Source organism: Cryptosporangium aurantiacum (assembly GCF_900143005.1).
GTDB classification, from domain to species: Bacteria; Actinomycetota; Actinomycetes; order Mycobacteriales; family Cryptosporangiaceae; genus Cryptosporangium; species Cryptosporangium aurantiacum.
In genome coordinates this window covers 1-56080 of sequence record NZ_FRCS01000031.1, presented here as the reverse complement: position 1 = coordinate 56080, position 56080 = coordinate 1, and the positions used below count along the sequence as shown (strand labels likewise).

Below are 56080 nucleotides of genomic sequence, written 5' to 3'. Positions count from 1 at the left end.
CCACTGCAACGACTACGACTACAACGACTGCTACAAGCCGCGCCGCCGTCGCCGCCACCACAAGAAGCGTGACTACTGCTGGGACTACGGCTACTGAGCCGAACCCGATAACGCAGCAACCGGCCGGGAAGCCCCAACGGGCTCCCCGGCCGTTTCATGCCCTGCGGCATCAGTGCCCCGGCAGGTAGCAAATCCTCGAATACCGCATCGCGTCACCGCCGACTGAGCGGTATGCACGGAGGTATGGTTCGCGCGCGCTCAGTGAGCGACGCTCGTAGTGGCGCGATCCTGTCGCTACCCGGTAGGCAGGATCGCGCCCTCTTCCCAAGGTCGCCGGCCCCGTCGTTCCAATCGGAGCGACGGAGCCGGTGGGTTGCGATTCGGTTGCCGACCTAGGCGAGTTGCCTGCGCCCGGACCGCACGGAGCGATCCCGTAGCACCGCAGGGCGACCCCTCGCCTCCGGGCGCTCTGCTGCCAATCATCAGGGCATGAGCTCTCATTTCACGATCAACGGGTTATCCAGCCTCGACTCCAGCGAAAGCTCGGCCACGCGCCTCGGCTGGCAGATCGCGCAGCGGGTCCAGTACATCGTCAATCAGGTGGCACGCCAGAAGGCCGGTGCGCCCGCGGACGAAATCGCGCTCGAACTCCACGGCCGATTGCGGCGCATGGGCGTCGTCCCGAATATGCGGGAACTCAACGCGTACGCGGACCATATCGCCGCACTACCACCGGGCAGTAAACCGACCTGACAAAACCCTGGAGTCCCGGGAGCAGAGCTCCCGGGACTCGCTCAGTGCTCCGGCTCGGACGACGTGCGGCCCTCCTTGGCCAGCGCGCTCACCGCGTCGCCTAGCACCTGGTTGACCGCGTTCTCCATCGCCATCGCGAGCATCGCGTCGACGCTCTTGCGTGCCAGCGGCCGCAACCGCTGCACCAGCGCGGCCGCCGCAGCCGGATCGTCGATCTCGGCGTGATCGTCGGTCGGGCCGATCGCGGCGTCCCCGATCTCGCCCGGCGACAGGCTCGGCGTGATCGTCGCCTTGACCAGCGAGACGTACCGCTCGGCCACCCGCTCGATGTCGTGCATGCTGTCCTCGGCGACCTTCATGACCACCGACAGCGGGTAACCCGCCTGGACCAGCTGCACGGCGATGTCCAGCAGCTGTGGGCTGGCCACCCGGAACCGCGTGCCGTCTGGCCGCAGCATGCCGGACGCGATCGCCCGGTCCAGCGACCCGCGTTCCTCCTGCTTGCCGAACATCCGCTGCAGGTCACCGGCCGAGATCACGGTCTGCGGCTCTTCGCTCCACGGGCTGGTCAGCGCCGCTTCCAGTCCGAGCACGTCCGCCAGGTCGCGACCGCGCTCCCAGGCCGAGATCAGCTCGCCGATGTGCGCGAGCGAGTAGCCGCGGTCGAGCAGCCTGGCGATCAGGCGGAGCCGAGCCAGATGAGCCTCGCTGTACCACCCGACGCGTCCGCGGCGCATCGGCGGCGGCAGGATGCGGCGCTCCTGATAGAGCCGGATGTTGCGCACCGGAATACCCGACTCGCGGGCCAGGTCGTTGATCCGGTACTCGCCTGCCTGCTCGCTGTCTGGTCGGCTGGCCATGCCCGGAACTCCCCTTTCGTCCAGCGCCCGTCTGTGTTGTCACGTGCGGAGCGAGAGCTGGTGCCCAGCGAATTCCGCAAGACGGTGCGGACTGCACCGTCCGTGTCCGCCTACGGAGTATTCCACCTTCAGTTGTTGTAACGATCCCGAGGTGCGCACCCTGGACGATCGGGGCTGTTCTACGCCAGTGCGGCGGCGGTCCCGGCGGCGCGCGTCGCGTCGTCACCGCGCGCGCCCGACAACGGACGCCGATCGGCGAGCCAGCTGGTCAGCAGCCCGGGACGACCCAGGCCGTACCCCTGCCCGTAGTCCACGCCGATCTCCCGCAGCACGGCGAGCGTCTCGTCGTCCTCGACGAACTCGGCCACCGTCCGCAGACCCATCTCGTGGCCGATCTGGTTGACCGCGGCGACCATCGTGCGGTCGACCGGGTCATGGGTGATCGTCTGGACGAACCGTCCGTCGATCTTCAAGAAGTCGACCGGCAGATTCTTGAGATAGGCGAACGACGACAGGCCGCTGCCGAAGTCGTCCAGCGCGAACCGGCAGCCGGTGCTGCGCAGCTCGGTGATGAACCGGCGCGCGACCCGCAGGTTGGTGATCGCGACGGTCTCGGTGATCTCGAAGCAGAGCAGGCTGGGTGCCAGCCGGTGCTCGGCCAGCTGGGCGTGGACGAACGCCAAGAACGCCTCGTCTCCGATCGACGGGCCGGCCAGGTTGATCGTGTAGAGGTCGTCGTTCGTCGGCGTATCGGGCGGGTAGTGCGCGGCGAGGAGCGACATCGCCTTGGCGACCACCCGGCGGTCGAGCGCGGGCAGCAGGTCGTACCGCTCGGCGGCGGGGAAGAACAGCCCGGGCGAGATCAGCGCGCCGTCGGACTCGCACAGCCGGACCAGGATCTCCCCGATACGGCCGGTCTCTTCCTCCGTCGGCGTGGTGGGCACGATCGGCTGGTAGACCAGCTCGATCCGGTCCTCGTGCAGGGCGTCCAGCAGCGCCCCCGCCCAGATCGAATCGCTTTGCCTGCGGTTGAGCTCGGCGTCGCCCTGGTGGTGAACGTGCACCCGGCCGCGGCCGGCCTCCTTCGCCGTGTACAGCGCGGCGTCGGCCAGTTGCAGGGCCTCCTCCACGTACTCGACCTGCCCGAACAGGGGCAGCACGCCGATGCTGGCGCCGGCCGAGAACGTCCGGTCGTCGGTCCGGAAGCGGTACGCGGTGAGCGCGGCGCAGGCCGTTTCGGCCATCGCCACTGCGTCTTCCACGGTCGGACGCTCGATCAGCAGCCCGAACTCATCACCACCGAGCCTGGCCAGCGTGTCCTCGGGGGCGAGCACATCGCTGAGCACCCAGCAGACCTCGACCAGCAGCTGGTCTCCGGCGGGGTGCCCGCAGGTGTCGTTCACGATCTTGAAGCGGTCCAGGTCGAGGACGCAGACGACGGTGGCGTCCGAATCTTCGACCCGAGTCAGCACGTCGGTGATCCGGTTCTCGAACTCCCGCCGGTTCAGTGCCCCGGTCAACGGGTCGTGGCTGACCTCGTACTCCAGCTGCCTGGTCAGCTGGCGAGTGGATTGTTCGGCGCGGTCGGTCATCCGCCAGTTGGCGACCGCGGCGACGGCGGCGCCGGCGACGTAACCCGCGTGGATGAGCGCGTACTTGACCGGGTCGTGCACGGCAGCCGAGTGGCCGTAGACGTCGCCGGGCGTCAACAGCCCGACGATCGCGTGTTCGAACAACACGAAGCCGATGGCCAGCAGGAACGTCAGCCAGTCCTGGTACAGCGTGATCACGAACAGCATCACGAAGAAGTGGAAGTGCGCCTCGGTCATGCCGTGCGAGAACGACACGACGACCGCCGACGACGCCATCACGCCGAGCGTCGCAGCCCCGGCGCGCACCCGCTGGCTCAGGTGGTCCGCGGCGGCGATCGCGGCGTGCAGCGCCAGCGGTGACACCGACAGCAGGCATCGCGTCAGGCTGTACCCCTGGACGAGACCGTAGACCGGCAGCACGACGACGTGGGCGATCAGCAGCCCGAGGATCGCCCGGTGCCGGGACGCCCACGTCGGATCGCCTGGCGGACGACCCCGGGGGAGCTTCTGCCAGAAGCTACGGCCAAACCAGGTCAGCACATTTCTGACATCGGCGTAGAACAAGGGTGTGTGAGTCGTTGTCCGAGGGGATCAGAACGGGAGGATCTACTCAGCCCCGGAATGCCGCGTGGCCGGTGAGTGCCTGACCGAGCACGAGAGTGTGCATCTCCACCGTGCCCTCGTACGTGAGCACCGATTCGAGGTTCGCCGCGTGCCGGATCACCGGGTACTCCAGCGAGATGCCGTTCGCGCCGAGGATCGTCCGGGCGGTCCGGCAGATCTCCAATGCCTCGCGGACGTTGTTGAGCTTGCCGACGCTCACCTGCTCGGGTCGCAGCCGTTCGGCGTCCTTCCGGCGGCCGAGGTGCAGTGCGAGCAGCTGGCCTTTCGCCAGCTCGACGGCCATGTCGGCGAGCTTCTGCTGGGTCAGCTGGAACGCCGCGATCGGCTTGCCGAACTGCTCCCGGTTCTTCGCGTAGGCGAGCGCTGATTCGAACGCCGACCGGGCGGCGCCCATCGCGCCCCAGACGATGCCGTAGCGGGCCTCGTTCAGGCAGGACAGCGGCCCCTTCAGCCCGCGGACGCCGGGCAGCACCGCGTCCTCCGGCAGCCGGACGCCGTCCAGCACCAGCTCGCTGGTGACCGAGGCGCGCAGCGACAGCTTGTGGGTGATCTCCGGCGCCGAGAAGCCGGGCGCATCGGTGGGGACGACGAACCCGCGGACGCCGTCGTCGGTCTGCGCCCAGACCACCGCGACGTCGGCGACCGAGCCGTTCGTGATCCACATCTTGCGGCCGTCGAGCACCCAGTCGCCGCCGTCCTTGCGCGCGCGGGTGCGCATGCCTGCCGGGTCGGAACCGTGGTCGGGCTCGGTCAGTCCGAAGCAGCCGAGCGACTCGCCGGCGGCCATCGACGGCAGCCAGCGCTCCTTCTGCTCCTCGCTGCCGAACTTCCAGATCGCGTACATCGCCAGCGACCCCTGCACCGAGACGAGCGACCGCAGCCCGGAGTCGGCCGCTTCCAGCTCCAGGCAGGCGAGCCCGTACTCGACCGCGCTCATGCCCGCGCAGCCGTAGCCGGTCAGGTGCATGCCGAGAACGCCCAGGTCACCGAACTCCTTGGCCAACTCACGCGCCGGGATGTGGCCGGTCTCGAACCAGTCGGCGATGTGCGGGGCGACGACGGCCTCGCACCGCGTCCGAACCGCTTCCCGGATCGCCTTCTCGTCCTCGGTCAACAGGTCGTCGATGCCGATGGGGTCGGACGGATCGAACGGCGGCGTCATCACGGCTCCCGGGTGTGCGGTGCGGGATACATGCGTACCGCAGAACGCCCCGCACTGTGCATGGAGTTGTGCCTTCTGTGGCATTCGACGCGTTCTGTGGGACGGCTGTGAAACCTGATGTCCACAGATTCAGCAGAGGCACTTTCATGCCACGGCCAGCCCCGCCGGGGGTTCACCGAGGGCGTCATCCACAGCTGTGCACAGGCGTTATCCACAGCTGGGGACGAAGTTCTCCACAGGCTGTGGATTATGTGGATAACTCAGATATCCACAACCGTGCGTGTGGATGCACTGCGTCGGGCGGCGTCCAGGATCGTCAGGACGCGGACGGCGTCCCGGGGATCGACCGGCATCGGAGCCCCCGAGGTGAGCGCCGTCAGCACGCCCTCGTAGAACCGCGTCCACTCGCCGGTGAGCGTCCGGTAAGGCCGGGCGGCGTCCCCCGCACCGACCGTGCCCCACTCGGCGGCCGGCCGCTCGCCAAAGTGCGGCGACCCGGGCTTCCGCCCAGCTCGCAGCGCCTCCTCCTGCGGGTCCATGCCCCAGGTGACATAGGCTCCGGCGTCGCCGAGCAGCCGGAACCGCGGCGCCAGCTGTCCCGCGAGCGCGGAGGCCCAGAGGTGGCTGTGCACACCGGACGCGTGGGTCAGCGCCAGGAAGACGTCGTCCTCCACCGACGCGCCCGAGCGCCGGGTATCGATCTCCGCGTAGACCGACCGCACCGGGCCGAGCAGCACCAACGCCTGGTCGACGAGGTGCGTGCCGAGGTCCAGCAGGATGCCGCCCGCGTCGGCCGCGTTCTCCTTCCACGCACCGGCTGCCACCGCCGGACGCCACCGGTCGAACCGGCTCTCCAGCCGCAGCGGATGCCCGATCGCCCCCGCCTGGATGAGCCGTCGCATTGTGCGGAAGTCGCCGTCCCAGCGTCGGTTCTGGTAGACGGTGAGCGGGACGCGCGCAGCCTCGGCCTGCCTGACCAGGGCCTTCGCCTCCCCGGCGCTGCTCGCGAGCGGCTTGTCGACGACAGCGGGCAGCCGGGCTTCCACGGCGGCCTTGGCGAGCGGCACGTGGGTGCCGTTCGGGGTTGCGATGACCACCAGGTCGTACGACTGCCGATCGGCCCACACCTCACCCGGATCGGCGAGCACCATGGCGTCCGGAAAATCACGGTGCACCTGATCGCGGCGGGTGGGGTTGGAGGTGACAACGGCGGTCAACACGAGACCGTCGACGGCCGCGATCAGCGGCGCATGGAAGTGAGCACCCGCGGTGCCGTACCCGAGCAGCGCGACCCGCAGTTGGTCGGCCATCAGTACTCCCGCGGCTCACCGTCGTCGATGATCTCGACGGCGGTGCTCTCCGGGGCCAGCTTCGTCATGTTCTGGTAGTACATCGCCGGGAACGCGGCCGCCTTCTCGTGGATCGGGATCGCGATCCGGGGTGCTACCGCGCGCAGGTAGTCGACGGCCTCCCAGAGCTTCAGCCAGGGCGCCGCGGTCGGCACACCGAGGAGCTCCACCGGCCGGTCCGGCACGGTGAGCGCGTCACCGGGGTGGAAGAAGCGGCCGCCGAGGAGGTAGCCGACGTTGGGGATGACCGGGATGTCCGGGTGGATCACCGCGTGGTCGACGCCGATCGCCTCGATGCTCAGGCCGTTGTGGTCGAAGGCTGCGCCGGCCGCGACGCCCTCGGCGCGGATTCCCTTGTCCGTGAGGATCCCGGCGCTGGCCTGATCGGTGTGGATGACGAGGTCCGGGTTGGCGTCGAGGAGTCCGGGCAGCCGGTCGAGGTCGAGGTGATCGGGGTGCTGGTGGGTGACCAGGACCGCGGTCACGTCCCGGAGGTTCTCCCAACCCGGCGAGAACACGCCGGGGTCGATCAGCACCCGGGCGTCCGCCTCCTCGACGAGAAGGCACGCATGGCCGAACTTCTGGAACCGCATCGACACGTCCTCTCCGGGTGGTTCCTCTACTCCTATCCCATCCCGGTGTGTTTACGCGGTGCGGCCGGTCGACCGAAGTCGACCGGCCGCGATCAGAACGGCCAGGTGGACGCTTCGAGCAGCGGAAGCATCCGGAAGGCAGCGTCCGAGAGCCCGCCGAACGTGTGCCGGTTGGCGACGCCGGACGGACCGTGCCCATACCGGTAGCCCGCGAGGTTCCAGGTGTAAACCGGCACGTTCGGCGGCACCACGCTGGTCGGCTCGGCGCCGTAACGGCCGCCCCACACCTGCTCGTCGGTGACGATCACGACCCGATCGTGCTTCCGGTAGTGCTTCCCCACCGCCGACGCCGTATTCGTGCCGCCCAGGTCGCCGAAGCGTTCCAGCATCCGGAGCACGGACGTGCCGCGCGGCAGCCGCACCTCGCGCGAGCGGGTACCGAACTCGACGAGCGTCGGATTCTCGGCCCGCACCGCCAGCGCGGATCCGAACAGCGCTGCCGCATCCGCACGGGTCAGCTCCGACCGGGCCGACATCCGGTCGAACATCGACCCGGACCGGTCGACGAGAACCAGCGTCCGCCCGGGCAGTGCAGGGACGTTCGCCAGGCTCGCTGCCAGCGCGGACTCGAGCGCCTTACCCCACCGCAGCGACGGTGCGGCCCGGTACGCGGACAGGAACCGCATCGGCAGCTGCCGGGACTTCGCGACCTGTGCGGGGTCGGCCAGCCGCGCAGCGACCTGAGCGGCGGCCTCGTCCGGGACGCCGGCCTCGTCGAAGTTCCGCAGGTTACGCAGGAGCGCCATGTAACCCATCGTCGGGATCAGCGACGTCCAGGCCGCGGCATCCATCGGGCCCTGCAGCCAGCCGGCGACCGACTCCCACGTCATCCCGGCCGCGCGCAGCCGCTCGGGGTCGAGTGCCGCGCGCCGCTCGTCGACCGGCAGTGCGGTCAGCTCGGCCCGCGCACGGAGCACGGACAGCTCGTCCGGGATCGCGTTCGGCCGGTTGTGGCGCCGGTCGATCGCGTACCGGAACAGCGCCCCTTGCCAGGACGCCCGAGGCGAGGGGTGAGCGAGTTCGAGGACGTCACCGAACCGGAAGCCGCGCGTGTCCGCGTCGTACTTGAGCAGCGACCGCTCGTCGTAGAGGCGAACCACCGCATCGGCGATGCCTCGCTTCACCGGCTTCGGGATCGACCGGCCGTACCGGGATGTCCAGTAGGCCAGCAGCTCACCCGGCTCGTCGGCACGCTGCAGCACCGAGGCGACAACCTGGCGGGTCATCCCCGGCTGCCGCCGCTGGACCCGCTCCGCAGCGAACGCGGCGGCGCCCACCAGCGACGCCGAGCGCATGTTGGCATCGCCGCGCAGCCACCGCAGGAAACGGGCCGTCCAGTCCGGGTCCGCGGTGGTCGCTGCGCGCACGAGCCGCTCATACCGGGCATCGCGCTTCGCGCCGGCCTCGTAGAACGTGTCCTCGCCGACCATGTTGGTCACGGCCAGCAGGAAGAGCTCCGACTTGACGTCGCGCGCGAATCCCGGGCCACCCTCGTAGGTGACGCCCGACGCGACCGTCTCGCCGACAATCGGCGAGTTGGCGGCGGGCCGCACGGTGTTGCGGTTGAACTTGGACATGGCTCGACCTCCATTTGTCGGAGGGAAGGCGAAACTACACGGCGGAGCCCGGCCGAGATCAAATCGCACAAGGTACGTGATGCTCTACCGAATTGAGCTACAGCGTCCGAAGGCGCCGACCGGATTCGAACCGATAACCATCCCATTTTTCGAGTGGAAGTAACCCTGTACTTCGCACCGGACGGGCACCGCCGTGTAGTTCGAGCCTCCCGAGATCAAAGATGACCGCGGCAGCGCGAGATTCGAACTCGCAGGCCCTGATGCGGGCCTTTTCACCAAAGAAGTAGCCGTGGTCTTCGCACCGGGAGGTGCGCCATTGAGAGTGCCCGGTGCGGGCGCACCGGGCAACTGAGTTAATCGGCGCCGAGCAGGCGCACGATGTCCGCGTCCGTCGTGGTCATCGCATCGAGAACGGCCGTGATCTGCCGTTCCTCGAAGCCGAAGTGGGAGTCCATGATCGCCTCGATTCCGTCGAGGTGTCTGAGCAGCTCGTCGGCGTCCGCGGTGGCCACGGCTCGTTCCAGGTCGGTGAGCAAGTACCCGAGCAACACGTGGTCCTCGTTCAACTTGGCGACGACCGGGGCGAGGCCGGGGTGTTCCGCCAGAATTCGGGGGAACAGTTCGCCGTCCTCCGCGCGATGGTGGCTGTTGAGGGCGGTACAGAACCCGAGGCAGAACAGCCCGAGTTCGGTGGAGAGTTTCTCGCGCGGTTCACCATCGGTGATCGACTCGCGGAGCCTGGTCATTCGCAGGCGGAGGGCCTGGTGCACAAGGTGGAGTTGGCGGCCCCAGGCTTGTGCGCGGTCCCGGGTCACCGCGTGGTCGGAGCGGTCCTCATGTCCGAGCTTCCTTTGGATCCGGCGCCTCCATGCCTAACGCTGACCGTTACCGGCACGCGACGCTGCCGGCGAGGCTATCACCCAGGCCCATCGAAGCGCATACAGACGCCTGATCCCGTCGGAGTTTGACGTAGAGTGGCGCGAGAGTGCACGTCCGACGCATGGAGGCGGCAGTGCTCCTGAGATTCGCGGTCTCGAACCACCGTTCGATCAACGAGCCCGTCGAGCTATCGATGGTCGCCGTCGACGACGATCGCGAAGCCGCCCGCCGGTTCGACCTGCTGAACGAGAGCGTGCTCACGGTAGCCGGAATCTACGGTCCGAACGCTTCCGGAAAGTCGAACGTCGTCGACGCGCTCGCCTGGCTCTCGGCCGCCGTCGGACGCTCCCTACGAGCGTGGGACGAGACAATTCCGCGCGAGCCGTTCAAATTCTCCAGCGCGGCCGGACTACCCACCACCTTCGAAGCCGAAATGATGGTCGACGGAGTCCGATACGCCTACCAGCTCGAACTGACCGACAAAGAGGTGACCACCGAAGCGCTCTACAGCTACCCGGAACGACGCCAGCGTCTCCTGTTCGAGCGAGAGGGTTTGAACATCCACTTCCGGCGCGGCCTCGGCTCCGCGCTATCGGGCGTCCGGGAACTGCTGACGCCGACGACGCTCGCACTCTCGGCGGCAATGCGATTCCGCGAGCCTGACGTGAGTCCGTTCGGCCACAAACTTGCCAACGTCGTTGTTCTCGGCACGCGTCCCCGAAGGCCTCGTACTGTTGATTGGTACGCGTACTCGTCGCCAGTGTTGTACCGCGCATCTGAGACCGAGCGCCTATTCGTCGAGAGTTCCGACCAGCGCGGCCGCACACAAGGCCTCGGCCTGCTGCGCTTCGCGGATCTGGGAATCGATGACGTCGAAGTGGTGGAAGAGGCCGTCGACGACGCCGTCGATGCCCCGATTCGTCGACAGATTCGACTGGTTCACCGGGTGGAAGACCAGAAAATCGCGTTCAACCTCTACGACGAATCCGAGGGCACACGGACGTGGTTCAGACTAATCGGGCCGGTGCTACGTGCGCTCAAAGCCGGGCGCACGATGCTCTTCGACGAGATCGACGCGAGCCTCCATCCGCGTCTCTCAGCGAAGCTCCTCGAACTCTTCCAAGACCCCAGGACGAACCCTTCGGGCGCCCAACTCGTGTTCACTAGCCACGACACGAGTTTACTGAACCATTTGAATCGTGATGAGGTATGGCTGACCGATAAAGGGATTCGCGGCGCAACCTCCTTGACTCCCCTCTCCGATTTCGGCGGCGACAAGGTTCGGCGCTCACTAAATCTCGAAAAGGCCTATCTGCAGGGGCGTTTCGGAGCCGTTCCGGAACTGGACCAGCAGGCGCTCAAGGCCTATCTCGGTGTCCAACCGCAGGATCCCGGATGACTACGAGGTCGCGGCGGCCGTCCAGCTCGCTGAAGCGGCGAACCGGCTTTCGTCGGCCGCGCAAGACCTTCGTCATCTACTGCGAAGGGCGCCGTACCGAGCCGGAGTACTTGGAGGAGCTCAAGCGGGATCCCGAGGTGCGGGATGCTGCCGCAGTCGACCTGCGAATCCAGTCCTCTGTCAAGAGTTCCACACCGTTAGCCCTGGTTCAGCTGGCCATCGAGGCGAAGGACCGGAACACGCGTGAGCAGGGCGAAGTGGACGAGTTCTGGTGCGTTTTCGACGTGGAATGGCCGCAGCACCATCCAGGCCTGATTCGCGCAGTCGAGACGGCTCAGCGCGCGGGAATCAGCCTGGCCATCTCGAACCCGTGCTTCGAGATTTGGCTGGTGTGGCACTTCCGTGACCACACGTCGTTCATCGACACCGCCGGCGCCAGTCGCTTGCGCCGAGCCTGCGACGGCCAGGACAACAAGGGAGTGTCGAGCGTCCACTACATGCCCCACAAACACGACGCGAGCCGGCGGGCCAAGTTGGTTGAGGAGCGGCATCGACAGAACGACGTCTCGTTCCCAAACGACAACCCGTCCTCCGGGATGCACCGCCTCGTCGACGCCGTCACGTCGAAGGGGACGTAAGGAGCCGGGCTACAGCTCGACGCCGAAGCACGCGAAAGCGGCCTCTAAGCGCCCGTTACGGCCCGAGAACCCGTCACCCGACGGCCCGGAGCCCCGGCTAGCCCGGAGCGGGGTGGGGCGGAGGGCGTGGGATTCGAACCCACGACACCGGTTCCCCGGTGTAGCAGTTTTCAAGACTGCCGCCATCGGCCACTAGGCGAGCCCTCCTCGGCCGCGCGTGGCGACCAGGCGCAAGTCTGTCATGCGCCCCTGTCCGATCGACGGCACCTCCGCCAAGTCGCACCTGCCCTGATGACAGATGTCATCCCCGACCCGTGCGGATGCCCCTGCGAGTGCTGACATCGCACACTGCAACCCGCCTAGTACCGGCTCCAGGGTGAAGCCATGACGACATCACCCGATACCGCAGCTGTCGAGGTCTCGGACCTGCGCCGCCGCTACCACGGCGGGTTCGAGGCGGTACGTGGCGTCTCGTTCACCGTCCGGCGCGGTGAGCTGGTCGCGCTACTGGGGACGAACGGCGCAGGCAAGACGTCGACGATGGAAGTGATCGAAGGGCTGGCGCGACCGAGCGGCGGCAGCGTCCGGGTGCTCGGCCGCGATCCGATCCGCGACCGCACCACCGTCCGGCCGGACGTCGGCATCATGCTGCAGTCCAGCGGCATGCCCGGTGACCTCACGGTGGCCGAGTCGCTGCAGCTGTGGGCCGGTACGTGCACCGCTCCGCGTCCGGTCGACGAGGCGATCGAGCTGGTCCGGCTCACCGAGAAGTCGGGCACCGCGGTCAAGCAGCTGTCCGGCGGCGAGCAGCGTCGGCTCGACCTCGCTCTGGCGGTCCTCGGGCGTCCCAAGGTGTTGTTCCTCGACGAGCCGACCACCGGTCTGGACCCGGAGAGCCGGCGGGCCACCTGGTCGCTCCTCGCGACGTTGCTGGCCGAGGGCACCTCGATGCTGCTGACGACCCACTACCTGGAGGAAGCCGAGCGTCTCGCCGACCGGCTGGTGATCCTGCACGAAGGCCTGGTGGTCGCGGCCGGGACCGTGGACGACGTCGTCGCGGCCCACCCGGCGCAGATCCGGTACCACGGTTTACGGCCGCCCACGCTCGTGGGCAACGAGACGGTGACCGTCGAGGGCGATCGAGTCACGATTCTCACCCGCTCGCTGCAGGGCAGCCTCACCGCGCTGCTGGCCTGGGCCGCCGCGTCGCAGATCGAGTTGGCGCACCTGGCGGCGACGCCCGCCACGTTGGAGACCGCGTTCCTCGCGCTGAGCGCAGAGCGGAACGGCCGGCTACAGAGCGAGATTCGAGACGAGGTGACGGTGTGATGATCCAGCGGTTGAGCGCGCTCGCGCGGGCGGAGATGGTCCTCCTGCGACGCAACAAGGTGATGCTGTTCAACGCGGTGCTGTTCCCGGTCGGACTGATCGGGCTGCTGGTGGCGAGTCAGAACGAGGCGACGGATCCCGACGCGCAGGCGATGCTGATCGGGTCGTTCATCGCGATGACGCTGCTGATCGTCGTCTACTTCAACCTGCTCTGCGCCTACGTCGCTCGGCGGGAGGAGCGGGTGCTGGTCCGGCTCCGCGCCGGCGAGTGCCGGGACGGGGAGATCCTCACCGGCACCGCGATCCCGACCGTCGTCATCGCGCTCGGGCAGGTCGCGATCCTGGTGCTCGCCGGGCTCGCCGCGCTCGATCTGCCGGTGCCCGCGCAGCCGGTCGTGCTCCTCGGCGCGGTGCTGCTCGGCTGCCTGACGTTCGTCGGGCTGGCGTTGCTGACCACGCTGATCACCCGCAACGTGGAGGCCGCCCAGGTGACGTCGTTGCCGCTGATCGCGGTCTGCGCGATCGCGTCCGGTGTCTTCGGCCGGCCGGATTTCCTGCCCGAGCTGCTCATGCGGGTGATGCCGATGACGCCGATGGTCGAACTGACCCAGCTCGGCTGGCTGGGGACGATCCCGGGCGAGGCGGAGACCGGGGTGCTGGAGGCGCTCCCGCTGCCGCTCGCCGTCGGGCTCGCGTGGGCGGCCGTCGGGATCCTCGCGGCACGGCGTTGGTTCCGCTGGCAGGCACGGGCATGACCGGGCCGCTCACCAGGACGGCAACAAGAGCCGGATGGGAGACTGCCAGCGTGTGGGCAACGCCGGAGCGCTGGTGGCGCCGCGTGTGGGCGGGCCGGGACAGCGTCTCCCGCGTCGACTACTACACGCGAGGGACGCTCTACGTCATCCAGGCGAGCGAGTTACTCGTCCTGACGCTCTATCTCGACGGCCCGCGTACCTGGGCGACGAGCGTCGGCATCGCGCTGACGCTGCTGCACACCGGGCTCTGCCTGACCACCCTGCACACCACGATCACCGCCTCGGTGCGGGAGACCGGCATACCGCGACGGCTGCTGGGAGCGGCGACCGCGTTCACGGTCGCGCTGGGCCTGCTGGCGCTGCTCGTCCCCGCCCTGCTGCCGCCGGTCGCGCCGGGCCCGAGCGGCCGTCCCGAGGTCGATCCGGCGGTTCCCACCATCGGCGCGCTGGCCGTGCTCCTGATCGCCGCAGCCAGCCCGGTGATCCGCAGCAGCCTGGTGGGCTTGCTCGGGGGGCTCGCCGGGACGCTGGTCGGCCTGGTGGGGATCGGGCGGGGGCTGGATTCCTCGGACACCGTCAAGCTCGGCACGACGACCGCGCTGATGGCGATCACGCTCGGCTTGGGCTACCAGCTATCGATCTGGATCCTCCGGGTCATCGGCGATCTGGCCGAAGCGCAGCAGACCCGGGCGGCGCTCGCGGTGGCGGAGGAGCGGCTGCGCTTCTCCCGTGACCTGCACGACGTCCTGGGCAGCCAGCTCTCGGCGATCGCGGTGAAGAGCGAACTGGTCGCCGAACTCGCCCGGCGCGGGCTGCCCAGCGTCGTCGACCAGGCCGGTGAGGTGCGCCAACTCGCGCACGGGGCGTTGCGCGAGGTCCGGGAGGTCGTGTCCGGGTACCGGCGCGCGGACCTCGCGACCGAGCTGGCGGGCTCCGCTTCGTTGCTGCGGGCGGCAGGCGTCGAGTGTGAACCGACCTCGGACGGCGTCCCGCTGGACCGCGCGGCCCAGGAGGCGCTGGCGTGGGTGGTGCGGGAAGCCGCGACCAACGTCTTGCGGCACAGCGAGGCCACCCGGTGCGACGTCGTCCTGCGCGCCGACGCCCGGCGGGCGGTGCTCACCGTGACGAACGACGGCGCCCGCGCCGCCGAGAGCACCGACGGCAACGGGCTGGCGGGACTGCGTGAGCGGCTGGCCGCCCGGGGTGGCTCACTTCGCGTCCGCAGCCTGCCGCCGGATAGCTTCACGCTGGTCGCCGAGGTACCGCTGGGAGGCGAACGATGATTCGTGTGCTGCTCGCCGACGACGAGCACCTGGTGCGGACGGCGTTGGCGACGCTGCTCGATCTGGACGAGGAACTCGAGGTGGCAGCGCAGGCGGCGACCGGTCCGGAAGCGGTCGCGATGGCGATGCTGCACCAGCCGGACGTCGCCGTTCTCGACCTTCAGATGCCGGTCCTGGACGGGATCGCAGTGGCCACCGCACTCCAGCGCGACCTCCCCACCTGCCGCACGGTCATCCTTACCAGCCACGGCCGGCCCGGTTACCTGAAGCGCGCGCTGGAGGTCGGCGTCCGCGGCTTCCTCCCCAAGACGACGTCCGGCCCGGTACTGGCGACCGTGATCCGCTCCGTGCACGGCGGTGGCCGTTACGTCGATCCGGAGCTCGCCGCCGACGCGATCACCGCGGGCGACAGCCCGCTCACCCCGCGGGAGGCCGACGTCCTGGAACTCGCCGCGGGCGGGGCTCCGGTCGAGGAGATCGCGCAGCGCGCCTCGCTCTCACCGGGCACGGTCCGGAACTATCTCTCGTCCGCCGCGGGCAAGCTCGGTGCGACGAACCGGCACGAGGCCGTCGCGACGGCCCGCCGTCTCGGGTGGATCTGAGTCCACTTCGGAGGGCCTGAACCGATCCGGTCGACGAATCGTAGGAACGGACAAGGATTCGTGTTTGAGGATCGTCCGTAAACGGCATGAATACTGCACGAGTTCATCGCCGTACTGGGAGCGAGGTGTTCGACGATGTCCCCTTCACATCTCACCGTTTACTACTCCGACGGGTCGGATGCTTCCTTCGATGACGTGACCTATCGCGTCGCCGACGACTACCTCTACGTGGAGCCGTCGAGCGGCGCCGCCCCCACCCCGATCGAGCTTTTCTCGGTCTACAGCTGGGTCGCGCGCACCGCACCGAGCATCACCGCCACGGCGGCCTGAGTTCACTCCTCCAAAAGGACCCCACCGGCTTTGCCGATGGGGTCCTTGCTGTTTCCCGGCGGCACGACCTTACTCGCGAGTAGGATTCGGCCCGTCGGCCGGCGAGGGGAGTAGGGACGTGCGAGCAAAGCGGACGGCGGTCCTGGTGGGTGCAGCGGCGGTGGCGGGCGCGGCGTACTACGTCCGCCGTCAAGCGCAGGTGGACGCCGAAGCGCTCACCGATCCTCGCCTGGACGCGATGGCGCCGGTGTCGCCGCGGGCAGAACGAACCGTCCGCTCCACCGACGGCACCGCGATCCACGTCGCCGAGTACGGCCCCACCGACGCGCCGACCGTCGTGCTCGCCCACGGCTGGACGTGCGCGATCGGTTTCTACACCAACCAGATCCGTGCGCTCTCCCGCGACCTGCACGTCGTCGCCTACGACCTGCGCGGCCACGGTGGCAGCGCCGTGCCGGGCAAGGGGCAGTTCACCACCGACGCGCTCGCCGACGACCTCGCAGCGGTGCTCGAGGCCACCGTCCCGGACGGCCGGAAGGCGGTCGTCGTCGGGCACAGCATGGGCGCGATGAGCATCGTGGCACTGGCCGCAAAGCACCGCGGGCTGCTGCACCGGAAGGTGGCCGCAGCGATGCTGGCGAACACCGGCGTCACCGACCTGGTCACCGGCTCGCTGCTCCAGCCGGGCCCGGACGGCTTACGCCGCCTCACCGCCCCGGTCGGACGCAAACTGCTCGCCTCCTCGCTGCCGCTGGGACGGCGTCCCACGGCGGCTTCGATGGCGTTGATGCGATACATCGGGCTGGCGCCGAGCGCGACGCCGGAGCAGGTCGCGTTCTGCGCCCACGTCGTCATGGAGACCCCGCGCCACGTCCGGGGCGGGTTCGGGGCCACGCTGGCGTCGCTCGACCTGCGGACCGCGGTGCCGCACCTCGACGTGCCTGCCACCGTCGTCACCGGCACGCTCGACCGGCTCACCCCGGCTCGGCACGGACGGCGCCTCGCCGAGGACCTGCCGCAGGCACGGCTGGTAGAGATCGAGGGCGTCGGTCACATGACGCCGGTCGAGGCGCCGGACGTCCTCGAGCGGGAGATCCGCTCCCTCGTGGACGCCCACCTCACCGCAGCGGCCTGAATCAGGGGTTGGTCGGGTCCGGCGGCACGCTCGTCTCCACCGGTGGGCAGGTCACCTGGACCTCGGCCGGAGCAGCCTTGACGCCGTTCGGGGTGGTGACCGAGAGCGTGAACGTCAAGGTGCCGGTCGCGGGCTTGGCCTGGACGAACGGATAGGTCTTGGTGATCGTGTCCGGCGATGCCTTCGTGGCACCGGCGCCGGTCAGGCTGTCTCCGCCGACCTGACCGACCGTCCACGCGACCCGAGCCGGGTTCGACACGGCGATCGTCACCGTGACCGACACTTCGAGCGGCGCCGTGCAGTCCTTGGGCTTGAGTTCGGCCGGGGCCGCGACTGAAGCGTCGGTGACCTTGCCTTCGGGCGGCGGTGCGCTGGACGTGGTGGGGCCGGACGTCGTCGGGGTCGGGCGGGGCGCATCGTCGCTCGGCACGGGCTTCGCACCGTTGCTGGTCGCCGTCGCCGGGCCGGGCGTCGGCTGCGTGGAGGGCTCGTCGTCGAGCGACACGCCGTCGACCGTCGAACCGGCGCGGTTGGCCCTCTCGGTCCGCTCCTGGGTGACGACGAGGTTGGCGATGACGCCCGCACCCAGCGCCAGGACGATGATCGTCAGCACGCCGAGCGCTCGTCTCCAGCGCTGCCCGGCAGGCGGCGACGAGGACGGGGACGGCGGCCGGAACGTGGGCGGCTGACCGCCCGACGCGCCACCCGACACCGCACCCGGCGCCCACGCAAGCTCCCGCGCGCCACCACCCGCGCCGCCGGACACCGGCGTTCCGTACACCGACCCACCGGAGACGGGCCCACCCGAGACCGGCCCACCGGAAACCCCAGCACCCGAGACGGGACCACCCGAAACCCCGGCGCCGGAGACCGGGCCACCGTGAACACCACCGCCGGAGACCGGGCCACCGTAGACGCCGGCACCCGAGACCGGCGGCCCGGAAGCCAACCCACCGCCGGAGATCGGCGCACCCGACACCGGCGCACCGGAGACCGGACGACCGTAGACCGTGCCACCCGAGATCGGCGCCGACCCGGAGACCGGCCGCGGGATCTCCCCGGAGTCGCGCCTGTTCCTCTCACCCGACTGCCACGCCAGCGGACGTAACTGCGTCGGCGCCTGACCGGCGAACACCGCCGTGCTGTTCTCGGACGGCGGATCGCCCTGCGGCAGACCCGGCACCGGGGCGGAGCCGCGCCGCACCTGCGTCGGCCCGGCTTTGTCGTCGGTGTCGACGCGGCCGGGCGGCGGCGGCACGAACTCACCGGCTCGGGTCGCCGCGTCCTCGTCGTCCTCGTTGTCGGCGATGGCCTTCAGCAGCGCGCGGGCCTTGTCCCGGTCGAACCGGTCGCCAGGGTCCTTCTCCAGCAGGCCGTCGATCACCGCGGTGAGGCGCGACCCGGCCAGCTTCGGGCGCGGATGGGGCTGCGTCGCGCTGGCGAACAGCCCGACGATCGTCTCCTTGGCCGTGAACGGCCCGATTCCCTCGGCCGCGAAGAACAGCGTCGCCCCGAGCGCGAACAGGTCGCCGGCCGGCGTCGTCTCGCCGGTCATCAACCGCTCCGGCGCGATGTACCCCGGCGACCCGAGCAGCGCACCGGTCTTGGTGAGCGTCTCGGTGCCGAACACCGACGCGATCGAGAAGTCGGTCAGCTGCGCGACGCCGTCCTTCTGGATCAGGACGTTGTGGGGCTTCACGTCGCGGTGGATGACGTCGGCCGCGTGCGCCGCGCCCAGCGCGTCGAGCAACTGCATGCCGATCAGCGCGACGACCTGGTCGGTGAGCGGCCCGTCGGCGGCGACGGTCTGGTCGAGCGACCGGCCCTCGACGAAGCGCATGATGATGAACGGCTGCTCGTCGTTGATGATGACGTCGTGCACCGGCACGATGTTCGGGTGGTCGAGCCGCCCGGCGCTCCGGGCCTCCAGCAGCGCGCGCTTGGTCAGGCTCGTGCGCTCCTCGGCGGTCATCGTCGAGGGGAAACGGACCTCCTTGACCGCGACGGTGCGGCCGAGACGCAGATCGAAGGCACGCCAGACCACACCCATGCCACCCGAACCGACTACTTCGTCCAGGCGGTACCGGTCGTGGACTGTCCTCTGCTCAGCCATTCCTCCGCCATCTGTCGTCCCGCACGACGGTAGCTGCACTGTGCACACAGCTCCGACGGTCAAATCGGATACCGGACAGGCCGCACGGGAGACACTATTTCACCGGTACGACAAAGCGTCCGGCAGCACGATCGGGTCAACCGACGCAGACAACGCGGATCTGGGCGGGAACCGGCGAATAGCGGGTCGGAGACTCCACGATCGCCTGCACAGCGTACGTCCCGCTCCCCTGGCTGAATTCCAATCCGACCTGGTCAGAGGTGTCGAACGTGCGCTCGGCGTCGGAGACCGAACCACCGCCGCCCGCCACCTCGCTGTCGCCGGGCGCCAGCGAGATCGTGTACCGGACGTCGGTCGGAGCGTCACTCACCGCAACCGAGAGGTCGACCGTGAACGGCACCGGCCCGGCGCAGGACCCGAGGTAGCTCGTCGGCGAGACCGAGAGCTCCGCCGCGGTCACCCGGCCGACCGGTTCCGGTGACGCGCTCGGCGAGGGTGCCGCCGACTTCGATGCGGACGCCGGGGGGGTCGGCGTCGGCGTCGTGGACTTGCTGGCCGACGGCGACGGCGAGCCGACCGCCGGTGAGGCGGACTGGTCCGGGCCGCTCGGCGCTGGTGCGGCTAGCGACGCGGTCGCCGCCACGCGCCCATCGTCCTTGCCGCCGCCCGATTGCAGCACGACGGCCGCGAGGACGACGGCCGCGCACACGGCGACGGCCAACCCAGCGATGATCGTCCGGATCCGTCGACCGCTCGGTGGGGCGGCGTGGCTGGCTACTGCGCTGCGCGGCGGCGTGCTCGGCTCGTCGTCCGCCTCGGTTTTCTGTAGTTCTTCGGTCGGAGCGTCATCGACGACCGGCTCCGGAGCATGCGCGACCGCGACCAGCGCGGCCCGTGTCCGGGCCAGATCCGGACGCGCGGCGGGGTCCTTGTCGAGCAGCACGTCGAGCAACGGGGCCAGCGCGCCCGCCCGCCGAGGCGCCGGGTGCGGGGCCGTCGCGGTCGCGAGCAGCGCGGCCAGCGGGTCGGTGCGGTCGAACGGGCCGGAGCCCTCCACCGCGCAGAACAGCGTCGCGCCGAGGCCGAACAGGTCGGCCTCGGGGCCGGTCGGGTGGCCGTTGAGCCGTTCTGGGGCGATGTAACCGGGCGAGCCGAGCGCACCGCTGCCGGCCGACATCGTGCCGCGGAACGAGTCGGTGGCGATCGAGAAGTCGGTGAGCAGCACTTCGCCGTCGTCGGTGAGCAGCACGTTCGACGGTTTCACATCGCGGTGGACGACCCCGCCGCGGTGAGCGGCCGCGAGCGCATCGACCAGCGCGATTCCGATCTGCGCGGCGCGGGCCGGGCTCACCGGCCCCTCGGCCCGCACCGACTCACCCAGCGAACGGCCCTCGACCAACCGCATCACCAGGCAGGGCAGCCCGTGATCGGCGACGACGTCGTGCACCGCGACGATGTTCGGATGGGCGACACGAGCGGCGTGCCGTGCCTCCGACATCGCCCGTCGAGTGAGCACCGTCCGCTGGTCGTCGGTGGCCGTCGCCGGGAGGTTGACCTCTTTGACCGCGACCGGACGCCGTAACCGGGTGTCGAAACCGCGCCAGACCGTTCCCATCGCGCCGGTGCCGACGACGTCCTCGATCCGGTAGCGCCCACCAACCATCCGCGCCGGGGCACGCCCCGGCGCTCGCGTTGGTTCAGTTACCTCACGCACCACCAGTCACCGTAGCGGGGATACCGGACGTAGCCCAACGCAGCGTCGCATTCAGGGCTGGCACCATGAACTCGTGACGACGATCTCCGAGGGTGTTGACGCTGGTCGGCTCGAGCGGCGGTTGCGCGCTGAAATCGCCGGCGACGTCGCGTTCGACGCCGGTGCCCGCGCGCTCTACTCCGCCGACGCGTCCAACCACCGGCGGGTACCCGCGGGCGTCGTACTGCCGCGAAACGTCGACGACGTGCTGGCCACGCTCGCGATCTGCCGCGAGGACGGCGTCCCGGTCACGATGCGCGGCGGCGGGACGACGATCGCGGGCAACGCGATCGGTCCCGGGGTCGTCCTGGACACCTCCCGCTACCTCAACCGGATCCTCGACGTCGACATCGCCGGGCGCGCGGCGGTCGTCGAGCCAGGCCTGGTACTCGACGTGCTGCGCCGCCGGATCGCGCCGGACGGCCTCGACTTCGGCCCCGATCCCTCGACGCACAGCCGCTGCACGATCGGCGGCATGCTCGGCAACGACGCGTGCGGCTCGCACTCGATCGCCTGGGGAACGACGTCGGACAACACCGACGCGCTGGACGTCGTCCTCGCCGACGGGACACGGCTGAACCTCGGCCCGACCAAGAAGGACGAGTGGGCCCGGCTGGCGTCGCAGCCCACCCGCGAAGGCCGCCTGTACGCGGACCTCAAGAACCTCGTCGACGGCAACCTCGCGCTGATCCGCACCACGTTCGGCCGGTTCAGCAGGCAGATCTCCGGTTACCCGCTGCACCGCCTGCTGCCGGAGCAACACGGCCACCTGGCCAGGGCCCTGGTCGGTACCGAGGGAACGTGCGCGGTCGTGCTCGGCGCGACCCTGCACCTCAACCGGGCTCCGCGCCACCGCGCGCTCGTCGTCCTCGGTTACGCGGACGCGATCGCCGCGGCGGCGGCCGCGCCCGCCATCATCCCGTTGAAGCCGCTGACCATCGAAGGCATCGACCAGGCGCTGGTCGACGCGCTCCTGATGCGCGGCCGCAAGCCGGCGCCGCTGCCGACCGGCCATGCCTGGCTGCTGGTCGAGGTCGGCGGCGACTCACCAGCCGAGGCCGCGGACGCCGCCGCGAAGCTGGCGAAGGCCGCCCCTGGCGCTCCCCGGGTCGTCACCGACGCAGCTGAAATGCGCTCGTTCTGGCGCATCCGCGAGGAGGGCGCCGGCCTGGCCACCCGGATGGCCGACGGCTCCGAGGCGTGGCCGGGCTGGGAGGACTCCGCGGTCCCGCCGGAGCGGCTCGCCGACTACCTGCGGGAGTTCGCCGATCTCACCGACGAGTACGGCTACCAGGGCGTCACCTACGGTCACTTCGGCGAGGGCTGTGTCCACGTCCGACTCGACTTCGACCTGGTCTCGGTGACCGGGCGGGACCGCTACCAGTCGTTCCTGCACCGCGCCGCGCAGCTCATCCTCAAGCACGGCGGCTCGCCGTCCGGCGAGCACGGCGACGGCATCGCGCGCTCGGCGCTGCTGGCCGACGTCTACAGCCCCGAGGCCGTTTCGCTGATGGGAGAGTTCAAGCGCGCTCTTGATCCGCAGAAGGCGCTGAACCCGGGGGTGATCGTCGATCCGCCTGCCGTCAACGAGATGATCCGGATCGCTTACACCCCCAAGCTGCTGCCGGTGAACGGCTTCTCCTACGCGGAGGACGGCGGCGAGTTCGACCGGGCGGTGCGCCGCTGCGTCGGCGTCGGCAAGTGCCGCAACGACCACACGCCCGGCGGCGTGATGTGCCCGAGTTACCAGGCGACCGGCGACGAGAAGCACTCCACCCGCGGCCGGTCGCGGCTGCTGCTGGAGATGCTGCGCGGTGAGGTGATCACCGACGGGTGGCAGTCCGACGAGGTCGCGGAGGCGCTCGACGGCTGCTTCTCGTGCAAGGGCTGTCTGACCGACTGCCCGGTCAACGTGGACATGGCCACGTACAAATCGGAGTTCCTCTACCAGCGGTACAAGGGAAAGCTCCGGCCCGCGGTGCACTACGCGATGGGCTTCCTGCCGGTCGCTCTGCGCGGCGCGGCGCTGGCGCCGAAGCTCGCGAACGCGATCACCGCGTACCAGCCGGCCGCCACGCTGATGAAAAAGGTCGCGGGCATCGCGCAGGAGCGGTCGGTGCCGCGGTTCGCGACCGGCGGGACGTTCAAGCAGCGTCTCCGGCGCAAGTTCGGCGGAAAGACCCGCAGCGCCGCCGAGCCCGGCCGGAAAGAGGTGCTGCTCTGGCCGGACACGTTCACCCAGTTCTTCGACCCGCAGATCGGCGAGGCCGCGGTCGAGGTGCTGGCCGCAGCCGGGTTCGTCGTCCGGGTGCCGAAGGGCGAGCTGTGCTGCGGCCTGACCTGGGTCTCCACCGGCCAGCTCGACGTCGCCCGCGCGGTCGCTCGTCGCACGTTGGACGCGCTCGAACCGCACCTGGACGCCGACATCCCGATCGTCGGGCTCGAGCCCAGCTGCCTGGCCAACTTCAAACACGACCTGCCCGCGCTGCTGCCCGACGACCCTCGGGCGAAGAAACTCGCGTCGCTGTCGATCACGTTGGCCGGTCTGCTGGAACGGGATGCGCCCGACTGGACGCCCCCGCAGACCGATCGGCCCGCGATCACTCAGATCCACTGTCACCAGCACGCCGTGCTCGGCGACAAAGCGGATCGGTCGCTCGCGGCGCAGGCAGGCGTGGACCTGACCGTGCTGGACTCCGGGTGCTGCGGTGTGGCGGGCAACTTCGGGTTCGAGGCCGGTCACTACGAGATGGCGCAGGCGGCCGGTGAACGGGTCCTGCTGCCTGCGGTGCGGGCCGCGAGTCCGGAGACGATCGTCCTCGCGGACGGCTTCAGCTGTCGCACGCAGATTCGGCAGAACACCGAACGTGACGCGCACCACCTCGCGGAGGTCCTAGCCGGACGACTACGCCGCGCGAGGCAGGAAAGTGGCGAATAGGTCGATTAGGCCTTGCGTGAGGCGGCTCACGTTACCGTCGGCTAACGGATATCGACCTGACACCTCGTTCCGCGCGGTGGCATAGTCGAGGCCGATTGTCGGCTATCGCGGAGGTTTCCCGTGCCCGGGCGTTGGGCCAGCTACGTGGCGATCGGTGACAGTTTTACCGAGGGAATGGACGATCCGTACGGCGACGGCACGTTCCGGGGATGGGCGGATCTCGTCGCGGGCTGCCTGGCCAAGGAGAGCGCGGGGTTCCGCTACGCGAACCTCGCGGTGCGCGGCCGGCTGCTACCTGCGGTGGTGGACGCCCAGGTCCCGCTGGCCGCGGCGATGCGTCCCGACCTGGTGTCGTTCTCCGCGGGCGGCAACGACTCGCTGCGGCGTCGGTTCGACCCGGTGCGGATGACCGAGTCCTTCGAGGGTGCGGTCGACCGTCTGACGTCGAGCGGCGCGTCGGTCGTGCTGTTCACCCCGGCGGACGTCACGGTGAACTACCCGGCGGCGCAGCGCTACCTCACGCCGCGCATCGAGTTCTTCATCGAGCTCGTCCAGCGCGTGGCCAAGGAGTACGACACGTACCTCGTCGACCTGTGGGCGGACCAGGGTTTCCGCGACCGGCGGCTGTGGAGCATCGATCGGCTGCACCTCAACGCCGGGGGCCACCGCCGGGTCGCACACCACGTCCTGTCGGTGCTGGGCGTCGAGTGTGATCCGGACTGGCGGGCCGCGCTACCCGCGGCCCGCCCCGATCGGTGGTTCACCGCGCGCCGCGCCGACCTGCAGTGGGCGCGCGTTCACCTGGCGCCCTGGATCGGACGCCGCCTGACCGGGCGCTCCAGCGGAGATACGATCACCGCCAAGCGCCCGGACCTGGCCGAACTCAGTCAGCGCGCCTCCGAGCTGCGCTAGCCTCCGGGCGCTCCAGCGGCACTGAGCCACCTGCACCGCCAAGCGCCCGGACCTGGCCGAACTCAGTCAGCGCGCCTCCGAGCTGCGCTGATCAGTCGTCCTCCTCGCCGAGGCCGAGGTCGCATTCGCCCGGCTCGTGTTCCGGCCGGGTCGGCGGTTCGAGACCGTAGCGGTCGAGCAGGTCGTTCACCCGGTCGATGGCCGCATCCGGATCCGGCAGTTCGAGCAGCAGCGAGGCGAACGGCTCGTTCGAATCCGCCCGGACCAGGTGCAACACCAGGTCCGGCTCGATGCCCACGTCCGGGCAGTGCAGCGGCTCGTAACCGACCGCTACCCGGGCGTCCAGATCGACGACCAGGCTCGCGGGCACGTCGGTGCCGTGGATCCGGGAGAGGGCCGACCGCAGGTCGTCCCAGAGCTCCACGGAGGTGGCCCACCGCTCGTCGTCGGAGGGTGTGAACCGCAGCACGCCCGCGTCGGACGCGAACGCGACGGTCACGAGGTCTTCGCGCTCTTCCCAGGCTTCTCCGTCGAGAGCCGGGCGCACGGCAGCTTCGAAGCAGGCCAGCCGGTCGACACCGGCCAGCCGTAGTTGGTCGACCAGTTGATCAATGCTCTCGACGACGGCATCCTGCCAGTCCAAGGCAGCTCGCTCGGCCGCAGCTCTGGCGGCCGTACGGCGAGCCCGCGCCTTTTCCAGCACGTCCATCCCCGCCTCCACTGACTCTGAGGTACCAGCCGGTCGGGCGCTCGCCGGGGACGACGACGACCAGCCTTACCCCGATCCTCTCACCTTCCTCCGACGAGTCAGCCCGGCGACATGGCACTCGACCTTTATCACGACGCCCCGTTGCCGATAGGGACCGAAGTAGGACCAGTTCCGGGAGGTCGGGTGGCAGCGTCATGGGTGAACGTCGGGTGCTCCGCCGACACCGACTCACGGATCGCCGCCGCGGGGGCAGCGCGTGCCGCGCTCCGCGCTGACGACCCGAAGCTGATCGTCGTCTTCTTCTCGCTCACCCACGATCCGGCTGAGGTCTTGGCCGGTGTTCGCTCGGTCGCCGACGCCGTGCCGCTGATGGGCTGCCCGACCGGCGGCGAGATCGTCGGCGACTGGGCGGGTGACGGCTCGGTCGTCGTGATGGCTCTCGGCGGTCCCGGCATCGCGGTCCAGACCGCGGCCATCGCCGGATTCGGTCCGGACTCCGACGCGTTGCGCGACGTCGGCGCGCAGGTGGTCGCGCCGCTGGCCGACCTCGAGGGCGGCGAACACCGGCTGGTTCTGCTGCTGACCGACGGTCAGGGCGGCAACCAACAGGATCTCCTCCGTGGCGCGTACGGCGCGCTCGGCGCCGGTGTTCCGCTGGTGGGCGGGTGCGGCGCGACGATCTCACTCGGGTCCACGATCACCGCCCCGCTTCTCCACAGCGACCAGCTGCTCTGGGGCAACAGCGTGGTCGCCGCGTCGATCGCCTGCGACAACCCGTTCGGCATCGGCGTCCGGCACGGCTGGGAGCGGACCGGAGAGACCGTCGAGGTGACCTCCAGCGTCCGCAACCGGGTGCTGCAGCTGGACAACCGTCCCGCGCTCGACCACTACCTGGAGCGTCTCGACGCGCCGGCTGCGTGCTGGACCGACGAGGGTGCGTTCCAGCGCTTCTCGTTGCGGCACCCGCTGGGCATCCGGCGGCCCAGCGGTGAGGAGATGCGGGTGGTGGCATGGCCGGACTACGTCGAGCGATCGATCTCCTCGGCCGCCGATGTGCCGGAGGACAGCGTCGCCTGGCTGATGCGTGGCGACCCCGACTCGCTGCTGGCCGCCACCGACCAGGCGTGCGAGGAGGCGATCGCCGCGCTCGGCGACCGGCCGCTCGCCGGCCTGCTCGTGTTCGACTGCATCGGCAGGCGTCAGGTGTTCGCACCCGAAGGCACCAGCGACGTCACGCGCATGGCCAAGTACGCAGGCACCGCGCCGCTCGCCGGCTTTTACAGCCACGGGGAGATCGCGCGGAAGCGCGGCGCCGTCGGGTTCCACAATCAGGCTCTCGTCGTCCTGGCGCTCAGTTGAGCGCATCCGGAGGATCCAGCTGGGCCGCCCAGCAACTACCGGAGTACCTCGCGGTGGTCTCCTCCCGGCCGGACGTCGCCGCTGCCGCGGGTGTGGCCGCGGAGTGGGCGGCCGAGCTGATGGAGGCCGAGGTCGGCGCCGTCGTGCTCGGCGACGCGCTGGAGGCGCAGATCGGGTTCCCCCGCGGCGCCGCGCCGGCGGCCGAGCTGACCGCGGCCGCGACCGAACGGCACCCGGTCGTGCACGTCCCCGGCCTGGGCCCGTGCCACAGCGCCTCGGTCGGCCTGGGTGCCGACACTGCCGGCCACCTGCTGGTGGCCCGGTGCGAACGGCCGTTCGGCGCGGAGGAACTGAGCCTGCTGCGCGGCATGGGCCGCATCCTCGGCCTGCAACTGCGCCAGATCCGGACGCTCGGCAGCGAACGAAAGTTGCGCCAGGAGTACGAGGGCCTGGTGCACACGCTGCAGCGACGCCAGCGGCTGCTGGAGGAGTTCGGCCGGGTCCAGCGGGCGATAACCACCCGCGCGCCGCTGCAGGTGATCCTGGACGCGATCACCACGGGCGCCAGAGCCCTGTTCGAGAAGGACATGGTGTCGCTGCGGCTGGTGGACTCGGAGGATCCGCGGTGGATGCTGCTGGCCTCGCATAGCGGCATGCCGACCTGGTACGTGACCGGCGCCTGGCGGATGCCGGTCACCGAGGGCGGCTTCCAACGGGTGCTGACGACCGGCGAGATCCTGGTGGCCGACCGGGAGCGGATCGGCCAGTACACGCGCGCGCCTCGGATCGTCGACGCCGTCCAGGCCGCGATGATCGCACCGGTCAGCGAGGACGGCGCCCGGGTCGGCTGCCTGCTGGTGGCCTCGTTCGACGCCGACCGCGTCTACGACGAGTCGGACGCCGAGATGCTGCAGGGTTTCGCCGACCACGTCAGCATGGCGCTCACCGACGCCAGGGGCGTCCAGGCGCTGCACCAGGCGCACCACGACGCGCTGACCGGCCTACCGAACCGCACGCTGCTGAAGGAGCGGCTGCGTCACGCGCTCCGGCGGGGGCCCTGCGGTTTGCTGTTCGTCGACCTCGACCGGTTCAAGCTGGTCAACGACAGCCTCGGCCACGAAGCCGGTGACCAGCTGCTGGTGGAGACCGCCGCCCGGCTCCGCGAGGTCGCCGGGCCGGACAACACGGTGGCGCGATACGGCGGTGACGAGTTCGTCGTCCTCGTCGACCGGGTGGTGTCGGACGTGTCCGAGGTGACCGAACTCGCGGAGCGGATGCTCGCGGCGGTGCTGCCGCCGTTCGTCCTGGCGGGGCGGGAGTGCTCGGTCGGGGCGAGCATCGGCGTGACCGTCGCCGGTGCGGTCGGTTCGCAGGAGCCGCCGACCGCCGACGAGGTTCTGCGCGACGCCGACGTCGCGATGTACCGGGCGAAGCAGCACGGCCGCGGATGCGTCGAGGTATTCCACCCGGAGATGCACGCGGTGCTGATGGAGCGGCTGGATCTGGAGGCCGACCTGCGTCGGGCCGTGGACCAGCGCGAGTTGTTCCTGGTCTACCAGCCGATCGTCGAGCTGGAGACGGCACGGGTGGTGAGCTTCGAGGCGCTGGCGCGGTGGAACCACCCGACGCGTGGCGTCCTGTTCCCGGCGTCGTTCATCCCGCTGGCCGAGGAGACCGGCCTGATCGCCTCGATCGGGCGGTGGGTGGTCCGGGAGGCGGTCGCGGCCGCGCGCCGATGGGACGAGTCGCTTCCCGGGCCGCGGCTGGGGATCAGCGTCAACATGGCGGCGTCCCACCTGCGGTTGCCCGGAGCCGTCGACGAGATCGCGAGCGTGCTCGCCGCAGCCGGCCTCGAACCGACCCGGCTGACGATCGAGGTCACCGAGAACGAGCTGGTACGCGAGCACGACGAGGCCGCCGACGCGCTCTACGCGCTGCGGGAGCTGGGGGTCTCGGTCGCGGTCGACGACTTCGGCACCGGGTTCTCGTCGCTGCGGTACCTGCGCCAGCTCCCGGTCGACTGCGTGAAGATCGATCGGTCGTTCCTGGTCGACGTCGACACGTCACCGGAGGGCCTGGCGTTCGTCCGGTCGATCGTCGGGCTGGGGACGGCGCTCAGCCTGCACACGGTGGCCGAGGGCATCGAACGTCCGACGCAGTTGGCTGAGCTGCGCCGGATGGGCTGCCGGTACGGCCAGGGCTACGCGCTGGCGAAGCCGCTCAACGAGCCCGAGGTGGTGCCCTGGCTCTCGGCGGGCACCCCGGTCGTCGCGGTCAGCTGATCGAGACCCCGACCCCGCCGCGGGTGTGGGCGCCGAAGCGGTCGATCTCGGCGCTCAGGTCCAGGCGGTGGATCTCGTTTCGCTTGGACCTGATCTCGTCGGTCAGGAGCTGGGCAGGGACCAGCCAGGACACCTCGAACTCGAGCCCGTCCGGGTCCTTCGCGTAGAGCGCCTTGGTCGTCGAGTGATCACTCGACCCCACCAGCGCACCGAGCTCGATCAGGCGCGCCTCGATCCGCTGCAGTTCGGCGAGCGTGTCGACCTCCCACGCCAGGTGGTACAGCCCCACCGTGGTGCGGCCCGCCGCAGACGGCCCGGCCTCCGCGCCGATCTGGAACAGGCCGAGGTCGTGGTCGTTCGTCGAACCGTCGGCCCGTAAGAACGCCGCCCCGGCGAACACGTCGCCGCCCTCGATGACGTCGAACCCGAGCGCGTCGCGGTAGAACGCCACGCTGCGGGCGACGTCACGCACGTAGAGCACGGCGTGGTTCAGACGTTGGATCGGCATGGGGGCCTCCGACTCGATCGGGTATCACCGACGATACGCGCGTTTGGTTTAGCGTTCAACCAAAGGGCCGTGGCGTACGGTCGGCGCATGTCGTCGCGCACGCCGGTCGGGGCTCGGGCCACCGGAAATCGCGCCCCTGGAAATGGCGCCACGGATTCGTACAGCGGAGTGATCGCGCTGCTGATCGCCGCGATCGTGGCGGTGCTGATCGGCCGCCAGGTTCTCTCGTACCTCATCTCGGGCCGCGGCGGCGTCGCGACCTGGACCACGGTGTTCTGCGCGATCGTCGTGCAGGCGCTGCCGTTCCTCCTGCTCGGCGTCGTGCTCTCCGGCGCGATCACCGCGTTCGTACCGGCCCGGGTGTTCTCCGCGATCCTGCCCCGACGCGCGGCGTTCGCCGTGCCGGTGGCTGGTGCGGCCGGCGCGTTTCTGCCCGGCTGTGAGTGCGCCTCGGTGCCGGTCGCGGGCCGCCTGATCCAGCGCGGGATCGTCCCGGCCGCCGCGCTGGCGTTCCTGCTCTCCGCTCCGGCGATCAACCCGATCGTGCTGATCTCCACCGCGGTCGCGTTCCCCGGCCAGCCGGGCATGGTCGTGGGCCGGTTCGTCGCGTCGCTGGCGACCGCGGTCATCGTCGGCTGGATCTGGGCTCGGTTCGGCCGGCCGGAGTGGCTCGAGCGCTACGTCGCACGTCGCATGCCGGACCCCGACGGACCGGCGACGTCCCGCTTCGAGACGTTCCGGCTCGCGGTCGCGCACGACTTCTTCGAGGCCGGCGGTTTCCTGGTGATCGGCGCGGCGGCCGCGGCGACGATGAACGTCGTCATCCCACCGGACTGGATCACGACGGTCGCGGGCGTCCCGGTGCTCTCGATCCTGGTGCTGGCGTTGCTGGCCGTCGTCCTCTCGATCTGCTCGGAGGCCGATGCGTTCGTCGCGGCCAGCCTCACCGGGTTCCCGATGCCTGCCCAGCTCGCGTTCATGGTGGTGGGCCCGGTGGTCGACCTGAAGCTGATCGCGCTGCAGACCGGGACGTTCGGGCGGGCGTTCGCGGCCCGGTTCGCCCCGTTGACGTTCGTCGTCGCGGTCACGGCCGCGGTGACGACCGGCGTGTTGATCGGAGTGGCCTGATGCGGCGGGAAGTTCAGGCGATCGTTTTTGTCCTCCTCGGCGCGGTGCTGCTGAAGCTGGTGATCTCCGGGGAGTACCTGAACTACGTCCAGAGCCTGCTCCGGATCCCGCTGATCGTCACCGGCGTACTGCTGATGGCCTTCGGTGTGCTGGGGTTCGCACGCGACTGGCGCGGCCGCGATGCGGCCGACCGGTCCAGGCAGCGGTCGGCCGAGGCCCGCGTCCGAACGCACGGTCCAGGCGCAGATCCGGACGCCGATCAGCAGGCGGTTACCCACGAGGACGACGCGCACGAGAGCGGCCACACGCACACCGGTGACGGGCACGGCGTCGGATGGCTCTGGGTCGTTCCGGTCTTCGTCCTGGTGCTGGTGCCACCGCCCGCGCTCGGGTCGTTCGCGGCCGAGCGCGGCGCGGTGACCGTGCCGAAGCCGCCGCAGTCGGTGACGTACTCGGCGCTGAGCGGACCCGGTCCGGTGGAGCTCGAGGTGCACGACTACGCCCAGCGCGCGGTCTGGGACTCCGGCCGGACGCTGACCGGACGCACCGTCGAGCTGAGCGGGTTCGTGACGCCGCACAGCGGTGGCGCCTGGTACCTGACCCGGATGAAGGTCAACTGCTGCGCCGCGGACGCCCGGCCCTACCAGGTGCAGATCGTCGACTCGCCGGTCCGGGTGACCCGCGACGCGTGGGTGAAGGTGACCGGTACCTGGGTGGCGAGCACGTCGAGCGATCCGTGGAAGGCGGTGCCGCTGCTCAAGGCCACCACGGTCAGCGGGATTCCGACTCCGGCCCAGCCGTACGAGTAGCGTCCTCGTCGCTCGTCGCTTTGCGTTTGGGCTTTTTGCGTTTGCGGGTGGCCGCTGACTTCTCGGGAAACGCCTGCCAGGCGGGCTCGGGAGACGACTCGCCGATGCGCTCGGGCTTGGGGCGCTTTACGGGTTCCTCCGCGGGCTCCGGAGGATCACCCGGGAGCGTGAGCGTGACGACCGCGGCCGTCAGCAGCGCGCTGCCGACCAGGCCGCAGATGATCGCGGCGGTCCAGGCGACCGCGACGCCGTCGACCCGCTCGGTTCCGTACGCGACGTCCGCGTAGAACGCCTGCCACAGCGTCACCGCCCACACGACGGCGGCCACCAGCGCCAGCACACCGAGCGCGAACCAGCGGAACAGCAGCCGCCCCGGCCGGGCCAGGATGGCCAACCCGGCCCCGACCAGCGCGGCAACCGCGAGCAAACCGCTGATCACCGAGAGGAGCGACCATTCGGGGGGCAGTTCGTCCTGGTGGTTCAGTGGCCGTACCCAGGCCACCGGCACGAGCATCACGATCGCGGTTCCGGCCAGCGCCAGGATCCGCGCCACGTTGAGCGCGGCCGCGGACGACCCGATCGGCGCGTTCGATTCCGGACGCCGCCCGGCCGGTACCGGCCACGATTCCGTCCGAGGGCGGAACCACCGCACCAGGGCAGCCCCCAGCAACACCACGACCGCCGCAGCGGCGCCGGCCGCGCCGACGCCCGTGCCGAATACCTGCCCGGTGATCGCGCTCTGGTACGCCGGATCCCGGGTCTGCGGTGGCATCGCGTCCACGTACTCCTGATAGCGGATGTACGTGGCCAGGAACGCCAGCAACTGCGCGGGCAGCAGCACGGCGACCCCACCGCGCAGCGCCGCGAGCCCGACCGGCATCCCGCGGACGATGAGCACCGCGACCAAGCCGGACAGCACCGCGAACCCGAGCGCGAACCCACCGAGCACGTACACGGTCGGCAGTGCGGTGCCCGGATCCAGGTTCTCGACCGACCCGTCTCCGACCCGGAGCGCGTCGTGCAGTCGCAGAACCTCGCCCAGGTAGCGGTAGGCGCCGTAGAGGTCGCCGACCGCTCCGATCGCGAGCAGACCGGCGACGATGCGGTCCAGCCCGCGGTCGGTGCGGATCAGTTGCCGCGCAGAAGCCATGCCGCATTCTTGCCGGACGACTCGGTGGCCCCTAACGCGACCGGCCGGATGCTCGTGCGAGCATCCGGCCGGTCGGTCGTTCAACGGGTGTCAGCGAGCGGGTCGGTCCTCGCCGCGGCGGGACGAACGCTGCTCGGGCGTCCACCGCGGACGCCGTGCCCGGTAGCCCTCCGAGCTGTTGTCGCGCGGGCCGTCGGTCCGGTACTCACCGGACCGCTGGGCCGGCCGACGGTCAGCCCGCTCGACCCGGTTGTCCCGCTCGGGGCGACCGCTGCGGTCTCCACGGTCGAAGCCCCGATCGCCACGGTCTCCACGGTCGAAGCCGCGGTCGCCACGGTCGCTGCGCTCGGACCAGCGCGGCCCGTCCGAGCGACGCGGGCCACCCCGGTAACCACCGGTGCGCTCGCCCGAGCCGCTGCGCGGCCCCCGACGCGGGCCACCACGGCCACGGTCGGAGTCGAAGTCCCGGCTCCGCCGACGACGCGCCTCGGCAGCCGCCAGCTCCTCCGCGGTCGGCGGCGGCGGGGCCGGCGGCAACGCGTCGAGCAGCACGCTCGGCAGCGGGGCCTCCGGAGTGATCGTCGACCGGATCGGGTTGATACCGGCGAGCTTCGCCAGCCGGTGCGCGGCCCGACGGCTGTACGGCGCGACCAGCGTGGCGACCACACCGGACGCTCCGGCCCGCGCCGTACGCCCGGCCCGGTGCAGGTAGGACTTCGGGTCGGTGGGCGGGTCGAAGTGCACGACCAGGCCGACGCCGTCGACGTGGACACCGCGGGCGGCGACGTCGGTCGCGACCAGAACCGGCGCACGCCCGTTCTTGAAGTTCGACAGCACGCGGTTGCGCTGACCCTGCGTCCGGCCACCGTGCAGCGGCTCGGCGAAGACGCCGCGCTCGGTGAGCTGCTCGGCCAGCCGGTCGGCGCCGGCCTGGGTCTTCACGAACATGATCGTGCGGCCGGTCGACTTCACCAGCTCGGCGGCCACCCGGACCTTGTCCTGGTGGGTCACCTGGAGCATGTGGTGCTCCATCGTGTCGACCGACGCCGTGGACGGGGCCAGCGAGTGGGTCACCGGGTCGGTGAGGTACTCACGGACGATCGTGTCGACGTCGTTGTCCAGCGTCGCCGAGAACAGCAGCCGCTGCCCGTCCGGCCGGACCTGGTCGAGCAGACCGCGGACGACCGGCAGGAAGCCCATGTCGGCCATCTGGTCGGCCTCGTCGATCGCGGTGATCTCGACGTCGTCGAGCACCGCGCTGCCGCGCCGGATGTGGTCCTCCAGGCGACCCGGGGTCGCGACGACGACGTGGACGCCGCGCCGCAGGTCCTCGAGCTGGCGGGACATGGCCGCGCCACCGACGACCGGGCGCACCCGGACGCCGACCGCGCGGCCCAGCGGAGCCAGTGCGTCGGTCACCTGGAGCGCGAGCTCGCGGGTGGGGACCAGCACGAGGCCCAACGGGCGACCCGGGCGGACCCGGGCACCGGCGAGCTTGGCGACCAGCGGAAGCCCGAACGCCAGCGTCTTGCCGGAGCCGGTGGCGCCGCGGCCGAGAACGTCACGGCCGGCCAGCACCTCGGGAATCGTGGCGGCCTGGATCGGGAAGGCGTTGGTGAGCCCTTCCCGCTCGAGCGCGGTGACGATCCCGCGAGGGAGACCGAGGTCCGCGAAGGGAACGGCGGCGGGGGTGTCCTCGGTGACGTCCGCCTCGAGTGTTTCGAGTGTGAGTTCGTCGTCGGTGACGACGGCCTCGGGGGTGACCTCTTCGGTCGAAAAATCGGGCAGTTCAGATACAGCAGACAGCGTTGGCACAGAACGGCTTTCCGGGCAGACGACACAGCAGCCAGGGGTCATCCACCCCGGTCGGGGTAAACGGGGGATCGCAACGTCGAACCCACTGACCACCGGACATACGGACTACCGGGACACGGGTTTGCGACGAAACCTCGAAAGGACACTTCGCCAAGTTTCTCGGACCCCATGAGCTGCTCTGGGTTCTCCGAGGAGGCCTGGACACAACAAGAGTACCTGGTCCTCGTGTTCCCCGACCGAGCGCGTGACGCGCCTCGCCCCGCTGACCGCCCGGTCAGCGTGCTTTCGATCACCCGGACGGCTCATCACAACCACCGATAGGCCACATCTTTCTCACAGCGGGTCGGCTGGTCTGAGTGGTGCGAGGTGCCTACCGTCTTCGGTATGGGAACAGGTGGACCCGGCCGAGTACCGGGGAACAGCCAGCTCGCTGAGGCGGGCCGTCGCATGAGAGGAACCGCGATGTACCGGCTGCACTGCCCAGAGTGCGCACGGCCCGGCGTTACGCGAACCAACCGTCGCGAGGTACAGGCGCTGGCCAACACGCACAACCAGATGCTCCACCGCGGTCGTCCGGTAGCAACGGTCCGGATGGCCGGCTGGAACCTTTTTCGGAGGGTGACCCGTCAGCACTGAACGGTAGTGAGCAGCATTACTCGCTAGTTCCTCGCACGATGCAGTCGGCCGCCGGGCCGGACCCGAGCACGCCCCGACGACCACCCGGATGTACCCCGGGACCGGTCCCGGGACCGTGATCAGGGCCGACCGGCGGCGCAGTACCGATCACCGCAGTGTCCTTCCCCAACTGAACTAGAGAGGGTCCCGCGCACCGCGCGGGACCCTCTCTAGTTTCCTCCGGTCCTACACCCCCGCCCTCCCGCCTTAGCCGGACTGAAGACCGACGTTTCCGTACTGTGGCGCCATGCACGCGATCACGATCACGGAACCTGGCGGACCCGAGGTGCTGCGCTGGACCGAGGTTCCCGACCTGGAACCCGGCCCCGGCGAGGTCCTGATCGACGTGGCTGCCTCGGCCGTCAACCGCGCTGACCTGCTGCAACGGCAGGGCGCCTACCCGCCGCCGCCCGGCGCGTCCGAGTACCCGGGGCTGGAGTGCTCCGGCCGGATCGCCGCGGTCGGGCCCGGCGTCGAGGGCTGGAACGTCGGCGACGAGGTCTGCGCGCTGCTGGCCGGCGGCGGGTACGCCGAGCAGGTGGTGGTGCCGGCCGGGCAGGTTCTGCCGGTGCCCGACGGCGTGTTGCTGGCCGAAGCAGCCGGTCTCCCCGAGGTGTACTGCACGGTCTGGTCGAACGTCTTCGCGGTCGGACGCCTGGCGCCGGGCGACACGTTCCTGGTGCACGGCGGTGCGGGCGGCATCGGCACCGCCGCGATCCAGCTCGCCTCGGCCTACGGCGCCCGGGTGTTCTGCACCGCGAGCGCGGCGAAGCACAACCTGTGCCTCGCGCTCGGCGCGGAACGCGCGATCGACTACCGCTCCGAGGACTTCGTCGAGATCGTCAAGGACGCCACCGACGGCCGGGGCGTCGACGTGATCCTCGACAACATGGGGGCGAAGTACCTCGGCCGGAACGTGACCGCGCTGGCGACCAACGGTCGGCTGGTCGTCATCGGCATGCAGGGCGGCGTCAAGGGGGAGTTGAACCTCGGTGCGCTGCTGGCCAAGCGCGCCTCGATCACCGCCACCTCGCTGCGGGCCCGACCGATCAGCGAGAAGACGGAGATCGTCGAGGACGTGAAGACCCACGTCTGGCCGCTGATCAGCTTCGGCAAGATCCGGCCGATCATCGACCGCGCGGTCGCTCTGCCGGACGCCGCCGAGGCCCACCGTGTTCTCGAGGCAGGCGAGGCGTCCGGCAAGGTCCTCCTGGTCCGTTGACCGCCTAGGCCCTCGGCACCAGCAGGCGCCAGGTGTCGGCCGCGAACTGCAGTTCGAACCCGAGCCCGGTGTAGAACCGCAGCGCGTTGTTCACGTTCTCGGTATCCACGCCGAGACCGATCGCGCTCCGGCCCCGACGGGCGAACGCGGCGAACGCGGTGCGCAGCAGGAGCGTGGCGATGCCGCTGCCCCGTGCGGCGGCGACCGTGCCGAGGTTCTGCACCCAGCCCGTCGCCTCGCGCTCGTTGTGGCCGACGAGCACGCCGACGTCGACCGGACGGCCGGTGGCGTCGACTCGGGACGCGATCCAGGTCAGCGACCAGTCCCGGTGGTCGGCGTCCATCCGCTTGCGCCAATCCGCGTACGGCATCGCCTCGAAGCCGAAGTGCCCCGCGAACGTCTCCTGCACGAGCCGGTACGCGACCTCCTCGTCCTCCGGCGACGACACGGACCGGACCGTCACGCCCTCCGGCAGTGCGGGCGGCTCGTCGGTCTCGACGGTGACCTGACGGGTGAGCACGTGGTGCCGTCGGATGTTCCGCCAGCCACGCGCGGGCAGCGCGTGCACGGCCAGCACCGAGTCCGGCGTGAGCGCCAGGTGGAGGTCGGCCCGCTCGGCGTTCGCGGCGGCCGCGATCTCGGCGGCACGTGCGGTGAGCAGGTCCAACAGATGAATGCCCGCCGGGACGGCGTCCCGCAGTACGTAGTGATCGACGTCGAGCCGGTAGCCGGCCGACGCGGGCCAGAGCACGGCGTAGGCGACCAACCGGTCGCCGTCGAACGCGAGCCAGGAGTCCCGCGCCAAGTCACCGGTCCGCCGCAGGTCGCTTTCGACCTCCTCGAGGCCGTACCCCCCGTCACCGGCGTCGACCAGGTCGACCTCGTTGATCAGCGCACGGATGGCCGGCGCGTCGGCGATCACCGCGGACCGGACGGTCAGCCCGGGTACGGCGGAAATCGCAGGACTGGCATCGGACTGAATGGGCATACCCTGCACCCTCCGCTACCAGCGTCCGCACGCACAACATGATTGGGGGAGGATGGTCGTATGACCGACACTCAGTCCCCCAACGAGCTTCCCGACATCCCCGGTCAAACCGTCATGGTGATGGGCCCCGATGGCTCGCCGGTCGGCGCGATGCCAGTGGAAGCCGGTAAGGAAGACAGCGACAACGATCCGTCGCGGCTGATCGAGCAGCCCGGCAAGGTCATGCGGATCGGCAGCATGATCAAGCAGCTCCTGGAGGAGGTGCGGGCGGCTCCGCTGGACGAGGCGAGCCGCGCCCGGCTCAAGGAGATCCACGCGCGGTCGATCGCCGAGTTGGAGGACGGGCTGGCGCCGGAGCTCCGCGAGGAGCTGGAACGGCTGTCGCTCCCGTTCACCGACGACGCGACGCCGACCGAGCCCGAGCTGCGGATCGCCCAGGCCCAGCTGGTGGGTTGGCTGGAGGGGCTGTTCCACGGCATTCAGGCCGCGCTGGTGGCGCAGCAGATGGCTGCCCGGATGCAGCTGGAGCAGATGCGCGGACGCCCGGCGCTCCCGCCGGGGCTCGGCGGCATCGTGCCCGGTGAGGGCTCGCCGACGCCGCACGGCACCGGTCAGTACCTCTGACTCAGCGCGGGGTGGCGGCGTCTGCCTCGTCCAGCAGGGCGTCGAGGTAGGTCGCCACCCCGTCAGCGTCGTTCCCGGTGGTCACCGTGTGTGCGACCGCGGCGGCTTCCGGGTGGGCACCGGCGACGACGACGCCGCGCCCGGCCCAGCTGAGCATCGGGATGTCGTTGGGCATGTCGCCGAACGCGAGCACGGTGTCCGGGTCGACGCCGCAGCGTGTGGCGACCCAGGCGAGGCCGGTGGCCTTCGTGACGCCGGCCGCGGAGACCTCGATCAGACCGCGGAAGCCCGAGTGGGTCGGCGTGACCGCCCCGTCGAACAGACCGCCGCACGTCGTCCAGAGTTCGGCCGCCTCCACGTCGGGGGCGCGGACGAGCAACTTCTCGGCAGGCGCGCTGACCAGCTCGTCGTAGGAGACCTCGTCCTCGTCGGTGCGACCGAGGTCGTGCCGGACCGGATAGTCGGGCTCGTGCATCATCCGCAGCCCGCGCTCGACCGCGAAGATCGCGCCGGGAATCGCCTCCCGGACCGCGCCGGTGACCGAGCGGAGCGTCTCCGCAGGGATCGTCCAGTTCTGCAGCACCTCGCCGGATGCCCCGTCCAGCACCACTGCGCCGTTGGCGCAGACGACGCGGCCACGGCGTCCGGTCTGGGCGAGCACCGGGTCCATCCAGCGCCACGGGCGGCCGGTGACGAAGACCAGCGTGATACCGAGTTGCTCGAGGCGCTCGAACGTCGCCAGCGTCCGGTCCGAGACGGTCAGGTCCGATCGCAGCAGCGTTCCGTCGAGATCGGTGGCGACCAGCTTGGGCACGAACACACCTCAAGCCTTACACGCGGGGACACAACCCACCGCCTCGATGTCAGAACATGGACGGGATCCGTGGTTCGCTGGGGGTTTGGGCGACGAATTGGTGGTTAGGCTGTCCGCGTGCCGAACTACGCGACCGCCGACGTGGTGGACCGGGACACGTTGCTGACGTTTCTGCGACACCGCCACCACGGCCTGCTCGCGACCACGCGGAAAGACGGTCGGCCGCAACTGTCGCCGGTCACCTGCGGGGTGGACGTCGACGGCCGCATCGTGGTGTCGACCTATCCCGACCGCGCGAAGTCGCTCAACGCCCGCCGTGACGCCAGGGCGAGCATCTGCGTGCTCTCGTCCGACTGGAACGGGCCGTACGTCCAGGTGGACGGCGTCGCCGAGGTGCTCGACCTGCCCGAGGCCCTGGAACCGCTGGTCGAGTACTACCGGGTCATCTCCGGTGAACACCCGGACTGGGACGGCTACCGGACCGCGATGGAGCGGCAGGGCAAATGCCTCATCCGGATCACGATCGAGCGGTGGAGCCCGATTTCCACCGGTGGTTTCCCGCCACGTCTCGCCGACCAGTTCGGTGGGTCGAGCTAGACCGGGACGTGTGACCGAAGTCCGACAGAACGGTGCCTGACGCGGCGCCGGTGCACTCCCCCTTGCCGCCTATCCTGTCGCCAAGCGGTGGAGGGAGGGTCGGGTGACATCAGAGGACGCCGGACCTCGCCTCGGAGACCGTTATGTCCTCGGTGGGGTACTAGGTCGCGGGGCGACCGGTGCCGTGTACGCCGCTCACGACGTTCACCTCGACCGCCCGGTCGCGATCAAGATTCTGGTCGAGGCCGGTGACACGCTCACCACGCCGGAACGCTTCCAGCGTGAGGCCCGCATCACCGCCCGCCTGAACCACGCGAACATCGTCGCGGTCCACGACGTCGGGCGGATCAACGAGCGCGACACCGTCGACGTCGCGGTCGGGACGCCGTTCCTGGTGATGGAGCTCCTCACCGGCGGCAGCTGGAAAGACGAGATGAGCCGTGTGCGGCCCTCGCCGGAGCGGGTGGCGGGCGCGCTGGTCGGGGTCGCCAGGGCGCTGGCGGCCGCGCACTCGGTCGGCGTCACCCACCGCGACATCAAACCGGCGAACGTCCTGCTCACCGGCGACGGCGATGCGAAGCTGGCCGACTTCGGCATCGCGAAGTCGACCGAGGCGACCGGCCTGACCCGGCCCGGTGACATCGTCGGCACGCTCGCCTACACCGCGCCCGAGTGCCTGGAGGGGCACGCGGCCGAGCCGCCTGCGGACGTCTGGTCGTTCGGCGTCATGCTCTACGAGAGCCTGTCCGGACGGCGTCCGTTCGAGCAGGAGACGCTCGGAGCGCTGATCACCGCGATCCAGTCGGGGCGGTACCGGTCGCTCGCGTACGACTTACCGGGGCTTCCGCACAGCCTGTCCGCGACCGTCGATCGCTGCCTCGACCCGGACCCGCCGCACCGGCCGTCCGCGGCCGAGTTGGCGCGGGTGCTCAGCGACACCGCGGCGCTGTCGGCGCCGCCGACGACCGTGACGCCGACGTCCGGATCTCCGCTGTTCATCCCGTCCCAGCTGAGCCGCCCGGTCTCAGGCCCGCCGATCTCCGGGCCGCCGATCTCCGGGCCGCCGATCTCCGGGCCGCCGATCTCCGGGCCGCCGATCTCCGGGCCGCCGATCTCCGGGCCGCCGATTTCCGGGCCGCCCGTGTCGGGGCCGCCGATTTCCGGGCCACCGATCTCCGGGCCGCCCGTGTCGGGGCCGCCGATTTCCGGGCCACCGATCTCCGGGCCGCCCGTGTCGGGGCCGCCGATTTCCGGGGCTCGGACCGGGGGGCGGCCGCCGGCGCCGCCCACACCCGGGCGGGTTCCGTCCGCGCCGGGCAGCCCGGTGCCGATCCCCAGCGTGTACGCCTCCGGGTCCCGCCCCGGCGCCACCTCCCGGAGCGGACCGCCACCCCCGACCGGACCGCCCGTTCCGGTGCCGCCCCCGGACGCGCCTCGCAAGCGTCGCCGCTGGGTCGTCCCGGTCGCCGCGGGCGTCGTCTTCGTGCTCATGGTCGGAACCGTCGTCGCCGGCCGCAGCCTGCTCGACTCGGTCGTCGGCTGCAGCGGCGAGCTGCCGCTCGTCGTCGCCGCGTCGCCCGAGAAGGCCGGTGTCGTCGGTGCGCTCGCCGACCGGTACAACGCCGATCCGGCCGAGGTCGATGGCAAGTGCGTCCACGTGCAGATCGTCACGGTCAAGTCCGGAGAGGCGGTCGAGGCGCTGGCCAAGGGCTGGCCCAGCGCGGACTACGGCGTCCGCCCGGACGTCTGGTCCCCGGCGTCCAGCGTCTGGGTGGGGCTGGTCGGGCAACACGTCGGTGCGATCGGTGCGCCGCCCAAGGCCCCGAGCCTGGCCCGTTCACCGCTGGTGATCGCCGCCCCGGAGGCCACCGCGAAGACCCTCGGCTGGCCCACCAAGTCTCCCAGCTGGCAGGACATCGCCCGCTACGCCGGCAACGACGCCGCGTGGAAAGCGGCCAGCGGCTCGTCGACTCCGTTCCTGTTCGCCCGCACCAATCCGCTGGTCTCCACGTCCGGACTGCACGCGACGCTCGCCGCCTACCTCGCCGCACCCGGCCGCACCGGGGACGTCGAATCCGACTTGAAGCGCACCAGCGTGCGCCTGTTCCTCCGGACGCTGGAACGGTCGACCGACCGCTACGGCGACACCACGCTGACGTTCCTGGACACCCTGCGCCAGCAGGAGGAACAGTCCGAGCCGTCGTCGGTCTCCGCGCTCGCCGTCGAGGAGCAGACCGTCTGGGCCTACAACCAGGGCGAACCGATGAGCGCGGGCAGCAGCCACCTGCCCGCACCGAAGCAGAAACTGGTCGCGATGCACCCCCGCGACGGGACGCTGGTCTCCGACCACCCGTACGTCACCGTCGACAGCGTGATCGACGCGCCCTGGGTGACCACCGCGAAGCGCACGGCGGCCGATCGTTTCCTCGACTTCCTGCTCGACGACGACCAGCAGGCCACGTTCCGCGCGGCGGGTTTCCGGGACAGCGACGACCAGCTCGACCCCGACGTGGTCGCGAAATCGCGTGGGTTGCTCAGCGAGAAGTCCGCGACGACGTTCGCGTCACCGCAGCCCGCCGCGGTGGCAGCGCTGCTCACCGCCTGGCGCGACCTGAACCGGCAGGCGAACGTGCTGGTCGTCCTGGACACGTCGGGTTCGATGAAGGAGAAGGTCGCCGGCACGAACTCCACCCGATTACAGCTGGCCACGCAGGCCGCCGCGGCGTCGCTCTCGTACTTCGGGTCCAACGACGCGGTCGGGCTCTGGGAGTTCTCCACCCATCTGGCCGGAACGGTCGACCATCGCCAGCTCGTCCCGCTCAGCATGAAGGACGAGGAAGCGCTGACCCGTGCGCTGAAGAGCCTGCGACCGGCGAACGCCACCGGCCTGTACGACACCGCGCGGGCGGCCGTCGACGCCGTGCGGTCGCAGTCCGACGCCGACGGCATCAACGCGGTCGTCCTGCTCACCGACGGCGACAACCAGGACCCCGGCAGCATCAGCCCGGCAACGCTGCTGGCCGAGCTGCGTCCGAAGTCCGGGCAGCCGGCCGTGCGGGTGTACCCGATCGCGTTCGGCAACGACCTGAGCGCGACGGGAAAGAACGTGCTGAACCAGATGGCGATGGCGACCGGCGGCCGCTATTACCAGTCCAACGACCCCCGCAACATCGAGTCCGTCCTCGGCGACGTGATGTCGAACTTCTAGGCGAGGAGCGCTTCGAGGTAGCGGGCGACGCCGTCCTCGTCGTTGGAGCGGGTGACCTCGTCCGCGACCGCTTTCAGCTCCGGATGCGCGTTCGCCACCGCGACGCCCCGCCCGGCCCAGGCCAGCATCGGGACGTCGTTGGGCATGTCGCCGAACGCCAGCACGTCCGCCGCGGCCACCCCGACCCGGTCGCACACGACCGCGAGCCCGGCCGCCTTCGTGACACCGGTCGGACAGATCTCCAGGAACCCCAGCCCGGCGTACGTGACCTCACCGATCACGTCCGGCACCGCTGTCCTGGCCACCGCGAAGAACTCCTCGACGTCCAAGCCGGGCTTGGCGACGAACAGCTTCAGCAGCTCGCCGGAGAACATCGTCTCCCGGTCCGCGGGCTCCCAGGGGTCGGGGAACGGCCATTCGAACGACGGGTCGCCGTGCAGCGGGGCGTGGTCGACTTCGCCGGCTTCCACCGTGACCAGCACCGGCCCGACCCGTTCCTCGATCATCTGCACGGCCTGGGCGGCGACCGCGCCGGCGATCTTCGTCGCCTTCAGCACACCGCCGGTCTCCAGGTCGAGCACGAACCCGCCCTGCGCGCACACCAGGTACCGCGAGACGTCGACGGCCGCCGCGGAGAGCGTGCGGAGCCTGGGGCCGCGTCCGGTCACGCCGACGACCTCGACACCGGCGTCCCGCACCCGGCGCAACACGTCGTGGGTGTAGGCCGACACGGTTCCATCGGAACGGATCAGTGTGCCGTCCAGATCAGTGGCCACCAGCGCGGGCAAAACGGGCACCTTGCTCCCATCGACCGAGCGGCCGCCAGCACTTAGGGAAACCACCGGCCGAGCGCCGTCGCGCAGCCGTCCAGCTCGACCGGGTCGGTGACCTCGTCGGCGGCGTCCTGGACGACCTCCAGCGCCTGCCCCATCGCCACCGCCCAACCGGCCCACTTGAACAGCTCGATGTCGTTCGTGCCGTCACCGATCGCGAGCACGTCGGCCGGGTCGACGCCGAGGTCCTCGCAGACCATCGCGGTGCCGGTGGCCTTCGAGACGCCCGGCGCCTGGACGTCGAGCCAGGCGCTGTAACCGAGGTCCCAGCTGTACTGCGCGGGGTCGAGCACCTCGGCGGCGACCGCGCCCATCGCGACGGCGTCCCAGCCGGGCGCCACGCACACCAGCCGGACGACCGGTTCGGAGACCAGCGTCGCGAGGTCGACGACCTCCTCGCGGCCGACCGTGAACTCGCGGTGGAAGCCGTCGGTCGTCACGAACCCGTGCGGATCACGCTCGGCGGCGAACACCGCCTCCGGGATGCGCGCAGCGAGCGCCGCGGCGGCCGGCGCGATGTCCACCGTCACTCGATGCGTGATCCGAGCTTCCGTGGCGTCATACACCACCGCGCCGTTCGTGCACACCAGCTCGACACCGCGGATGCCGAGCGCAACAGCGGTATCAACGGCGTCCGGCACCGCACGGCCGGTCGCGACGACGACCGGCACACCGGCGTCGATCACCCGGCCGACCGCGGCCGCGACCGCCAGGCTGGGCCGCGTGCCTGCCGGCCCGTAGGGCACGACCGTTCCGTCCAGGTCGAGAGCGACGAGCTTGGGACGCCAGCCGGGGTCGAGACGTCGCCTCACGGAGCGAGCACGTCCCGGCCACCCAAGAACGGCCGAAGCGCCTCCGGAACCTTCACCGAACCGTCCGGCTGCTGGTGGTTCTCCAGGATCGCGACGATCCAGCGGGTGGTCGCCAGCGTGCCGTTGAGCGTCGCGACCGGCTCCGGCTTCCCGCTCGGGCCGCGGTGCCGGATGTTGAGCCGGCGGGCCTGGAAGTCGGTGCAGTTCGACGTCGACGTGAGCTCGAGGTACCGGCTCTGGCTCGGCAGCCAGGCCTCGCAGTCGAACTTGCGAGCTGCCGACGAGCCCAGGTCACCGGCGGCGACGTCGATCACGCGATAGGGGATCTCGACCTTGGCCAACATCTCCTCCTCCCACGCGAGCAGGCGCTGGTGCTCCTCCTGCGACGCCTCCAGCGTGGTGTAGGAGAACATCTCCACCTTGTCGAACTGGTGGACACGGATGATCCCGCGAGTGTCCTTCCCGTACGAGCCCGCCTCGCGCCGATAGCAGGTCGACCAGCCGGCGTAGCGCTTAGGGCCGTTCGAGAGGTCGATGATCTCGTCGGCGTGATAGCCGGCCAGCGCGACCTCGCTGGTGCCGACCAGGTAGAGGTCGTCGGCTTCGAGCCGGTAGATCTCGTCGGCGTGCGCGCCGAGGAAACCGGTGCCGCCCATGATCTCGGGCTTGACCAGCGTCGGCGTGATCATCGGCGTGAAGCCGTACTCGACAGCCTGGGCGATCGCCATGTTGAGCAGCGCGAGCTCGAGCAGCGCGCCGACGCCGGTGAGGAAGAAGAACCGCGAGCCGCCGACCTTGCTGCCCCGCTCCATGTCGATGGCGCCGAGCTTCTCGCCGATCGCGAGGTGGTCGAGCGGGTTCTCCAGGCCGGGGATCGTTCCGACCTCGCGCAGTACGACGTAGTCGTCCTCGCCGCCGACCGGCACGCCGTCCTCGACGATGTTCGGCACCGCGAGGTGGGCCTCACGGAGCGCCGCGTCGGCTTCACCCTGCTCCGACTCCGCGGCCTTGACCGTCGCCGCGAGCTCGCGAGCGGCGGCGACCAGCGCCGGACGCTCGTCCTTCGATGCCGCCTTGACCTTGTTCGAGACCGCCTTCTGCTCGCCGCGCAGCGAGTCGGCCTTGGCCACCGCGGCCCGGCGCTTCTCGTCGGCTGCGAGCAGCTCGTCCACCAGGGACTCGGACTCTCCGCGAGCCCGCTGGCTGGCGCGTACGAGGTCCGGATTGTCCCTGAGCAAGCGAAGATCGATCACCGCCCCAGCCTACAAGCGACCGCGCTCCCGCTCTTCACGATAATCGGCGGCCTGCAGCCGCCGAGGTTCGATTCATGGAGCCCGCTGAGAGCGGCGCTGCCGCTCCGTCGCAGGGAGGGCCGTGACCGTTCTGTGGTCACAACCGACCGAGACGGCCGGCAGCGTCGCTCTCAGCGGGCCGCCCACTGAGGTCCACGGTGACGGTGAGGGTTCGGTCCTCGTAGCGACGGTGGGTCGGCAGGCCCAGACCGGCCAGCAGCCGCAGCATCGGCACGTTGTCGGGCCGAACCAACGCGTGCACCTGATCGCACTCGGCATCCAGCGCCGCGGCGAGCAGCCGCCGGGTCACCGCGGTGCCGAGCCCCCGGGACTGCCAGGCGTCCTCCACCAGCAGGCCCAGCTCGGCCGGCGTCGTATCGTCCGAACCGCACCACATCAGGTTCCCGAGCGCGACGATCCGGCCGTCCGGCGCCTCACCGACCAGCGCGACGCCCAGCCGCGGGTTCACCAGGCGCGCGAGCTGCCGCGCGGTCAGGCGCGAAACCCCGGAGTGGTACCGGCGGAAGCGCGTCTCGTCCGAGCAGCGCGTGTGCATGTCGGCGATCGCGTCCAGGTCGCCGACCCCGGCCCGGCGCCAGGTGACGACGTCTTCCCCGGAGGCAGCGAGCAGCGTCGCCAGGTCGGCCAGCGCGCGGGCCCGAGCGGCCTCCGACGGCGTCAGCCGGGCGTCCATCCGGGCCACGCGCAGGTGCCCGCCGCGCGGATCACGCAAGCAGAAGCCGTCCTCGGCTACCGGCACCCCCGCCGGCGACCATGAGACCGCGCTGCCGTCGAGCAGGTCGGACAGGGCCAGCGGAAGGCTCTCCGGGTCCCGCACCAGCCGGGCGGCGAGCTGCAGCGCCCTGGTCGGCGGATCGGCCAGGCCGTGGACGTCGGCGGGACGGACCGTCGCGCGGCGTCCGCCCCCGGCCGCGACCGCCGCTGCCAGGTCCTCCTCGGTCAGTTCCGGCGGAGCGTCGGCCACAAAGTCGTCGACCGCGCCGGCCACGACGGGGTGGACCTGCACCGACAGGATGTTGACCGACAGGTCGGCCAGGCTCCCGGCGAGCGCGGCCAGCCGGCCCGGCTCGTCATCAACAACGGTACGAATGTGCCAAAGCGTCACGAAGTCCCCCTGGAGTCATCTGGCGTCCCCGGGTTGCGGCAGTGGAGCCGGTGACGGGACCAATCCTCGGCGGACCGGATTACGGGATCGTTCCAGGAGGGTGACCGCAGTCAGAAAACGAAGAATGTCCGAGTGGACTGAGTCACAACACTGTCGGTGAACACCCAGTACCATGGCAGAACGTGCAGTTTCTCCAGGCCTCCGGCGGCCCGAATACGCCGACAGCTGACCTGACCTACAACGACGTCTTCATGGTCCCGGCCCGGTCGGACGTCGGCTCCCGCCTCGACGTCGACCTCCGCACCGTCGACGGGATCGGTACGACCATCCCGCTCGTCGTCGCGAACATGACCGCGATCGCCGGACGCCGGATGGCCGAGACCACCGCCCGCCGCGGTGGGCTGACGATCATTCCGCAGGACATCCCGCTGGACGTCGTCGCGAGCGTCGTCGAATGGGTCAAGCAGCGACACGTCGTCTACGAGACGCCGGTGACGCTGAACCGCCACGACACGGCCGGTGACGCGCTGGCGCTCATCCACAAGCGTGCCCACGAGGCCGCGATCGTGCTCGACGGTGACCGGCCGGTCGGCGTCGTCACCCCGGCCGACTGCTCCGGCGTCGACCGGTTCACGCAGGTCGAAGAGGTGATGAGCAGCGAGCTGCTGACGATCACCGAGGGCACCCCGATGGACAAGGCCTACGGGACGCTCCACGACTCCCGCCGCAGGCTGGCGCCGGTCGTGAACGCCGACGGCGGCCTGGTCGGCGTCATCACCCGCACCGGAGCCCTGCGCAGCACGCTCTACACCCCGGCGCTGGACGCGAACGGGAAGCTGCGGGTCGGCACCGCGATCGGCATCAGCGGCGACGTCGCAGGCAAGGCGCGTGCGCTGCTCGACGCCGGAACGGACGTCCTGGTAGTGGACACCGCACACGGTCACCAGGAGAAGATGCTCGCCGCCGTCCGCGCGGTTCGCTCGATCGACCCGCACGTCCCGGTCGTCGCGGGCAACGTGGTCACGGCCGCAGGCACGAAGGACCTCATCGACGCCGGCGCCGACATCGTCAAGGTGGGCGTCGGCCCGGGCGCCATGTGCACGACGCGGATGATGACCGGCGTCGGCCGTCCGCAGTTCTCCGCGGTCCTGGAGTGCGCCGCGGAGGCCCGCAGGCACGGCAAGCACGTGTGGGCCGACGGCGGCGTCCGACACCCGCGTGACATCGCGCTCGCGCTGGCGGCCGGTGCCGCCAACGTGATGGTCGGCTCCTGGCTGGCCGGCACCTACGAGAGCGCCGCCGACCTGCAGCAGGACGGCGACGGACGGCTCTACAAGGTGTCGTTCGGCATGGCGTCGTCCCGCGCGGTCCGGCACCGCACCCGCACCGAGTCGGCGTTCGACCGTGCCCGCAAGGCACTGTTCGAGGAGGGCATCAGCTCCGGGAAGATGTACATCGACCCCGAGCGGCCGGGCGTCGAGGACGTCATCGACCAGATCGTCGCCGGTCTGCGGTCGGCCTGCACGTACGCGGGCGCCACATCACTGGAGGAGCTGCACGAGCGGGCCGTCGTCGGCATCCAGTCCACCGCCGGTTACGACGAGGGCCGACCGCTCCGCACGAGCTGGTAGCCGTCGGCTCCGCCATACTTCGTGCCCATGCCCGTCGATGCGCTCGTCGCCGCGGTCCGCTCCGGCCTCGTGGAGGTAGCGGACCCGGCGAAGGCGCCCGGCATGCAGGCCTACATGAAGTCGACGATGCCGTTCCTCGGCGTCCAGAAGACACCGCGGGCCGCGGTGCTCAAGCTCGTCTTCAACGATCACCAGCTCGCGGACCGCAACGAGTGGGAAGCCGCGGTCCGCGAACTCTGGCACGGCGCCACGTACCGCGAGGAGCGCTACGCCGCGATCGCGCTGACCGGCCACCGGAGCGCTCGCCCCTACCAGGACCGGGAGACGCTGCCGCTCTACCGCGAACTGATCGTCGACGGCGCCTGGTGGGACTACGTCGACGAGCTCGCGAGCAACCGCGTCGGCCCGATCCTGCGCGCCGACCGGCACCACGTCGAGCCGTTGATCCGCACCTGGAGCACCGACCCTGACAAGTGGCTACGCCGGACCGCGATCCTGTCCCAGCTCACGTTCAAGGCCGACACCGACCTGGCGCTGCTCGCCGACGTGATCGAACCGAACCTCACCGACCGTGACTTCTTCCTGCGGAAGGCGATCGGCTGGGCGCTGCGGCAGTACGCCTGGACCGACCCGGGCTGGGTCCGCGCCTACGTCGACGCGCACGAGGATCGGCTTTCCCCCCTCTCCCGCCGGGAAGCGCTGAAGAATATGTGACATGGACGTCACCGAAGGCGCACTGCTGTGGAGCCCGAGCGACCAGGTCCAGGCCCGCGCCCACATCACCGCGTACCAGAGCCGCATCGGCCTCGACGGCGACTACGACACCCTCTGGCAGTGGTCGGTAACCGACCTCGAAGGCTTCTGGAACTCGATCTGGACCCACTTCGACGTCCTCGGCTTCCACGCGAACGGCCCGGTCGTCACCGGCCACGAGATGCCCGACGTCCACTGGTTCGCCGGCAGCACGCTCAACTACGCCCGCAACGCGCTCCGGCACGACCCCGCGCGGGTTGCCCTGATCGCCACCGACGAGTCCGGTGAACGCCGCCCGATCACGTACGGCGAGCTGAACCGCGAGGTGGCCCGGGTAGCCGCCGGCCTGCGCGAACTCGGCGTCGGCCAGGGTGACCGGGTCGCCGCCTACCTGCCGAACATCCCGGAGGCCGTGATCGGCTTCCTCGCCACCGCGAGCCTCGGGGCGATCTGGTCGTCCTGCTCACCCGATTTCGGCGTCTCCGCGGTCGTCGACCGCTTCGCCCAGATCGAACCCGCGGTACTTCTCGCCGTCGACGAGTACCGGTACAACGGCCGGTCCTTCGACCGGAGCGACGCTGTCGCGTCGATCGCCGCTGCCCTGCCGAACCTCCGCGCCCTGGTTCTCGTAGCCGATTTGGACGCCGTCCCGGGCACCGCCGCAGTCTCCTGGGCCTCGCTGGGCGCCGGGACGTCCGCTCGCGAGCCGGAGTTCACCGAGGTCCCGTTCGAACATCCGCTCTGGGTGCTCTACTCGTCCGGCACCACCGGCCTGCCCAAACCGATCGTCCAGGGCCACGGTGGCATCGTGCTGGAGCACCTCAAGGAACTGTCGCTGCACGTTGACGTCGGCCAGGACGACACCCTGTTCTGGTTCACCACGACCGGCTGGATGATGTGGAACCTGCTGGTCGGCGGCTTGCTCGTCGGCTCGACGACCGTGCTCTACGACGGCAGCCCGGCCCATCCCGACCCGCTGGCGCTCTGGCGGCTCGCGGCCGACACCCGCATCACCCACTTCGGGGTGAGCGCGGCGTTCCTCACCGCCGGCGCCAAGCAGGACCTGCGCCCGGCCGACGAGTTGGACCTGTCCGCGTTGCGCTTCGTGGGCTCGACCGGGTCGCCGCTCCCGCCCGAGGGTTTCGCCTGGGTGTACGAGCGGGTCGGCTCCGACGTCCTGCTCGGGTCGGTCTCCGGCGGCACGGACGTCTGCACCGCGTTCCTCGGCTCGGTGCCGCTGCTGCCGGTGCGCGCGGGCGTGCTGCCCTGCCGCCAGCTCGGCGCTCGCGTCGAGGCGTACGACCCCGCAGGCAAGCCGCTCGTCGACGAAGTCGGCGAGCTCGTGGTCACCGCGCCGATGCCGTCGATGCCGGTCATGTTCTGGAACGACGCCGACCGCTCCCGGTACCGCGAGGCGTACTTCGACATGTTCCCGGGTGTCTGGCGGCACGGCGACTGGGTCCGCATCCGCCCCGACGGTGGTGCGGTGGTCTACGGACGGTCCGACTCGACGCTCAACCGGGGTGGCGTCCGGATGGGCACCGCCGACTTCTACCGGATCGTCGAGGGTTTCGCCGAGATCGCGGACTCGCTGGTCGTCGACACCGGGCAGCTCGGCTCGGAAGGCCGGCTGCTGCTCTTCGTCGTTCCCGCGGCCGGCGAGACGCTGGACGACGAGGTGATCGCCCGGCTGCGCTCGACGCTGCGCTCGGAGCTGTCTCCGCGCCACGTCCCGGACGAGACCCGCGTGGTCCGCGGCGTACCCAGGACGCTGTCCGGCAAGAAGCTGGAGGTGCCGGTGCGGCGGATCCTGCTCGGCGCCGACCCGGACAAGGTCGCGAACCGTGGTGCGCTGGTCGACCCCGACATCCTCGACGAGTACCGGCCGTAGGCTGGTTCCGTGGTCGAGATGAGCCGGGAGCGTTTCGAAGAACTCGTCGGAGATGCACTGGACGCCATTCCCGCGGAGTTGCTCGACCGGATGAGCAACGTTGTCGTCCTGGTCGAGGACGACGCTCCCGAGCCAGGGCTGCTCGGGCTCTACGAGGGCCACGCGCTGACCGACCGTGGGTGGGACTACTCCGGCGTGCTCCCGGACCGGATCACGATCTTCCGCAACCCCACGCTCAGGATCTGCGAGACCGAGGAAGACGTGGTCGACGAGGTCGCGATCACCGTCGTCCACGAGATCGCCCACCATTTCGGCATCCCGGACGAGCGCCTGCACGAACTCGGTTGGGCCTGAGAGTCTCCGCTGGCTGGTGGGTTCTACCCTGAAGCCACTGTCAGTGGAGGGAAAACCATGCGCTCTGAACTGTTCGCCGCCTCGAACATGGAGCAGGAGTCGGCGCAGCCGGGCCTGCGACTGCAGAACTCGAAGCTTCTGAAGGTGGAGCTGCGCGGCGAGGTGTTCGCCCGAGTCGGCTCGATGGTCGCGTACCAGGGAAACGTCCAGTTCCAGGCCCAGGGCTCCGGTGGGCTCAGCAAGTTCCTGAAGTCGAAGCTCACCGGTGAGGGCGTCCCGCTGATGAAGGCGGTCGGCCACGGTGACGTTTTCCTCGCCGACGCCGCATCCGACATCTACTTGATCGACCTCGAGGGCCCGCACGACGGTCTGACGATCAACGGCGCGAACGTGCTCGCGTTCGAGCCGACGCTGCAGTGGGACATCAAGATGGTCCAGGGCGCAGGCATGTTCTCCGCACAGGGTGCGTTCAACACGGTCTTCTCCGGCCAGGGTCGGATCGCGGTCACCTGCAAGGGCACGCCGGTCGTCCTGCGGGTCGACCAGCCGACCTACGCCGACCCGCAGGCGGCGGTGTGCTGGTCGGCGTCGCTGCAGACCGGGTACCACCGCGCCGACCAGCTCGGCCTGGGCACGCTGCTCGGCCGCACCACCGGTGAGGCGTTCACGATGAGCTTCGCCGGCCAGGGCTTCGTCGTGGTGCAGCCGTCCGAGCAGCCGGCCGGGTTCGGCGCCGGCGGTGGCGGCCAGCAGAGCAGTAGCGGCGGCGTGCTCGGTGGTCTGTTCGACTGACGCCGTACATACGTCGGGCCGCGACCTCTTCCGAGGTCGCGGCCCGATCTTGTCTCGCATGCGTTCCCGGCCAATTGGGCCGAGACACGACGCCGCGCCGCGCGGGGCGCGCCGGGGCGCTGTCGGCCGCCGCGCGGCAGGGTGCCGGCGGCTAGTCGGTGTGGAGACCGCAGCCCTCGCAGCGGCGCCACGCCACCTGGTCGGCGGCCGCCACGGCGTCGCGGCCGGCGTCGTCCAACAGGCAGCAGGTGAGACACGGCTGGCCGTAGGCCGGCAGCGTGTACGCGTAGCAGCAGGTACGCCGCAGCAGCAGCGGACGCCACCCCTGCCCTTCATCCAGTTCGGCGATCTCGACCAGCCCGTCGGCAGCCGGAGGGAGAATCGACAGCAGCTGCCGCACGGTGTCGGCACGATCGGCGAGCAACGCCGGATCGGCGGTCGCGGCCGGGTAGCCCATCGACTGTGCGACCGTGCCCCACAGCGGTCGCGGGCCGCCTCCGCGCAGCGACCGGAACGCTTCGACGGCAGGCACTAGGTGGTTCTCGACCAGCGTTCGCCGCAGGACGTCGAGCACTTCCCGCTCGGTGGCGACGACGTCCACGCCGGACTCGCCGGCCATCGGATCGTCGGGCAGCACCGTGTAGTGCAGCGCGAGGAACTCCAGCGTCGGCTCGCCGTCCGGCTCGATCTGGACGCACACTCGCGACTGCGAGACGTCCACGACCCGGCGCTCGGTGACCCAGCGGCCGACGGCGACGTCGATCAGCGCCCAGGTATACGCCTTGAACGCGAGCGCCGACGCGACCGGGAGCCGGGCGCTGCCGTGCCGGTCCCCGTAACGCACGATCCAACTGCGGAGCGCGTGCGCGTCAGCGAGGAGATGCACGGCAGGTCGAGGCGCGATCGAGGGCGGCAGCGTCATCGCACGACCCCCACATCGAGGCACCCTCTGGACCTTGTCATGAGGTTAGGTTAGCCTAACCGCACCAGAGAGGGAACTGCTGGGGTACGAGGGGAGCCGTACCTAGTTTGTCACCTTTGGTACGCCCGGCCGGGCGACTCAGCCCCGCCCGGCCGGGCGTGTTTCACTTCCCGGCGCTCTCAGAGGCCCGGTCGGAGCCCGCCCCAGCTGCGGCACGCCCAGCGCCCGTCCTCCTCGTCGAGGACAATATGCCCGGTATTCGGTAAATGATGCGTCAGGGCCCACGTCGGCTCTATCTGGGCGAGTCGCGAGACGGCGAGACGGGTTGCCGCGCCGTGGCTGACGACCACCGCGGCGCCGTCGTCCAGGCTCACCACCACCTCGTCGAGTGCTCCGAGCCAGCGGCCGAGCACCTCGGCACCGGACTCACCACCGCCGGGGCACCGGTTCTCCAGCTCCGCGCGTACCAACCAGGACGCGTAGACGTCGTCGAACGCCTCGTGCGCCTCGGCGTCCCGCCGGTCGTGGAGGTCACCGAGGTACGACTCCTTGAAGCCGTCGTGCACCCGTAAGTCGAGCTCGCGAGCGGCGGCCAGCGGCTCTGCCGTCTGCTGGGCACGAGTCATCGTCGACGACCACACCGACCGCACGTCCTCGTCGGCCAGCGACGCGACGAGCTTTTCGGCCTGTTCCCGGCCCTGCTCGGTGAGCTCGGGCCCGGGAACGGTGCAGTGCAGGCTTCCGATCGCGTTGGCCTCGCTCTGCGCGTGCCGGACGATGATCAGCCTTCGAGAGCCTCGCCGCCGCATCACGCCCCGCCGACGCGGACGCGGTCCAGCCACGCCGCGGCGTCGGCGAAGTCGTCGTCCGACGGCTCGGCGCGTCCGTCACCCTCGTGATCGGCACCGGCCCGCGGATAGGAGCCGAGGAACCGCACGTCGGCGCACACCCGTCGCAGACCCATCAGCGCCTCGCCCACCCGCGCGTCCTCGATGTGGCCGTCACAGTCGAGGAAGAAGCAGTATCTGCCCATCCGCTCCTTGGTCGGACGCGACTCGATGCGGGTCAGGTTGATCCCGCGGACGGCGAACTCGGTCAGCACCTCGAGCAACGCGCCGGTGCGGTCGTGCGCGATAAAGGCGACCAGCGACGTCACGTCGGCCCCGGTCGGCGCCGGCGGACGCCCCGGCAGGGTGACGAGGACGAAGCGCGTGACGGCCGCCGCGTTGTCGGCCACGTTGACGGCCAACTCGACCAGCCCGTGACGCTGTCCGGCCACCGGCGCGCACACCGCTGCGTCCCAATCCCCCCGGACGACGCCCTCGGCGGCGTCCGCGGTGGACGACGACGCCACGAGCTCGGCCGCCGGGACGTGCTCGCGCAGCCAGCCCTGGCACTGGGCGAGCCCGTGGGGATGCGACGCGACGTTCTTGAGCGACCCAAGATCGGCGCCAGGAGCGGCGTACAGGTTGAACGTGACCGGGAGCAGGACCTCACGGTTGATCATCAGCGGCTTACCGCTGACCAGACCGTCCAGGGTCGGCGGCACCGCGCCCTCGACCGAGTTCTCCAGCGGCACCAGCGCGGCGTCGGCCTCACCGTCCCGCACCGCACGGAGCGCCTCGGGCACGGTCACCATCGGGACTAGCTCGGCGTCGGCTGCCTCGGGGACCATTCGGAGCGCTTGCTCGGTGAACGTGCCGGAGGGTCCCAGATAGGCATATCGGGTGAGCGCAGCAGACATGCCCGGAGCCTATCCGGACGGCAGGCCACCCCGAGACGACATTTCGGGCTAGCCCGCGCGAAGGGGAACCGCTGCGGATCAGACCCGGTGGAAGAACGTCAGGGACCCCAGTACCGATCCGCCGACGCGGAGCGGTGTCGCGATCGCGTCGAGCGTCCACGTGCTAGTGCCCGATCGAATGCGCATCAGGCCCCGCGCCAGCGCGCCGGTCGACAGCGCGAAGAGCGGCGGGATACGTTCCACCTCGTCCGGGCGCAGACGCGTGCGGGCGGCGCTGAAATCGATCAGGTCGATGACGTCTTCGAGTAGGCCGCGCCCGACGAGGCCGCCCCTGGCCGATACGACGCCGAGCACGGCATGACAGGTCGAGGACGCAGCCAGGACGACACCATCCCGGTCGAGTAACAGGCAGGGCTCTTCGGCTTCACTCACCGTCTGCAGCCAGTTCTCCAGCGGCCGGACGCCTCCGACAAGTCGCAACGTCGGGACGACATCCGGGGCCACCTCGGAGGCAGCGACGGACATGTCGATGTGGGTCATGTGGGCGTGAGCCCTCCTCCCGACGGACTGCCGGCCCGCTCCGCCGGGCGAAGGGCAGTACCGCCCGATCCGGTGCCGGCCGCCGTTCACCAGCCTGTGGGCGGAACTACCCGTCCGTCGGTCCGCTGAAGCCCTTCGCTGCGGATTCGATGTGCGTGTACCTCCATGCGCCCATCACCAGAGTAGACGGCATTACAGCATGCGTGCAGGGGAGCGACAAAGAGTGGCGTCACCCCGAATGGTTGTCCCGCTGGGTGGGACGGATGTGTCACATTGGGCGCTCTGGTCGTACCAGGTATCAGCAGTTTCGGGTTCCGTCTCACCGGCGCGGGACTTGATCGATTGCGGAATCCGCGAAATCAATGGGCGGTGGCGAGCGAATTCTTGAATTGGATTCAAAGAATGCGACCTGATGGCCTCGGTGACCGACTAGTCCCCGGGCTGACCGCCGCGCCGACCCCCACCGAACGGCCGATCACCAAGGTTTCCGTCGACCGGCCGTCCGGGGGCCGCCTCCAGCGGCGGGGCTCGCGCCGCCCCTTTGTGGCGGCGCGGTGCGCGCGGCCGCCGCTGTGCCGCTGTGCCGCGAAACGGTAGATCCGATGCTGGAGCGCGCGGCTGCGGTGCCGGCTCAGCGCCGCGGAACGATGTGGCCTCGGGCTCGCTCTCGCGAGCCGCCGAGCGCATCGTTGCGAGGCGCGGGCCACCCAGCGCGGCGAGTGGACGCATCTGGGGGACCTATAGGGCGCCTGGATGCGCCCACTTTGGATACAACGGAAGCGGCAGCCCGAGCTCCGCGCCGGGGGGTGCAGTAGAGGGCGCCGTGGCCGGAAGGCCGCCGTGGCATACGAAACCGGGGTGTACGC

47 protein-coding genes, 2 tRNA genes and 2 pseudogenes are annotated in these 56080 nt (G+C 70.4%); 26 read left to right on the top strand and 25 right to left on the bottom strand.

Translation table 11 applies throughout. From position 1 onward, the window contains the following. Window positions 1–489: 489 nt before the first annotated feature. Window positions 490–753, top strand: a complete 264-nt coding sequence (locus BUB75_RS45955) for a hypothetical protein (protein WP_143175786.1) — start codon at window positions 490–492, stop codon at window positions 751–753. Between the two features lie 41 nt (window positions 754–794). Here the strand turns inward: BUB75_RS45955 and BUB75_RS42715 are convergent, their stop codons facing one another. The 8 genes from BUB75_RS42715 to BUB75_RS42685 form a co-directional block, all read right to left on the bottom strand. After that, window positions 795–1613, bottom strand: coding sequence for a MerR family transcriptional regulator (locus BUB75_RS42715; protein WP_073266387.1), 819 nt, complete (start codon window positions 1611–1613; stop codon window positions 795–797). Window positions 1614–1792: 179 nt separating this feature from the next. After that, complete coding sequence (locus BUB75_RS42710) at window positions 1793–3745, bottom strand: putative bifunctional diguanylate cyclase/phosphodiesterase (protein ID WP_073266385.1); 1953 nt, start codon at window positions 3743–3745, stop codon at window positions 1793–1795. Window positions 3746–3815: 70 nt separating this feature from the next. Beyond that, the gene (locus BUB75_RS42705; protein ID WP_073266383.1) at window positions 3816–4991 is read right to left on the bottom strand and encodes an acyl-CoA dehydrogenase family protein; all 1176 of its coding nucleotides are present in this window, start codon (window positions 4989–4991) and stop codon (window positions 3816–3818) included. A 260-nt stretch (window positions 4992–5251) separates the two neighbouring features. Further along, window positions 5252–6301, bottom strand: a complete 1050-nt coding sequence (locus tag BUB75_RS42700; RefSeq protein ID WP_073266381.1) for a Gfo/Idh/MocA family protein — start codon at window positions 6299–6301, stop codon at window positions 5252–5254. Further along, window positions 6301–6933 carry an MBL fold metallo-hydrolase gene (locus BUB75_RS42695; protein WP_073266397.1) on the bottom strand — a complete coding sequence of 211 codons (633 nt, stop codon included), beginning with the start codon at window positions 6931–6933 and terminating at the stop codon, window positions 6301–6303. Before BUB75_RS42695 ends, BUB75_RS42700 begins: the two co-directional genes overlap by 1 nt. 92 nt (window positions 6934–7025) lie before the next feature. Next, window positions 7026–8570 carry a TROVE domain-containing protein gene (locus BUB75_RS42690; RefSeq protein ID WP_073266379.1) on the bottom strand — a complete coding sequence of 515 codons (1545 nt, stop codon included), beginning with the start codon at window positions 8568–8570 and terminating at the stop codon, window positions 7026–7028. Window positions 8571–8680: 110 nt separating this feature from the next. After that, window positions 8681–8760, bottom strand: a tRNA-OTHER gene (locus tag BUB75_RS46875). Between the two features lie 163 nt (window positions 8761–8923). After that, the gene (locus tag BUB75_RS42685; protein WP_281248463.1) at window positions 8924–9340 is read right to left on the bottom strand and encodes a hemerythrin domain-containing protein; all 417 of its coding nucleotides are present in this window, start codon (window positions 9338–9340) and stop codon (window positions 8924–8926) included. Between the two features lie 230 nt (window positions 9341–9570). Here BUB75_RS42685 and BUB75_RS42680 point away from each other — a divergent pair, with 230 nt between their 5' ends. Together BUB75_RS42680 and BUB75_RS42675 are read left to right on the top strand one after the other, a co-directional pair. Next, window positions 9571–10848, top strand: a complete 1278-nt coding sequence (locus BUB75_RS42680) for an AAA family ATPase (protein WP_218618116.1) — start codon at window positions 9571–9573, stop codon at window positions 10846–10848. Beyond that, entirely contained in the window at window positions 10845–11486 is a 642-nt protein-coding gene (locus BUB75_RS42675; protein WP_073266375.1) for an RloB family protein, read from the top strand. The genes BUB75_RS42680 and BUB75_RS42675 overlap by 4 nt, the downstream gene beginning before the upstream one ends. 118 nt (window positions 11487–11604) lie before the next feature. Here BUB75_RS42675 and BUB75_RS42670 read toward each other — a convergent pair. After that, window positions 11605–11693, bottom strand: a tRNA-Ser gene (locus tag BUB75_RS42670). A gap of 177 nt (window positions 11694–11870) precedes the next feature. Between BUB75_RS42670 and BUB75_RS42665 the strand changes: the two genes are divergently transcribed. The 6 genes from BUB75_RS42665 (at window position 11871) to BUB75_RS42645 (ending at window position 16920) form a co-directional block, all read left to right on the top strand. Then, a complete protein-coding gene (locus BUB75_RS42665; RefSeq protein WP_073266373.1) occupies window positions 11871–12815 on the top strand; it encodes an ABC transporter ATP-binding protein in 945 nt (314 codons plus the stop codon). Next, window positions 12815–13570, top strand: a complete 756-nt coding sequence (locus BUB75_RS42660) for an ABC transporter permease (protein ID WP_073266371.1) — start codon at window positions 12815–12817, stop codon at window positions 13568–13570. Before BUB75_RS42665 ends, BUB75_RS42660 begins: the two co-directional genes overlap by 1 nt. 50 nt (window positions 13571–13620) lie before the next feature. Then, the gene (locus BUB75_RS47475) at window positions 13621–14853 is read left to right on the top strand and encodes a sensor histidine kinase (protein ID WP_073266369.1); all 1233 of its coding nucleotides are present in this window, start codon (window positions 13621–13623) and stop codon (window positions 14851–14853) included. Beyond that, window positions 14850–15455, top strand: coding sequence for a response regulator transcription factor (locus BUB75_RS42650; RefSeq protein ID WP_073266367.1), 606 nt, complete (start codon window positions 14850–14852; stop codon window positions 15453–15455). Before BUB75_RS47475 ends, BUB75_RS42650 begins: the two co-directional genes overlap by 4 nt. A 135-nt stretch (window positions 15456–15590) precedes the next feature. Further along, window positions 15591–15785: a hypothetical protein gene (locus BUB75_RS45945; RefSeq protein WP_143175785.1), complete on the top strand. Its 195-nt coding sequence runs from the start codon at window positions 15591–15593 to the stop codon at window positions 15783–15785. Window positions 15786–15903: 118 nt separating this feature from the next. After that, a complete protein-coding gene (locus tag BUB75_RS42645; protein ID WP_073266365.1) occupies window positions 15904–16920 on the top strand; it encodes an alpha/beta fold hydrolase in 1017 nt (338 codons plus the stop codon). A gap of 1 nt (window position 16921) precedes the next feature. Here BUB75_RS42645 and BUB75_RS42640 read toward each other — a convergent pair whose 3' ends face one another. Together BUB75_RS42640 and BUB75_RS42635 are read right to left on the bottom strand one after the other, a co-directional pair. Further along, the gene (locus tag BUB75_RS42640; RefSeq protein WP_073266364.1) at window positions 16922–19033 is read right to left on the bottom strand and encodes a serine/threonine-protein kinase; all 2112 of its coding nucleotides are present in this window, start codon (window positions 19031–19033) and stop codon (window positions 16922–16924) included. Window positions 19034–19169: 136 nt separating this feature from the next. Continuing rightward, a complete protein-coding gene (locus BUB75_RS42635) occupies window positions 19170–20747 on the bottom strand; it encodes a serine/threonine-protein kinase (protein ID WP_143175784.1) in 1578 nt (525 codons plus the stop codon). 73 nt (window positions 20748–20820) lie between these two features. Here BUB75_RS42635 and BUB75_RS42630 point away from each other — a divergent pair, with 73 nt between their 5' ends. Together BUB75_RS42630 and BUB75_RS42625 are read left to right on the top strand one after the other, a co-directional pair. Continuing rightward, window positions 20821–23724: an FAD-binding and (Fe-S)-binding domain-containing protein gene (locus BUB75_RS42630; protein WP_073266360.1), complete on the top strand. Its 2904-nt coding sequence runs from the start codon at window positions 20821–20823 to the stop codon at window positions 23722–23724. Between the two features lie 120 nt (window positions 23725–23844). Then, window positions 23845–24636 (top strand): SGNH/GDSL hydrolase family protein, encoded by a 792-nt coding sequence (locus BUB75_RS42625; protein ID WP_218618115.1) that lies wholly within the window; start codon window positions 23845–23847, stop codon window positions 24634–24636. Between the two features lie 91 nt (window positions 24637–24727). On the opposite strand, the gene BUB75_RS42620 is transcribed toward BUB75_RS42625, so the two are convergent. Then, window positions 24728–25345, bottom strand: coding sequence for a hypothetical protein (locus BUB75_RS42620; RefSeq protein WP_143175783.1), 618 nt, complete (start codon window positions 25343–25345; stop codon window positions 24728–24730). Between the two features lie 183 nt (window positions 25346–25528). On the opposite strand from BUB75_RS42620, the gene BUB75_RS42615 reads away from it, so the two are divergent. Further along, window positions 25529–26704 carry an FIST signal transduction protein gene (locus BUB75_RS42615; RefSeq protein WP_178380126.1) on the top strand — a complete coding sequence of 392 codons (1176 nt, stop codon included), beginning with the start codon at window positions 25529–25531 and terminating at the stop codon, window positions 26702–26704. Continuing rightward, a complete protein-coding gene (locus tag BUB75_RS42610) occupies window positions 26701–28986 on the top strand; it encodes a putative bifunctional diguanylate cyclase/phosphodiesterase (protein WP_073266352.1) in 2286 nt (761 codons plus the stop codon). Before BUB75_RS42615 ends, BUB75_RS42610 begins: the two co-directional genes overlap by 4 nt. Here BUB75_RS42610 and BUB75_RS42605 read toward each other — a convergent pair. Beyond that, window positions 28979–29494, bottom strand: a complete 516-nt coding sequence (locus tag BUB75_RS42605) for a VOC family protein (protein WP_073266350.1) — start codon at window positions 29492–29494, stop codon at window positions 28979–28981. The two genes, BUB75_RS42610 and BUB75_RS42605, sit on opposite strands and share 8 nt — an antisense overlap. Before the next feature lie 87 nt (window positions 29495–29581). On the opposite strand from BUB75_RS42605, the gene BUB75_RS42600 reads away from it, so the two are divergent. Further along, window positions 29582–30622 (top strand): permease, encoded by a 1041-nt coding sequence (locus BUB75_RS42600; protein ID WP_084742491.1) that lies wholly within the window; start codon window positions 29582–29584, stop codon window positions 30620–30622. Next, a complete protein-coding gene (locus BUB75_RS42595) occupies window positions 30622–31431 on the top strand; it encodes a TIGR03943 family putative permease subunit (protein ID WP_073266346.1) in 810 nt (269 codons plus the stop codon). The genes BUB75_RS42600 and BUB75_RS42595 overlap by 1 nt, the downstream gene beginning before the upstream one ends. Here the strand turns inward: BUB75_RS42595 and BUB75_RS42590 are convergent. Together BUB75_RS42590 and BUB75_RS42585 are read right to left on the bottom strand one after the other, a co-directional pair. Continuing rightward, window positions 31394–32581, bottom strand: a complete 1188-nt coding sequence (locus BUB75_RS42590; protein WP_073266344.1) for a hypothetical protein — start codon at window positions 32579–32581, stop codon at window positions 31394–31396. The genes BUB75_RS42595 and BUB75_RS42590 overlap by 38 nt on opposite strands. 90 nt (window positions 32582–32671) lie before the next feature. Continuing rightward, a complete protein-coding gene (locus BUB75_RS42585; RefSeq protein WP_073266342.1) occupies window positions 32672–34396 on the bottom strand; it encodes a DEAD/DEAH box helicase in 1725 nt (574 codons plus the stop codon). A gap of 922 nt (window positions 34397–35318) precedes the next feature. On the opposite strand from BUB75_RS42585, the gene BUB75_RS42580 reads away from it, so the two are divergent. Continuing rightward, on the top strand, window positions 35319–36293 hold the full coding sequence (locus tag BUB75_RS42580; RefSeq protein ID WP_073266340.1) for an NAD(P)H-quinone oxidoreductase: 975 nt from the start codon (window positions 35319–35321) through the stop codon (window positions 36291–36293). A gap of 4 nt (window positions 36294–36297) precedes the next feature. Here BUB75_RS42580 and BUB75_RS42575 read toward each other — a convergent pair whose 3' ends face one another. Further along, window positions 36298–37281: a GNAT family N-acetyltransferase gene (locus BUB75_RS42575; protein ID WP_073266338.1), complete on the bottom strand. Its 984-nt coding sequence runs from the start codon at window positions 37279–37281 to the stop codon at window positions 36298–36300. A 60-nt stretch (window positions 37282–37341) separates the two neighbouring features. Here BUB75_RS42575 and BUB75_RS42570 point away from each other — a divergent pair, with 60 nt between their 5' ends. Next, window positions 37342–37905, top strand: coding sequence for a bacterial proteasome activator family protein (locus tag BUB75_RS42570; RefSeq protein ID WP_073266336.1), 564 nt, complete (start codon window positions 37342–37344; stop codon window positions 37903–37905). 1 nt (window position 37906) lies between these two features. On the opposite strand, the gene BUB75_RS42565 is transcribed toward BUB75_RS42570, so the two are convergent. After that, the gene (locus tag BUB75_RS42565) at window positions 37907–38719 is read right to left on the bottom strand and encodes an HAD family hydrolase (protein WP_178380125.1); all 813 of its coding nucleotides are present in this window, start codon (window positions 38717–38719) and stop codon (window positions 37907–37909) included. A 117-nt stretch (window positions 38720–38836) separates the two neighbouring features. Between BUB75_RS42565 and BUB75_RS42560 the strand changes: the two genes are divergently transcribed. From BUB75_RS42560 to BUB75_RS48970, 4 genes and pseudogenes are all read left to right on the top strand, one after another. Next, on the top strand, window positions 38837–39316 hold the full coding sequence (locus BUB75_RS42560; RefSeq protein ID WP_073266332.1) for a PPOX class F420-dependent oxidoreductase: 480 nt from the start codon (window positions 38837–38839) through the stop codon (window positions 39314–39316). A gap of 103 nt (window positions 39317–39419) precedes the next feature. Further along, window positions 39420–40232, top strand: a pseudogene (locus tag BUB75_RS48980) (serine/threonine-protein kinase); the annotation flags it as partial. Next, window positions 40190–40405: pseudogene (locus BUB75_RS48975) on the top strand (hypothetical protein); the annotation flags it as partial. The pseudogenes BUB75_RS48980 and BUB75_RS48975, both read left to right, overlap by 43 nt. A 400-nt stretch (window positions 40406–40805) precedes the next feature. Beyond that, on the top strand, window positions 40806–42524 hold the full coding sequence (locus tag BUB75_RS48970; RefSeq protein ID WP_425430923.1) for a substrate-binding and vWA domain-containing protein: 1719 nt from the start codon (window positions 40806–40808) through the stop codon (window positions 42522–42524). Here BUB75_RS48970 and BUB75_RS42540 read toward each other — a convergent pair. The 4 genes from BUB75_RS42540 to BUB75_RS42525 form a co-directional block, all read right to left on the bottom strand. Then, entirely contained in the window at window positions 42521–43321 is an 801-nt protein-coding gene (locus BUB75_RS42540; RefSeq protein WP_073266330.1) for a Cof-type HAD-IIB family hydrolase, read from the bottom strand. The genes BUB75_RS48970 and BUB75_RS42540 overlap by 4 nt on opposite strands. Before the next feature lie 32 nt (window positions 43322–43353). Beyond that, on the bottom strand, window positions 43354–44169 hold the full coding sequence (locus tag BUB75_RS42535) for an HAD family hydrolase (protein ID WP_073266328.1): 816 nt from the start codon (window positions 44167–44169) through the stop codon (window positions 43354–43356). Then, the gene (serS, locus tag BUB75_RS42530) at window positions 44166–45422 is read right to left on the bottom strand and encodes a serine--tRNA ligase (protein WP_073266326.1); all 1257 of its coding nucleotides are present in this window, start codon (window positions 45420–45422) and stop codon (window positions 44166–44168) included. Before serS ends, BUB75_RS42535 begins: the two co-directional genes overlap by 4 nt. Window positions 45423–45558: 136 nt before the next feature. Next, window positions 45559–46587, bottom strand: coding sequence for a GNAT family N-acetyltransferase (locus BUB75_RS42525; protein WP_084742479.1), 1029 nt, complete (start codon window positions 46585–46587; stop codon window positions 45559–45561). Between the two features lie 182 nt (window positions 46588–46769). On the opposite strand from BUB75_RS42525, the gene BUB75_RS42520 reads away from it, so the two are divergent. From BUB75_RS42520 to BUB75_RS42500, 5 genes are read left to right on the top strand one after another with little or no spacing between them, the layout of a single operon-like run. Beyond that, complete coding sequence (locus tag BUB75_RS42520; protein WP_073266324.1) at window positions 46770–48218, top strand: GuaB1 family IMP dehydrogenase-related protein; 1449 nt, start codon at window positions 46770–46772, stop codon at window positions 48216–48218. Between the two features lie 27 nt (window positions 48219–48245). After that, the gene (locus BUB75_RS42515; RefSeq protein WP_073266322.1) at window positions 48246–48932 is read left to right on the top strand and encodes a DNA alkylation repair protein; all 687 of its coding nucleotides are present in this window, start codon (window positions 48246–48248) and stop codon (window positions 48930–48932) included. Between the two features lies 1 nt (window position 48933). Then, window positions 48934–50862 (top strand): acetoacetate--CoA ligase, encoded by a 1929-nt coding sequence (locus tag BUB75_RS42510; RefSeq protein ID WP_073266319.1) that lies wholly within the window; start codon window positions 48934–48936, stop codon window positions 50860–50862. A gap of 18 nt (window positions 50863–50880) precedes the next feature. Next, window positions 50881–51216, top strand: a complete 336-nt coding sequence (locus tag BUB75_RS42505) for a metallopeptidase family protein (RefSeq protein ID WP_073266389.1) — start codon at window positions 50881–50883, stop codon at window positions 51214–51216. A gap of 57 nt (window positions 51217–51273) precedes the next feature. Further along, window positions 51274–52008 (top strand): AIM24 family protein, encoded by a 735-nt coding sequence (locus BUB75_RS42500; RefSeq protein ID WP_073266317.1) that lies wholly within the window; start codon window positions 51274–51276, stop codon window positions 52006–52008. A gap of 151 nt (window positions 52009–52159) precedes the next feature. Here BUB75_RS42500 and BUB75_RS42495 read toward each other — a convergent pair whose 3' ends face one another. The 4 genes from BUB75_RS42495 to BUB75_RS42480 all read right to left on the bottom strand — a co-directional run bounded on the left by BUB75_RS42495 (window position 52160) and on the right by BUB75_RS42480 (window position 55214). Beyond that, window positions 52160–52930 carry an IucA/IucC family C-terminal-domain containing protein gene (locus BUB75_RS42495; RefSeq protein ID WP_073266315.1) on the bottom strand — a complete coding sequence of 257 codons (771 nt, stop codon included), beginning with the start codon at window positions 52928–52930 and terminating at the stop codon, window positions 52160–52162. Between the two features lie 179 nt (window positions 52931–53109). Then, window positions 53110–53739 carry a histidine phosphatase family protein gene (locus tag BUB75_RS42490; protein WP_073266313.1) on the bottom strand — a complete coding sequence of 210 codons (630 nt, stop codon included), beginning with the start codon at window positions 53737–53739 and terminating at the stop codon, window positions 53110–53112. Next, window positions 53739–54674, bottom strand: coding sequence for a prephenate dehydratase (gene pheA / locus BUB75_RS42485; protein ID WP_073266311.1), 936 nt, complete (start codon window positions 54672–54674; stop codon window positions 53739–53741). The genes BUB75_RS42490 and pheA overlap by 1 nt, the downstream gene beginning before the upstream one ends. Window positions 54675–54752: 78 nt before the next feature. Beyond that, complete coding sequence (locus BUB75_RS42480; protein WP_073266309.1) at window positions 54753–55214, bottom strand: hypothetical protein; 462 nt, start codon at window positions 55212–55214, stop codon at window positions 54753–54755. Window positions 55215–56080: the final 866 nt, after the last annotated feature.

Bases quoted from the DNA above. Each gene is read 5' to 3' on its own strand.
- BUB75_RS42675 (WP_073266375.1), top strand. From the start codon at position 10,845: ATGACTACGAGGTCGCGGCGGCCGTCCAGCTCGCTGAAGCGGCGAACC.
- BUB75_RS42705 (WP_073266383.1), bottom strand. From the start codon at position 4,991: ATGACGCCGCCGTTCGATCCGTCCGACCCCATCGGCATCGACGACCTG.
- BUB75_RS42700 (WP_073266381.1), bottom strand. From the start codon at position 6,301: ATGGCCGACCAACTGCGGGTCGCGCTGCTCGGGTACGGCACCGCGGGT.
- BUB75_RS42575 (WP_073266338.1), bottom strand. From the start codon at position 37,281: ATGCCCATTCAGTCCGATGCCAGTCCTGCGATTTCCGCCGTACCCGGG.
- BUB75_RS42505 (WP_073266389.1), top strand. From the start codon at position 50,881: ATGAGCCGGGAGCGTTTCGAAGAACTCGTCGGAGATGCACTGGACGCC.
- BUB75_RS42605 (WP_073266350.1), bottom strand. From the start codon at position 29,494: ATGCCGATCCAACGTCTGAACCACGCCGTGCTCTACGTGCGTGACGTC.
- BUB75_RS42580 (WP_073266340.1), top strand. From the start codon at position 35,319: ATGCACGCGATCACGATCACGGAACCTGGCGGACCCGAGGTGCTGCGC.
- BUB75_RS42480 (WP_073266309.1), bottom strand. From the start codon at position 55,214: ATGACCCACATCGACATGTCCGTCGCTGCCTCCGAGGTGGCCCCGGAT.
- BUB75_RS42495 (WP_073266315.1), bottom strand. From the start codon at position 52,930: ATGACGCTGCCGCCCTCGATCGCGCCTCGACCTGCCGTGCATCTCCTC.
- BUB75_RS42515 (WP_073266322.1), top strand. From the start codon at position 48,246: ATGCCCGTCGATGCGCTCGTCGCCGCGGTCCGCTCCGGCCTCGTGGAG.
- BUB75_RS42715 (WP_073266387.1), bottom strand. From the start codon at position 1,613: ATGGCCAGCCGACCAGACAGCGAGCAGGCAGGCGAGTACCGGATCAAC.
- BUB75_RS42595 (WP_073266346.1), top strand. From the start codon at position 30,622: ATGCGGCGGGAAGTTCAGGCGATCGTTTTTGTCCTCCTCGGCGCGGTG.
- BUB75_RS42650 (WP_073266367.1), top strand. From the start codon at position 14,850: ATGATTCGTGTGCTGCTCGCCGACGACGAGCACCTGGTGCGGACGGCG.
- BUB75_RS42665 (WP_073266373.1), top strand. From the start codon at position 11,871: ATGACGACATCACCCGATACCGCAGCTGTCGAGGTCTCGGACCTGCGC.
- BUB75_RS42490 (WP_073266313.1), bottom strand. From the start codon at position 53,739: ATGCGGCGGCGAGGCTCTCGAAGGCTGATCATCGTCCGGCACGCGCAG.
- BUB75_RS42620 (WP_143175783.1), bottom strand. From the start codon at position 25,345: ATGGACGTGCTGGAAAAGGCGCGGGCTCGCCGTACGGCCGCCAGAGCT.
- pheA (WP_073266311.1), bottom strand. From the start codon at position 54,674: ATGTCTGCTGCGCTCACCCGATATGCCTATCTGGGACCCTCCGGCACG.
- BUB75_RS42695 (WP_073266397.1), bottom strand. From the start codon at position 6,933: ATGCGGTTCCAGAAGTTCGGCCATGCGTGCCTTCTCGTCGAGGAGGCG.
- BUB75_RS45955 (WP_143175786.1), top strand. From the start codon at position 490: ATGAGCTCTCATTTCACGATCAACGGGTTATCCAGCCTCGACTCCAGC.
- BUB75_RS45945 (WP_143175785.1), top strand. From the start codon at position 15,591: ATGTCCCCTTCACATCTCACCGTTTACTACTCCGACGGGTCGGATGCT.
- BUB75_RS42660 (WP_073266371.1), top strand. From the start codon at position 12,815: ATGATCCAGCGGTTGAGCGCGCTCGCGCGGGCGGAGATGGTCCTCCTG.
- BUB75_RS48970 (WP_425430923.1), top strand. From the start codon at position 40,806: ATGGTCGGAACCGTCGTCGCCGGCCGCAGCCTGCTCGACTCGGTCGTC.
- BUB75_RS42510 (WP_073266319.1), top strand. From the start codon at position 48,934: ATGGACGTCACCGAAGGCGCACTGCTGTGGAGCCCGAGCGACCAGGTC.
- BUB75_RS42590 (WP_073266344.1), bottom strand. From the start codon at position 32,581: ATGGCTTCTGCGCGGCAACTGATCCGCACCGACCGCGGGCTGGACCGC.
- BUB75_RS42680 (WP_218618116.1), top strand. From the start codon at position 9,571: ATGGAGGCGGCAGTGCTCCTGAGATTCGCGGTCTCGAACCACCGTTCG.
- BUB75_RS42640 (WP_073266364.1), bottom strand. From the start codon at position 19,033: ATGGCTGAGCAGAGGACAGTCCACGACCGGTACCGCCTGGACGAAGTA.
- BUB75_RS42500 (WP_073266317.1), top strand. From the start codon at position 51,274: ATGCGCTCTGAACTGTTCGCCGCCTCGAACATGGAGCAGGAGTCGGCG.
- BUB75_RS42570 (WP_073266336.1), top strand. From the start codon at position 37,342: ATGACCGACACTCAGTCCCCCAACGAGCTTCCCGACATCCCCGGTCAA.
- BUB75_RS42690 (WP_073266379.1), bottom strand. From the start codon at position 8,570: ATGTCCAAGTTCAACCGCAACACCGTGCGGCCCGCCGCCAACTCGCCG.
- BUB75_RS42600 (WP_084742491.1), top strand. From the start codon at position 29,582: ATGTCGTCGCGCACGCCGGTCGGGGCTCGGGCCACCGGAAATCGCGCC.